Origin of the sequence: Roseateles koreensis (genome assembly GCF_028595305.1) — a bacterium.
Lineage (GTDB): Bacteria > Pseudomonadota > Gammaproteobacteria > Burkholderiales > Burkholderiaceae_C > Paucibacter_A > Paucibacter_A koreensis.
Genome location: NZ_JAQQXS010000005.1, coordinates 55,249 through 111,072, shown reverse-complemented (window position 1 = coordinate 111,072; position 55,824 = coordinate 55,249). Strand labels below are relative to the sequence as shown.

The 55,824-nt window shown below is 63.5% G+C and carries 53 protein-coding genes and 1 riboswitch (2 of these 54 cut by a window edge); of the genes, 23 read left to right on the top strand and 30 right to left on the bottom strand.

Annotation, left to right across the window (positions count from 1 at the left end; genetic code table 11):
* Both PRZ01_RS06830 and PRZ01_RS06825 read right to left on the bottom strand, forming a co-directional pair.
* Positions 1-800, bottom strand: partial view of an alkaline phosphatase family protein gene (locus tag PRZ01_RS06830; RefSeq protein ID WP_273596025.1) — the start only. The gene continues 901 nt to the left of window position 1, outside the view; the window shows 800 of its 1,701 coding nt (coding positions 1-800); the start codon lies at positions 798-800; its stop codon lies beyond the left edge, outside the window.
* Positions 801-940: 140 nt separating this feature from the next.
* Complete coding sequence (locus PRZ01_RS06825) at positions 941-1,549, bottom strand: diguanylate cyclase domain-containing protein (protein WP_273596024.1); 609 nt, start codon at positions 1,547-1,549, stop codon at positions 941-943.
* Between the two features lie 247 nt (positions 1,550-1,796).
* On the opposite strand from PRZ01_RS06825, the gene PRZ01_RS06820 reads away from it, so the two are divergent.
* The 6 genes from PRZ01_RS06820 to PRZ01_RS06795 all read left to right on the top strand — a co-directional run bounded on the left by PRZ01_RS06820 (position 1,797) and on the right by PRZ01_RS06795 (position 7,770).
* The gene (locus PRZ01_RS06820; protein WP_273596023.1) at positions 1,797-2,366 is read left to right on the top strand and encodes an ECF-type sigma factor; all 570 of its coding nucleotides are present in this window, start codon (positions 1,797-1,799) and stop codon (positions 2,364-2,366) included.
* Positions 2,367-2,374: 8 nt separating this feature from the next.
* On the top strand, positions 2,375-5,146 hold the full coding sequence (locus tag PRZ01_RS06815) for a serine/threonine-protein kinase (protein ID WP_273596022.1): 2,772 nt from the start codon (positions 2,375-2,377) through the stop codon (positions 5,144-5,146).
* 32 nt (positions 5,147-5,178) lie between these two features.
* Positions 5,179-5,553, top strand: a complete 375-nt coding sequence (locus tag PRZ01_RS06810; protein ID WP_273596021.1) for a hypothetical protein — start codon at positions 5,179-5,181, stop codon at positions 5,551-5,553.
* A 164-nt stretch (positions 5,554-5,717) separates the two neighbouring features.
* Positions 5,718-6,590: an ion transporter gene (locus PRZ01_RS06805; protein ID WP_273596020.1), complete on the top strand. Its 873-nt coding sequence runs from the start codon at positions 5,718-5,720 to the stop codon at positions 6,588-6,590.
* A 69-nt stretch (positions 6,591-6,659) separates the two neighbouring features.
* Positions 6,660-7,187 (top strand): outer membrane protein assembly factor BamE, encoded by a 528-nt coding sequence (locus tag PRZ01_RS06800; RefSeq protein WP_273596019.1) that lies wholly within the window; start codon positions 6,660-6,662, stop codon positions 7,185-7,187.
* 151 nt (positions 7,188-7,338) lie between these two features.
* Entirely contained in the window at positions 7,339-7,770 is a 432-nt protein-coding gene (locus tag PRZ01_RS06795; protein WP_273596018.1) for a cupin domain-containing protein, read from the top strand.
* Here the strand turns inward: PRZ01_RS06795 and glpD are convergent.
* Complete coding sequence (gene glpD / locus PRZ01_RS06790) at positions 7,710-9,311, bottom strand: glycerol-3-phosphate dehydrogenase (RefSeq protein WP_273596017.1); 1,602 nt, start codon at positions 9,309-9,311, stop codon at positions 7,710-7,712. The genes PRZ01_RS06795 and glpD overlap by 61 nt on opposite strands.
* A gap of 151 nt (positions 9,312-9,462) precedes the next feature.
* Here glpD and PRZ01_RS06785 point away from each other — a divergent pair, with 151 nt between their 5' ends.
* Complete coding sequence (locus tag PRZ01_RS06785) at positions 9,463-9,651, top strand: hypothetical protein (RefSeq protein WP_273596016.1); 189 nt, start codon at positions 9,463-9,465, stop codon at positions 9,649-9,651.
* Entirely contained in the window at positions 9,648-11,141 is a 1,494-nt protein-coding gene (gene glpK, locus PRZ01_RS06780; RefSeq protein ID WP_273596015.1) for a glycerol kinase GlpK, read from the top strand. Before PRZ01_RS06785 ends, glpK begins: the two co-directional genes overlap by 4 nt.
* A gap of 161 nt (positions 11,142-11,302) precedes the next feature.
* Here the strand turns inward: glpK and PRZ01_RS06775 are convergent, their stop codons facing one another.
* The 9 genes from PRZ01_RS06775 to PRZ01_RS06735 form a co-directional block, all read right to left on the bottom strand.
* On the bottom strand, positions 11,303-14,077 hold the full coding sequence (locus PRZ01_RS06775) for a TonB-dependent receptor (protein WP_273596014.1): 2,775 nt from the start codon (positions 14,075-14,077) through the stop codon (positions 11,303-11,305).
* 295 nt (positions 14,078-14,372) lie between these two features.
* Positions 14,373-14,954 carry a TMEM165/GDT1 family protein gene (locus PRZ01_RS06770; RefSeq protein ID WP_273596013.1) on the bottom strand — a complete coding sequence of 194 codons (582 nt, stop codon included), beginning with the start codon at positions 14,952-14,954 and terminating at the stop codon, positions 14,373-14,375.
* 28 nt (positions 14,955-14,982) lie between these two features.
* A riboswitch (yybP-ykoY riboswitch) is annotated at positions 14,983-15,168 on the bottom strand.
* 27 nt (positions 15,169-15,195) lie between these two features.
* Positions 15,196-15,849, bottom strand: a complete 654-nt coding sequence (gene ureG, locus PRZ01_RS06765) for an urease accessory protein UreG (RefSeq protein WP_273596012.1) — start codon at positions 15,847-15,849, stop codon at positions 15,196-15,198.
* Positions 15,849-16,523 (bottom strand): urease accessory protein UreF, encoded by a 675-nt coding sequence (locus PRZ01_RS06760; RefSeq protein ID WP_273596011.1) that lies wholly within the window; start codon positions 16,521-16,523, stop codon positions 15,849-15,851. The genes ureG and PRZ01_RS06760 overlap by 1 nt, the downstream gene beginning before the upstream one ends.
* Positions 16,523-17,122, bottom strand: a complete 600-nt coding sequence (ureE, locus tag PRZ01_RS06755; RefSeq protein ID WP_273596010.1) for an urease accessory protein UreE — start codon at positions 17,120-17,122, stop codon at positions 16,523-16,525. Before ureE ends, PRZ01_RS06760 begins: the two co-directional genes overlap by 1 nt.
* A 52-nt stretch (positions 17,123-17,174) precedes the next feature.
* Positions 17,175-17,657: a GNAT family N-acetyltransferase gene (locus PRZ01_RS06750; RefSeq protein ID WP_273596009.1), complete on the bottom strand. Its 483-nt coding sequence runs from the start codon at positions 17,655-17,657 to the stop codon at positions 17,175-17,177.
* A gap of 30 nt (positions 17,658-17,687) precedes the next feature.
* Complete coding sequence (gene ureC / locus PRZ01_RS06745; protein ID WP_273596008.1) at positions 17,688-19,412, bottom strand: urease subunit alpha; 1,725 nt, start codon at positions 19,410-19,412, stop codon at positions 17,688-17,690.
* A complete protein-coding gene (locus tag PRZ01_RS06740) occupies positions 19,409-19,714 on the bottom strand; it encodes an urease subunit beta (RefSeq protein ID WP_273596007.1) in 306 nt (101 codons plus the stop codon). The genes ureC and PRZ01_RS06740 overlap by 4 nt, the downstream gene beginning before the upstream one ends.
* A 52-nt stretch (positions 19,715-19,766) precedes the next feature.
* Positions 19,767-20,069 (bottom strand): urease subunit gamma, encoded by a 303-nt coding sequence (locus PRZ01_RS06735; protein WP_273596006.1) that lies wholly within the window; start codon positions 20,067-20,069, stop codon positions 19,767-19,769.
* A gap of 118 nt (positions 20,070-20,187) precedes the next feature.
* Between PRZ01_RS06735 and PRZ01_RS06730 the strand changes: the two genes are divergently transcribed.
* The 3 genes from PRZ01_RS06730 (at position 20,188) to PRZ01_RS06720 (ending at position 25,487) form a co-directional block, all read left to right on the top strand.
* Positions 20,188-23,664, top strand: coding sequence for a hybrid sensor histidine kinase/response regulator (locus PRZ01_RS06730; RefSeq protein ID WP_273596005.1), 3,477 nt, complete (start codon positions 20,188-20,190; stop codon positions 23,662-23,664).
* Entirely contained in the window at positions 23,654-24,628 is a 975-nt protein-coding gene (locus PRZ01_RS06725; RefSeq protein ID WP_273596004.1) for a response regulator, read from the top strand. The genes PRZ01_RS06730 and PRZ01_RS06725 overlap by 11 nt, the downstream gene beginning before the upstream one ends.
* 241 nt (positions 24,629-24,869) lie before the next feature.
* Positions 24,870-25,487, top strand: a complete 618-nt coding sequence (locus PRZ01_RS06720) for a helix-turn-helix domain-containing protein (protein ID WP_273596003.1) — start codon at positions 24,870-24,872, stop codon at positions 25,485-25,487.
* A 57-nt stretch (positions 25,488-25,544) separates the two neighbouring features.
* On the opposite strand, the gene PRZ01_RS06715 is transcribed toward PRZ01_RS06720, so the two are convergent.
* The 3 genes from PRZ01_RS06715 to ppk2 all read right to left on the bottom strand — a co-directional run bounded on the left by PRZ01_RS06715 (position 25,545) and on the right by ppk2 (position 29,566).
* Positions 25,545-26,030: a hypothetical protein gene (locus PRZ01_RS06715; RefSeq protein ID WP_273596002.1), complete on the bottom strand. Its 486-nt coding sequence runs from the start codon at positions 26,028-26,030 to the stop codon at positions 25,545-25,547.
* A 160-nt stretch (positions 26,031-26,190) separates the two neighbouring features.
* A complete protein-coding gene (locus PRZ01_RS06710) occupies positions 26,191-28,251 on the bottom strand; it encodes a hypothetical protein (protein ID WP_273596001.1) in 2,061 nt (686 codons plus the stop codon).
* Between the two features lie 112 nt (positions 28,252-28,363).
* Entirely contained in the window at positions 28,364-29,566 is a 1,203-nt protein-coding gene (ppk2, locus tag PRZ01_RS06705; RefSeq protein WP_273596000.1) for a polyphosphate kinase 2, read from the bottom strand.
* A 571-nt stretch (positions 29,567-30,137) separates the two neighbouring features.
* Here ppk2 and urtA point away from each other — a divergent pair.
* The 5 genes from urtA to urtE all read left to right on the top strand — a co-directional run bounded on the left by urtA (position 30,138) and on the right by urtE (position 35,814).
* Positions 30,138-31,412 (top strand): urea ABC transporter substrate-binding protein, encoded by a 1,275-nt coding sequence (gene urtA / locus PRZ01_RS06700; protein WP_273595999.1) that lies wholly within the window; start codon positions 30,138-30,140, stop codon positions 31,410-31,412.
* Between the two features lie 104 nt (positions 31,413-31,516).
* Positions 31,517-33,094 (top strand): urea ABC transporter permease subunit UrtB, encoded by a 1,578-nt coding sequence (gene urtB, locus PRZ01_RS06695; RefSeq protein WP_273595998.1) that lies wholly within the window; start codon positions 31,517-31,519, stop codon positions 33,092-33,094.
* Complete coding sequence (gene urtC, locus PRZ01_RS06690; protein ID WP_273595997.1) at positions 33,091-34,227, top strand: urea ABC transporter permease subunit UrtC; 1,137 nt, start codon at positions 33,091-33,093, stop codon at positions 34,225-34,227. Before urtB ends, urtC begins: the two co-directional genes overlap by 4 nt.
* Entirely contained in the window at positions 34,224-35,093 is an 870-nt protein-coding gene (gene urtD / locus PRZ01_RS06685) for an urea ABC transporter ATP-binding protein UrtD (RefSeq protein WP_273595996.1), read from the top strand. Before urtC ends, urtD begins: the two co-directional genes overlap by 4 nt.
* A gap of 16 nt (positions 35,094-35,109) precedes the next feature.
* Complete coding sequence (urtE, locus tag PRZ01_RS06680; protein WP_273595995.1) at positions 35,110-35,814, top strand: urea ABC transporter ATP-binding subunit UrtE; 705 nt, start codon at positions 35,110-35,112, stop codon at positions 35,812-35,814.
* Between the two features lie 20 nt (positions 35,815-35,834).
* On the opposite strand, the gene PRZ01_RS06675 is transcribed toward urtE, so the two are convergent.
* From PRZ01_RS06675 to PRZ01_RS06640, 8 genes are all read right to left on the bottom strand, one after another.
* Positions 35,835-36,911: a nucleotidyltransferase domain-containing protein gene (locus PRZ01_RS06675; RefSeq protein ID WP_273595994.1), complete on the bottom strand. Its 1,077-nt coding sequence runs from the start codon at positions 36,909-36,911 to the stop codon at positions 35,835-35,837.
* Entirely contained in the window at positions 36,908-37,843 is a 936-nt protein-coding gene (locus PRZ01_RS06670; protein WP_273595993.1) for an HprK-related kinase A, read from the bottom strand. Before PRZ01_RS06670 ends, PRZ01_RS06675 begins: the two co-directional genes overlap by 4 nt.
* Entirely contained in the window at positions 37,840-38,103 is a 264-nt protein-coding gene (locus tag PRZ01_RS06665) for a hypothetical protein (protein ID WP_273595992.1), read from the bottom strand. Before PRZ01_RS06665 ends, PRZ01_RS06670 begins: the two co-directional genes overlap by 4 nt.
* Positions 38,104-38,139: 36 nt before the next feature.
* On the bottom strand, positions 38,140-38,796 hold the full coding sequence (locus PRZ01_RS06660; RefSeq protein ID WP_273595991.1) for a hypothetical protein: 657 nt from the start codon (positions 38,794-38,796) through the stop codon (positions 38,140-38,142).
* Between the two features lie 260 nt (positions 38,797-39,056).
* On the bottom strand, positions 39,057-39,902 hold the full coding sequence (locus tag PRZ01_RS06655) for an urease accessory protein UreD (protein WP_273595990.1): 846 nt from the start codon (positions 39,900-39,902) through the stop codon (positions 39,057-39,059).
* 129 nt (positions 39,903-40,031) lie between these two features.
* A complete protein-coding gene (locus PRZ01_RS06650; RefSeq protein ID WP_273595989.1) occupies positions 40,032-40,502 on the bottom strand; it encodes a GNAT family N-acetyltransferase in 471 nt (156 codons plus the stop codon).
* A gap of 96 nt (positions 40,503-40,598) precedes the next feature.
* Entirely contained in the window at positions 40,599-41,525 is a 927-nt protein-coding gene (locus tag PRZ01_RS06645) for a 2OG-Fe(II) oxygenase (protein ID WP_273595988.1), read from the bottom strand.
* Between the two features lie 125 nt (positions 41,526-41,650).
* Positions 41,651-42,760, bottom strand: a complete 1,110-nt coding sequence (locus tag PRZ01_RS06640; RefSeq protein ID WP_273595987.1) for an acyltransferase family protein — start codon at positions 42,758-42,760, stop codon at positions 41,651-41,653.
* A 371-nt stretch (positions 42,761-43,131) separates the two neighbouring features.
* On the opposite strand from PRZ01_RS06640, the gene PRZ01_RS06635 reads away from it, so the two are divergent.
* The 4 genes from PRZ01_RS06635 to PRZ01_RS06620 all read left to right on the top strand — a co-directional run bounded on the left by PRZ01_RS06635 (position 43,132) and on the right by PRZ01_RS06620 (position 47,530).
* The gene (locus PRZ01_RS06635; protein WP_273595986.1) at positions 43,132-44,106 is read left to right on the top strand and encodes an XdhC family protein; all 975 of its coding nucleotides are present in this window, start codon (positions 43,132-43,134) and stop codon (positions 44,104-44,106) included.
* Positions 44,103-44,837, top strand: coding sequence for a zinc metalloprotease (locus tag PRZ01_RS06630; protein WP_273595985.1), 735 nt, complete (start codon positions 44,103-44,105; stop codon positions 44,835-44,837). Before PRZ01_RS06635 ends, PRZ01_RS06630 begins: the two co-directional genes overlap by 4 nt.
* A 121-nt stretch (positions 44,838-44,958) precedes the next feature.
* Positions 44,959-45,732 (top strand): ParA family protein, encoded by a 774-nt coding sequence (locus tag PRZ01_RS06625; RefSeq protein ID WP_273595984.1) that lies wholly within the window; start codon positions 44,959-44,961, stop codon positions 45,730-45,732.
* A 112-nt stretch (positions 45,733-45,844) separates the two neighbouring features.
* Positions 45,845-47,530 carry an AMP-binding protein gene (locus tag PRZ01_RS06620; protein ID WP_273595983.1) on the top strand — a complete coding sequence of 562 codons (1,686 nt, stop codon included), beginning with the start codon at positions 45,845-45,847 and terminating at the stop codon, positions 47,528-47,530.
* A 15-nt stretch (positions 47,531-47,545) separates the two neighbouring features.
* Here PRZ01_RS06620 and PRZ01_RS06615 read toward each other — a convergent pair whose 3' ends face one another.
* Positions 47,546-48,226 (bottom strand): DUF6515 family protein, encoded by a 681-nt coding sequence (locus tag PRZ01_RS06615; RefSeq protein ID WP_273595982.1) that lies wholly within the window; start codon positions 48,224-48,226, stop codon positions 47,546-47,548.
* A gap of 191 nt (positions 48,227-48,417) precedes the next feature.
* Between PRZ01_RS06615 and PRZ01_RS06610 the strand changes: the two genes are divergently transcribed.
* Positions 48,418-49,074, top strand: coding sequence for a glutathione S-transferase family protein (locus PRZ01_RS06610; protein ID WP_273595981.1), 657 nt, complete (start codon positions 48,418-48,420; stop codon positions 49,072-49,074).
* 19 nt (positions 49,075-49,093) lie between these two features.
* On the top strand, positions 49,094-49,870 hold the full coding sequence (modA, locus tag PRZ01_RS06605) for a molybdate ABC transporter substrate-binding protein (protein WP_273595980.1): 777 nt from the start codon (positions 49,094-49,096) through the stop codon (positions 49,868-49,870).
* A 33-nt stretch (positions 49,871-49,903) separates the two neighbouring features.
* Here modA and PRZ01_RS06600 read toward each other — a convergent pair whose 3' ends face one another.
* From PRZ01_RS06600 to PRZ01_RS06585, 4 genes are all read right to left on the bottom strand, one after another.
* Positions 49,904-50,437, bottom strand: coding sequence for a response regulator (locus PRZ01_RS06600; protein WP_273595979.1), 534 nt, complete (start codon positions 50,435-50,437; stop codon positions 49,904-49,906).
* 110 nt (positions 50,438-50,547) lie between these two features.
* Entirely contained in the window at positions 50,548-51,240 is a 693-nt protein-coding gene (gene aqpZ / locus PRZ01_RS06595; protein ID WP_409993814.1) for an aquaporin Z, read from the bottom strand.
* 202 nt (positions 51,241-51,442) lie between these two features.
* Positions 51,443-52,837: an amidase gene (locus PRZ01_RS06590; protein WP_273595977.1), complete on the bottom strand. Its 1,395-nt coding sequence runs from the start codon at positions 52,835-52,837 to the stop codon at positions 51,443-51,445.
* Positions 52,834-53,460: a peroxiredoxin gene (locus tag PRZ01_RS06585; RefSeq protein ID WP_273595976.1), complete on the bottom strand. Its 627-nt coding sequence runs from the start codon at positions 53,458-53,460 to the stop codon at positions 52,834-52,836. Before PRZ01_RS06585 ends, PRZ01_RS06590 begins: the two co-directional genes overlap by 4 nt.
* Positions 53,461-53,693: 233 nt before the next feature.
* Between PRZ01_RS06585 and PRZ01_RS06580 the strand changes: the two genes are divergently transcribed.
* Entirely contained in the window at positions 53,694-54,677 is a 984-nt protein-coding gene (locus PRZ01_RS06580) for a bile acid:sodium symporter family protein (RefSeq protein WP_273595975.1), read from the top strand.
* Positions 54,678-54,686: 9 nt separating this feature from the next.
* Here PRZ01_RS06580 and PRZ01_RS06575 read toward each other — a convergent pair whose 3' ends face one another.
* Both PRZ01_RS06575 and bufB read right to left on the bottom strand, forming a co-directional pair.
* Complete coding sequence (locus PRZ01_RS06575; protein ID WP_273595974.1) at positions 54,687-55,544, bottom strand: HvfC/BufC N-terminal domain-containing protein; 858 nt, start codon at positions 55,542-55,544, stop codon at positions 54,687-54,689.
* A 9-nt stretch (positions 55,545-55,553) separates the two neighbouring features.
* Positions 55,554-55,824, bottom strand: the final stretch of a protein-coding gene (bufB, locus tag PRZ01_RS06570; protein WP_273595973.1) for an MNIO family bufferin maturase. Its footprint extends 602 nt past the window's final position; the window shows 271 of its 873 coding nt (coding positions 603-873); its start codon lies beyond the right edge, outside the window; it ends in the stop codon at positions 55,554-55,556.

Below are 55,824 nucleotides of genomic sequence, written 5' to 3'. Positions count from 1 at the left end.
AACTTGGCACCCAGCACCACAGGCAGGCGGTTGCCATTGCCCGCGTCGGCCTGCCAGGCCTGGCCGTCCGGCACCGAACGGGCGTAGGCCGCCTCAGGCAGCAGTGGCGCCCAGGTCTTGTGGAAATAGGCATCGGCCGGCTTGGCGGCGTTGAAGTTCTTCACCCACTGCGGGTGCTCGCTCATGTAATAAGTGCTGGAGGCGAACTGGCCCGTCTCACCCATGAACATATACGCTTGGCCCTTGTGGCCGCCCGGCAAAATCGCCCCGCGGTCCTTGCCCGACACCGCAATCACCTTGGCCGCCGGGTCTTGCTCGCGTAGCACATCGCCCACCGTTTCAGCATGCAGATTGCGCGGGCTGGTGCCGGCCAGCGGCGCCGTCTTGTTATCGATATAGGTGTAGGCGGCATCGCTGGTGCAGTACACCGACTGGCCGGTTTTGGGGTCGACCCATTCATTGCCGATGATGCTGGTGCGCTGCGGGTAAGCGCCCGTCAGCATCACCGAATGGCCGGCCGCCGTCACCGTGTGGCCATGGGCGTAATGGGCATCGGCAAACCAGGTGCCCCGATCCAAAAAGCGCTTGAAGCCGTCGGGCTGCAGCTGATCCCGGTACGCCAGCACCTGGCGCATGGGCAGGCCGTCAATCACCATGAACACCAGCAGCTTGGGCGCAGGTGCCGCGCTGGCTTGCGCCGCAGGCGGGGTGGCTGCGGGCGTAGCCCCCGGGCCCGATGTGGAACAGGCTGACAGAGCCGCCAGCGACAGCAGCGCCACCGAGATTTTGAGCTTGAGCATAGAGCTTGAAGTAAGAAGTTTGAACCAGGTCGCAGCCGGTATAACCCACCCGCGCCAGCACACAAGCTTAACTTCACGGTGTGACAGCTTGTCACACAAGTAGGCCAATCGGCACACCATCCGCGCCGCCTGGCGCACACTCAGCGTCCAAGCAGATGGCGCGCGGAGGCCTCGCTCACAGGCAGATGGTGGATTTTTTGCCGCTCACCCTGCAAGGCTTGCAGCGCCAGCCCCAGCAAATCCCTGGCGCACAAGCGCTGCCCCACGCCGCAGGCGGAGGCCATGCGCAGGCTCAAGGCAATGCCCTGCTGCTGCACCTCATACGTACCGCCCAATTGCCGCGCCAGGCGTTGCTGCACCAACAAAGGCTTGACCTGCGCCATGTTCTGCAGGATCACGGCAAACAAATCTTGCCCTACGCGCGCCACCACATCGCGGGCCCGCACCCGCGCACGCAAACGGTCACCCAGCGCCACCAGCACAGCACCGCGCTGCAAATCACTGATCTCTTGCGGGCCGTCGCGGTGAAGGCTGTGAGGCGCGATCAGCAGCAGCGCGGGCTCCGCACCGAAGCGGCGGCTGCTCAACAACTCCCTGTGCAGCAACTGCGCCAGCGCGGCCTTGTCCGGCAACGCCACCACCACCCGGCTCGGCGGGCTTGCAGGTTGGTCTGACGACCTGTTTGACGGCTGAGCCAATGTTGAACCCAAGGGCAGCGGTGAATCCATCTCGGCAGGGTGCAAAGGCATAGGGAGCTCACGAGGAATAAAGTTGAGGCCATGACTGCAGCGCGCGTTCTCCAACAGGCCTCCCCAGACCTTGCGAACAATCATGCCCTCATCACTTGAAACGCAATCGAGTCGCCATACCCGACACGCCAGGCTCAAAATATTTTTAAAAGCATAGGTTTCACCGACTCCGGCGAGAATCTTGCTTCGATCTAACTTAGGTCTTGTCCGCCCCCCGCATCCCATCCCCAGCCAGCCCCATCCCAAAGTGAGCACCAGCGCCAGCGAAATCACCCAAATGCTTCAGGCCGCCGCCGCTGGCGATGCCCAAGCGGGCGCGCAAGCCATGCAACTGCTGTATGCCGACCTGCAGCGGTTGGCGCACAGCCGCATTCAACGCTCGGGCGAGATAACCCTGCTGGACGCCACCGGCTTGGTGCACGAGTCCTACCTGCGTCTGCAGGCCCAGGGGCAGCTGGAATTTGCCGATCGCGGCCACTTTTTGGCTTATGCCGCCAAGGTGATGCACAACATCGTGATCGACATGGTGCGGGCCCGCCAGGCCCAACGGCGCGGCGGCAACGACTGGCACGAAGTCACCTTCAACACCGCCATCGCCGAACTACCCGCCCAGCGTGACGACGAAATCATGCGCGTGCATGAAGCCCTGGCAGAACTGGCGGCGATGGAGCCCCGGCTGGCGCACGTGGTGGAAATGCGTTACTTCGGCGGACTGCTGGAGTCTGAAATCGCCTTGAGCCTAGGCATCACTGAACGCACCGTGCAGCGCGACTGGCAAAAGGCCCGGCTGTTTCTCTCCATCGCCCTGCAAACCTGAGCCCCCGCATGCGCGAGATCGACAAAGCCCGCTGGCCCCAACTCAGCCCCCTGCTGGACGAATTGCTGGACCTCACCGGGCCCAACGCCCAGCAAGCCCGCGCCGCCCGCCTGCTGCAAATCCGGGCCCAAGACCCCGAACTGGCCGCCGACCTTGCCGAATTGCTGGCCCGCCAGGCCGGCCACCATGCCCAAAACTATTTGGCGCCGCCCCTGCTGGCCGCCATGCCGCCGGCAACAGCGCCCACAACGCCCCCCACCCCGCTGCACGCCGCTGGCCAGCAGGTGGGCGCCTACACCCTGCTGCGCCAGATCGGCCAGGGCGGCATGGGCGCCGTGTGGTTGGCCGAGCGCACCGACGGGCGCTTCGAGGGCCAGGTTGCCATCAAATTCTTGGGAGAGCACCTGCTGGGCCAGGGCGCGGCACAACGCTTCGCCCGCGAGGGGCAGATCCTGGCGCGCCTGGCCCACCCGCACATCGCCCGCCTGCTGGACGCCGGGGTGCTGCCCGAGTCCGCCACGCCCTATCTGGTGCTGGAATACATTGCCGGCGAGCCGATTGATCGCTACTGCAACAGTCGCTCGCTCGACACCCGCCAGCGCGTGCGCCTGTTTCAAGACGTGCTGGCCGCCGTGGCCCATGCGCACACCCGGTTGATCCTGCACCGCGACGTCAAGCCGTCAAACATCCTCGTCACGCCCGCAGGCGAGGTGAAGCTGTTGGACTTTGGCATCGCCAAGCTACTGGACGAAAGCCCGGATAATGGATCGGCTGGCTCCGCCGCGCACGCCGGCGAGAGCGAGCTGACGCAACAGGCCGGCCGCGCCTACACGCCCCGCTTTGCCGCGCCAGAGCAGGTTCAAGGCGAAGAAGTCACCACCGCCACGGACGTGTACGCCCTGGGCGTACTGCTCTACCTGCTGCTCAGCGGCCTGCACCCCACCACCCGAGGCACCGAAACCCAAACCACTCCGCTGGAGCGCATGCGCACCGTGGTGGAGGTGGAACCCCAAAAGCTCTCCGACGCGGTGCGCAGCCAGGGCCGCAAACCCGCACCCGGCCCAAAGGCACTGACGCACAGTGCCAAACTGGCGCGCGAATTGCGGGGCGACTTGGACACCATCGTCGCCAAGGCGCTCAAAAAAGTGCCGGCCGAACGCTACACCAACGCCGCCGCCCTGGCTGACGACCTGCGCCGCTGGCTGGCCCATGAGCCCATCAGCGCCCGCCCCGACAGCGCCTGGTACCGCACACTCAAGTTTGTGCGTCGGCACCGCTGGGGCGTGGCGGCCGGTACGACCGCAGCCCTCTCTCTGGCAGGGCTCACCACCCTCAGCGTCGCCCAGTCCTGGCGGGCTGAACGGGCCGAAAAAGTTGCCCGCCAGCGCAGCGCCGATGCCGATGACCTGCTGGGTTACTTGCTCGGTGATTTTGCCGACAAACTGCGCCCCATCGGCCGCCTGGAGTTGCTGAACAGCGTGGGCGCCAAGGCCCTGGCCCACCTGAGCGCGTCCCCCGACGCGCAAGCCAGCCCCACCAGCCTCCTGCAACGCGCCAAGGCCTTGACGGTGCTGGGCGAGGTGAGCGTCTCCAAACGCGAACTCGACACCGCGATTGAACCCTTGAAAACCGCCCGCCGCCTGCTGGCCGGCCCGCCGCCCGCTGGAGTTGCCGCCACCGACTGGCGCAAAGCCCAAGGCACAGCGGCATTTTGGGAGGGCCATATTTATTACACCAAGCGGCAGTTTGGGCCGGCGCGTGCCGCCTGGGAGGACTACCGCCGCCGCAGCGCGGAATGGCTGGCGGCAGCGCCGGGGGAGTTTGATCCGCTGGTTGAGTTGTCTTATGCGGAGAACAGCTTGGGATCTTTGTTGCTAGATACCGGGGAACTGCTGGGAGCAACAGCACGATTTCGTGGATCCATGGAACTAAAGCAGCAGGCACTTAAGCTCAAGCCTAACAATCTGGATTTACTGTCGGGCTTGGCGAATAGCCATAGCTGGCTCGGTAGGACGTTGCAAATGCAAGGCGAGTTTGCACCGGCTCGCCGCGAATTTGAAGCTGGATTGCAATATCTGGCTTCAGCACGACTGCTTGCACCGAATGACCTGGTCTGGGTCTCTGAAGAAGCGCTGATGCGCATCCATTTGGGTAACAACCTTTTTCGCCTAAAAGCGCGGCCCCTGGCTGCCTCTGAGTTACAGCGTGCGAAAGCCCTATTGCAAGGCCTGCTAGAACAAGAACCGAATGACCGCGTCGCATTGAATCGACTCGCCCAAGCGGAACTTGGATTGGCCGATAACTCGACTGCAGTTGACTCGATTCCCCGCCTGCGCGCGCTTCTGACCTCTTGGCTAAAGCAAGATCAAGGCGCCACTGCGGCCTTTGCTACGCGGCGCCTTCCTGTGAGAGCGCGAATGACACTTGCGTTGAGTCGCCATTTAGAAGCCCTCCATAAGAGAACCGAAGCCCTTGAACTTCTGGAACCACTGCTTGGCGCACTGGTCCAAGCTACCGCGCAAGGCCAGGAAAACATTTCCCTTTACACCGAACAAGCTCGTACGCGCATGGCGCTAGCCGAATTGAGACAGGCGGAGCATCAAACAGATTTGGCGCAAGCTCAATGCAGGTTGCTGATTGCCGAACTGCAAGGACAACGTCGACTTTTGCGGCTTCATTTCGAGATCACAGAGACCTGGGTTCAAGCACATTCCTGCCTGGGTCGCGACGCCGCAGTCGAATCAGAACGCATCTGGCTGCAGCAACGCAACCCATCCTGAAATCATTCAAGTCAAGCAGGGAGGACTACCTCATGACATCTGAACAGTATTACGTCAAGGCAATTTCCGTCGGCGGATTTGCGCAATGCAGCTATTTCATTCTGAACGAAGATGGCAGCTACACGCAGGTCAAATCACCGCTGCAAGTCTCGCCCACGTCGACGGCGTGTAATTTCCTGCAGCACCCCGACTCAGTGTTGCTTCTGCAAGCCGCCGTCTTCAAGACACTGCCGGTCTCGACTAACTTTGCCAGCTACAACTATGCCCCCATCAGCAATGGCAGCGTGGCCGTAAGCATGCCCGATAACCGCACCGTTACCAAAGGAGTGGTGCTGACTTTTAGCAATCCCGACGGTACCCAGCTTTTTTCAAGCAGTGATCCGGAAGTCAAGAATGACGACACTTGACCGCGCCTCTCCGCGAGTTCTGAGCGCAAGCGAGGTCGGGGCTGTTACGGGTGGTCCGCAAGTCAACAATAACGACGAATGATTACGTCTTGAACCCACAAGTGACGGCAAGACAGGGCCTGCGTTGAGTTACCCTGCGCCCCATGCCGCCTCGTGATTCATCCATGACGCCACCCACAGCCACCCCGCCCTCCTCGCTGGGCCGCCCACTGAGCGGCTGGCGGCTGCGGGTCTACACCGTCATCTTCGAGGCCGACACCCGGGCCGGGCGCCGCTTTGACTTGACGCTGATGGTGATGGTGATGGTCAGCGTGGCCCTGGTGGTGCTGGAGAGCGTGACCGGCCTGCGCGAGCGTTACGGGGCCTGGTTTGCGGCGCTGGAGTACTTTTTCACCGCCGCCTTCACGCTTGAATATGTGCTGCGGTTGGCCTGCGTGCAGCGGCCGCTGCGCTACGCGCTGAGCTTCTACGGCATCGTCGACCTGTTGGCCGTGCTGCCCACCTACCTGGCGATTCTGGAGCCCAGCCTGTACGCGCTGGTGGATGTGCGGGCGCTGCGCCTGCTGCGGGTGTTCCGCATCCTGAAGCTCAACGCCTACATGCAGGAAACCATCAGCCTGGGCCGCGCGCTGCGCGCCAGCGGGCGCAAGATCATGGTGTTTTTGTCGGTCGTCCTCACGGTGGTGCTGATCATGGGCACGGTGATGTACGTGGTGGAGGGGCCGTCGCACGGCTTCACCAGCATCCCGGTGAGTGTGTATTGGGCAATTTCTACCCTGACCACGGTGGGCTTTGGCGACATCACACCCAAGACCGATTTGGGCCGCGCCATTGCCTCGCTGATGATGCTGCTGGGCTGGGGCATTTTGGCCGTGCCCACCGGCATCGTGACGTCTGAACTCAGCGCACAGCGCTTTCAATTTCCCGCCAAAATCACCACGCGCAGCTGCCAGGCCTGCTTGAGCGAAGGCCACCAGCCCGACTCCGATTTTTGCCGCCACTGCGGCGCCCGGCTGCCGCCCTATCTGCGCGATTGAAGGGCTTGGCGTGGCGTGGCATCCTGCCTTGGCGCCTGGAGACCTCTGATGTTCAAACCCCACTCACCCATGAAACGCCCCTGCCTCAACTTGACTCAGGCGTTGACCCTGGCCGGCCTGCTGGCGCTTGGTGGCCTCAGCGGCTGCGCCGGCCTGCCGGGCGATTTTTCAGCACTGCAACCGGGCCTGAGCAGCCGCGCCGAGGTGCTGGCCCGGCATGGCGCACCCACCCGCACATGGGATGAGGCGGAGGGCGCGCAAACGCTGGAATACGCCCAGCAGCCCTTTGGCGTGCGCTGCTGGATGGTGACCGTGGGGCCAGATGACAAGCTGCTGCGCCTGCGCGACGGCCTCTCGCCCGCCGAGCGCGCCCGCATCGTGCCGGGGCTGCGCCCCGAGCAGGTCAGCCGCATCCTGGGCACCGAGCGCAGCCGGGTATTCTTCCCGCTCAGCGGCGAAGACGTGTGGGACTGGAACATCGAGCCCGATCAAACCGGCTACCCCATGCGCCTCAACGTGCACTTCAAAAACGGCGTGGTGCTGCGCTCCAGCCAGAGCATGGTGTTCCCGAGCAAACTGGCGCCGTTTTTGGACTGACGGGCTGGTGCGGTAGAGCGGGCGCAACCCGTGGATACCCCGTGCCCCCCCGTGACCCCTCCCCTGCATACCGGGATTTGCACCGATGGGCCGCGCCAGCGCCGGCCCTACGATCAAGCCAGCCCCTCCACCGCCACCTGAAAGGCTGTTCATGAACACAAGTCTTCAAACGCTGACCCTGGGCCTTTGCCTCGCCGCCGCAGGGCTGAGCCCGACCCTCGCCACGGCGCAAAGCGCCGCCCCGGCCCCCACGCTGACCCGCACCCTGGTCACCAAGGGCGATGTGTCGGTGCCCGGCCGCGAGGGCGTGGTGATGAAGGTTGAATTGCCCGCCGGCGCGGTGGCGGGCTGGCACACCCACCCCGGTGAAGAAATCAGTTATGTGCTGGAGGGCGAAACCGTCTTGCTGGTAGCCGGCCAAGCCCCGCGCAAGGTGGTGGCCGGCGAGGGCTTTGTCATCCCCGCCGGGGTGGTGCACAGCGCCCGCAATGAAAGCCCGGCGGCCGCCAAGCTGGTGGGCGTTTATGTGGTGGAGAAGGGGCAGCCGCTGGCCTCGCCCGCCGCCGCCCCGGCCTCGCCATAAGGCCCAAACCACTCGGCCACCGCGGCCTGCTGCGCCGGGCTGCAATGCAGGCCCAGCTTGCTGCGGCGCCACAGCACGTCGTGCGCGCTGCAGGCCCATTCTTCATCACGCAGGTAACGCAACTCGGCCTCGAACAAGCCGGGCGCCACCTCGGCCCCCAGATCACTGAGCTGGCGGGCCGCGCCCAACACCTTGGCGACGCGGGCGCCGTAGGCATGGGCCAGGCGCCGGGCCAGCGTAGCGGGCAGGTAGGCATGCTGCAGGCGCAGACGCTCGACCAAGGCCTCAAACTGCCGCTGCGGGTTGATGCCCGGGCCGGCTTGCGCAGCGCCGATCCAGTCCGAGAAATCGCCGCCCGGCAAATGCGCCCCGAGGGTCCAGGCCGGGCGCGACTCGCCCAACATGCGACTCACCAAGTCGGCCGCATCTTCAGCCAGCTTGCGGAAGGTGGTGATCTTGCCGCCCCACACGGTCAGCAGCGGCGCGCCATCGGCATGGGTTTCAAGCGCATAGTCGCGCGTGACGGCCGAGGCGTTGCCGGTGGCATCGTCCAGCAAGGGCCGCACGCCGGCATAGGTCCACACGACATCCTCGCGCTGCACGGGCTGGGTGAAGTAACGGCTGGCCTGCTCGCACAGGTAGTCGATCTCGTCGGCACCGATGCACACCTTGGCGAGGCCGCTCAAGGCGGCGGCAGGCACCTCCACATCGGTGGTGCCAATGAGGGTGAAGTCCCGCTCGTAGGGGATGGCAAAGATGATGCGCTTGTCGGGGTTTTGGAAAATATAGGCATGGTCGTGGTCAAAGCGGCGCTTCACCACAATGTGGCTGCCCTTGACGAGGCGCAGGCTTTGCGTGGCCAGGGTTTCATGCCCCGCCGGGCGGGCTACCTGACGCAAAAACTGCTCGGCCCAGGGGCCGGCGGCGTTGACCAGCGCACGCGCACGCACCACACGCTCGCCCAGCGGGGTGGCGATGCGGGCCGTCCAGCCCTCGGCGTCGCGCTGCACCTGGGTGACGGGGCTGCGGCTCAGCACTTCGGCGCCACGCTCGCGCGCGTCGATAGCGCAGTGGATCACCAGCCGGGCGTCGTCCACCCAGCCGTCTGAATAGGCAAAGCCGCGCCGGTAGCGGGTCTTCAACGCAGCGCCGTATTTGGAGCGGCGCAGATTGATGCCGGTGGAGCCGGGTAACCACTCGCGCTTGGCAAGGTGGTCGTAGAGGAACAGGCCCATGCGAATCATCCAGGCCGGGCGCATGGCCGCGTCGTGCGGCATCACAAAGCGCAACTGCCGCATGATGTGCGGGGCGCTTTTCAGCAGCACCTCACGCTCCTGCAGGGCCTTGCGCACCAGCGAGAACTCGTAATACTCTAGGTAGCGCAGCCCACCATGAATCAGCTTGGTCGATGCCGACGAGGTGTGCGAAGCAAAGTCTTGCGCCTCCGCCAACAACACCCGCCACCCCCGCCCAGCCAGATCACGCGCTACGCCTGTGCCATTGATACCGCCGCCCACCACCAGTACGTCAAAATGATCCATCACCACATCGTATCGCCATGGGGTTGAAATTCGCCAGTCAGTGTCGGTCAGTAATAGTCGGCTTCATGTTGATACCGAACGGCAAGCAACACGACAAGCTGAGGTGACGCGATTTCGTATTTCAGCACGTACCCTGAAGCGCCAAAGGCGCATGACCAGTTCGCGGCGAAGTGTGCAGCGCGACCCAGCCTCCTTGCGAAACAAGAAGGGCGTCTTCATGGCGCAATTGCGTTGCAAGATCAAGGCGGTGCTCAACGAAGACCTGCCTGCGCTTGCGACTTCAGGCCGCGCAATCTCAATAATTGCCGAGCCCTACGGGTCACGCTACATTGCCGCATGACCTATCTACTTGCACTAGACCAAGGCACTTCCAGCTCACGTGCCATTGTTTTTGATCCGCAAGGCCGCATCAAGGCGCAGGCGCAGCAGGAGTTTCGGCAGATTTTTCCGCAGCCGGGCTGGGTGGAGCACGACGCCGATGAAATTTGGTGCAGCCAGCTGGCCACCGCGCGGGCGGCGCTGGCGCAGGCTGGCCTGGGCGCCACCGATATCACGGCGCTGGGCATCACCAACCAACGTGAAACCACGGTGCTGTGGAACCGCAAGACGGGCGCGCCGCTGCACCACGCCATCGTCTGGCAAGACCGCCGCACCGAGCCGCTGTGTGCCGAGCTGCGCGCCCAGGGCCTGGGGCCGCTGGTGCGTAAAAAGACCGGGCTGGTGATTGACGCCTACTTCTCGGGCAGCAAGCTCAAATGGCTGCTCGACCACATCCCCGGCGCCCGCGCGCAGGCCGAGCGCGGCGAGCTGGCCTTCGGCACCATTGACAGCTGGCTGATCTGGCGCCTCACCGAGGGGCGCGTGCATGCCACCGATGTAAGCAACGCCTCGCGCACCCTGCTCTTCAATGTGCACACCAACACCTGGGACGACGAGCTGCTGCGCCTGCTGGACATCCCCCGCGCGGTGCTGCCCGAGGTGCATCCCTCATCCCACCGCTACGGCGAGGTGGCGGCGCAGCATCTGGGGGGTGAAATCACCATCGGCGGCGTGGCGGGCGACCAGCAGAGCGCATTGTTCGGCCAGGCCTGCTTCAAGGCCGGCATGGCCAAAAACACCTACGGCACCGGCTGCTTCATGCTGATGCACACCGGCGCGCAGTGCCAAACCTCCGCCAATGGTTTGATCAGCACCAGCGCCGCGCAAATCGATGCCCAGCCGCAGTACGCGCTGGAGGGCAGTGTCTTCATCGGCGGTGCGGTGGTGCAGTGGCTGCGCGACGGCCTGCACGCCATCAAGGGCAGCGGCGAGGTGCAGGCCCTGGCCGAGAGCGTGCCTGACGCGGGCGGCGTGATGTTTGTGCCCGCCTTTACCGGCCTGGGTGCGCCGTACTGGAACGCCGACGCGCGCGGTGCCATCGTCGGCCTGAGCCGGGGCAGCACGGTGGCGCACATCGCGCGGGCCGCGCTGGAGAGCATTGCCTTCCAGAGTGCCGCGCTGCTGCAGGCCATGAGTCGCGACGCGGTGGCTGCTGGCGGTGCACCGGTCACCGAGCTGCGGGTGGACGGCGGCGCCTGCGTGAACGACCTGCTGATGCAGTTTCAGGCCGACCTGCTGGGCATTCCGGTGGTGCGCCCGCAGGTGATCGAAACCACCGCCCTGGGCGCCGCCTACCTCGCCGGCCTGAGCTGCGGGGTGTACGACAACATTGCAGCGCTGGGCCAGCACTGGCAAGGGGAGCGAACCTTCCACCCGACGATGCCACGCGAGCGCGCGCAAGCCTTGATGGCGAACTGGGAGCATGCCGTTCGGCAGACTTGCGCTGACTGAGCCGCCGCCAGCAAATATCGACCGCACAAATGAAAAGGCCCTGCCGGATGTGCCGGCAGGGCTTGGGTTCAACTCAGCAAAGTCAGCGGGGCTGACAAAACTCCGCGAAGCGGTACTGGCCAGTCAATGCAACGTGGCCAGGAGAGTTTGGATAAGCGCTCTTACTTGAACTGATAACCGATGCTGCCGTAGATGAAGCGGCCACGTGCATCAACGAACGAGCCCGCATAGCCCGCGGCGTGCGAGCCGTACGAAGGCACTGCGGTGTACGGCGCAGCTTGGTCAAACACGTTGCGCATGCCCAGACGCAGCGTCGTGTCCTTGAAGCCCTTGTAGCTGGCGGACAAGTTCCAACGGCTGGAGTTCTTCACATCGTGGTCGGTACTGCCGCCAACGCTGTTGTAGACCAGCAGCGCGGATTCGTTCCAGCCCTTCACGAAGACGTTTTCCAGGCCCACGGTCCACACGCCGCGGATCCACTCGGCCGTGGCCGTGTGCTGCCAGCGCGGCACCGGCTGAACCACCGAGCCATCACCGGCGGAACCGACGTAGCTGATGTACGGCGTGTCCTTGCCGACCTGACGCTCCCACTGGCGCACATAGGTGCCGGCGATGCCCAGGTTCAGGTTGCCGTATTCCTGGAAGTTCAGGCGGCCACGGATGTCGATGTCCAGACCCGAGGTGCGCATGCCACCCAGGTTTTCGATCGGTGTGTCGATGTAGGAAATGATGCCGGCGTTGGCGCCCGTCTGGATGCGGTGGATGCGCGACTGGTACAGGTTCAACAGGTAGTTGTCGCTCAAGATCGCATCGCCGCTGACCTGGCTGATCTGGTCGGTTTTCTCGATCGACCAGTAGTCCAGCGTGGCGGAAATCGACTTGGTGGGCTCAAACACCATGCCGATGGTGTACTGCTTGGAACGCTCAGCCTTCAAGGTGGCCGACGCGGTGTTCAGCACGTTGAACTGATTGTCCACGCAACGTGGGTCTTCATCAGCCAGCATCGCGGCCGGGCAGGCCTTGTCGGTCGCCGGGTTGGCGCTGTTGGTGAACGACGCGGGGCTGTGCACGTCCCACAGGGTGGGCGCACGGAAGCCGGTACCGTACGAACCGCGGAACATCACTTCCTTGGTCGGCTGATAACGCAGGGCGGCACGCGGATTGAAGGTCGAGCCGAAGTCGCTGTAGTGGTCGAAACGAGCGGCCAGCGTGGCCTCCCAACCCTTGGCGAACGGCAGGCTCAATTCCGAGAACACGGCGCTGATCGAGCGCGAGGCCGTGGTTGCGGGCACCGTGCCTTCGCCACCCACGTGCAGGCCTGCGGCGTAGTCGGCGTTGACGGGGTTGTCTTCTGCCTTTTCATTGCGGAAGTCAACACCCACGGCCACGGCAGCCATGCCACCATCCATCTTGAAGATTTCGCGGCTGGCCTTGGCGTCCAACTCGATCGTGGTGCTGCTGGACTGGCGCATCGGGCCTTCCATCCGCGCGCTATTCCAGGCGCTCATGTCAGCGCTAGGACCGAAGGGGTTGATGTTGCCGGTAGCGAGTGCGGCGATGAACTTGGCCTCGTTGACGTAGTTCTTGTACTCCAGCGAACCCTTGGCCTTGGCGTAAGTCAGGCCCGTGTCGTAGTCCCAACCAGAGAACAAACCGCGCGCGCCCAGCACCAAACGCTCTTGCTCATTGGTGTTGATGTTGGTGCGGTTGCCCAGGGGCACGGCACGCAGTGCCACTTCAACACTGCCGGTGCCGCTCGGGTCCCAGTCGGCTGCGGTGTAGCCCAGCTTGGTCAGCAAGTCTTTGGGGAAGTAGCGGCTGCTGGTGGGCAGTTGGAACGAGGGGTACTCGCCCGTTGTACGGTCGAAGTGACCTGCCAGCGAGTCGATAGGCACCGGCGCAATGCGGCCAATGCCGTGGGCGCGCGCGTACGAGGCTTCCGCGAACAGCTCGTTGTCTTGATCAAGCTTGAAGCTGAAGCGGCCGAAGAAGTCGCCCTTCTCCTGGTCGGGCAGATTGTCCAACGAGGCGGGATAGATGAAACGGCAACGCATCTTTTTTGTGCCGTTGGGCGTGGTGCCGCTCAGCGTCTGCAGCACGGTGACCGAAGGATCGCAAGCCGAGAAATCAGCGCCAGGGTTCAACGTTGAAAACGCGCCGGGCGTGATGTTCAGGTCCACCAAACGGCCCGGAAAGGCACGGCCCGAAGTCGGTGCGCCAGCATCGGGAATGTCGCCAAAGCGGTTGTACAGCTGCTGGTCGATGGCGCGCAAGCGAGTGTTTTTCTGCAGATTGGCGGTCATCAGCAGATTGAAGCGGTCGGCGTTGTAATCACCAAACCCGACGGACAGCGTGCCGCCCTCTTCAGCACCGCCGATGCGCGGCTGCGTGGTGCCGTAGCGCACCGAGAGTTCGCCGTGCTTGTAGTCTTTGCGGGTGATGAAGTTGATCACACCGCCGACAGCGTCGGTGCCGTAAACGGCGGAGGCGCCATCACGCAGTACCTCGACGCGCTCGATGGCGGCAAACGGGATGCTGTTCAGGTCGACCGACACATTGCCGCCGATGGAGCCGAAGGGGTGGTTGGCGAGGCGGCGACCGTTCAACAACACCAGCGTCGAGTTGGCACCCAGGCCGCGCAAGTTGGCGTTCGAGGTAGCGTAGCCGGAACCTTGGGTGGAATCGGAGAACGCGCCCGAATTGGCTGAGACGCGGCGCAGCAGGTCTTCAACGCTGGTGGCACCGGTCTGCTCGATCTGCGCGCGGGTGATCACGGTCACCGGCAAGGCGGTCTCGGACTCAAGCCGCTTGATGGAGGAGCCGGTCACGGTGACGCGCTCCAGGACTTCTTGTTGCTGGGCCTGCGCCAAGCCGGCCAGGCCAAGGCCGCCGGCGTAGATCAGGGCCAGTGCAGTGCACAGGCGATTGGTTTTCATAGGGATGTTGTCCTCTCAGAGGCAAGTCAAGGGGGGGAGCTTGACGATGCCCTTGCCCGACTATTTCCCGGTGATACGGGAGTGGACTGCGGGCAAGAGCAAGTCTCGTCAATAAGCAGACTTTTATTGTTTTTGCATCCCTGCAAAGGGCAAACCCGGACTAACCCTTCTTAGTTGTCTATACACGTCAGCAATAGGGTGTTAACTCTAATTAACAAAGTCCCCAAAAAGACATTCGACGCGTCTGACCTGACCCTGCCACTCCCCAAAAACCAGCGTCTGACGGCGGCTGGGCTCAAACCCCCAGGCGCTGCCCCGCGCCCAGCAGGGTCAGCACGCCCAGCACCGCAAAAATCAGCGCAGCAAGGCCATGCACCAGGCGCACCGGCACCCGCCCGGCGAGCTTCTCACCCAAGAGCACGGCGGGCACATTGGCCAGCATCATGCCCAGCGTGGTGCCCGCCACGACGGCCACAAGGCTGTCAAAACGCGCCGCCAAGGCCACGGTGGCAATCTGCGTTTTGTCGCCCATCTCGGCCATGAAAAATGCCACGATGGTGGTACCCAGAACGCCCAGCTTGAGCTTGGCGCCGCTCTCTTCTTCCTCATCGATCTTGTCGGGCACAAAAATCCAGCCCGCCATGGCGACAAAGCCGATGCCCAGAACCCACCGCAGCGTCATGGGGCTGAGTTGCGAAGTGATCCAGGCACCCAGAGCCCCTGCAAAAGCATGGTTGACCACGGTGGCAATGAAGATACCCAGGCAGATAGGCAGGGGCTTGCGAAAACGCGCCGCCAGCAAGAAGGCGAGCAACTGGGTCTTGTCGCCGATTTCAGCGAGGGCGACGATGCCGGTAGAGACGAGGAAGGCTTCCATGAGAATTGGGTTCTTTCGCGGCCGGCATTTTTGATCATCCCGTTCAACAACCATTGACCACGCCAAAACCAGCCGCAATGCGGGTCAGCATGGCCAAAGGTCTTGCCAGGTATGCATGCACACTGCGCGCGCCATGGCCGTGTTGACCAAGTATGTTGACGCGAGCCCGCTCACCCTTGCCGGGCGGCGGCGACTACTCCCCAATGACGGGTGAAATTCTAACGCAGCAGGCGTCCCGCACTCAGCCCTGCACCAGCATGCCCTTGCGCTCGATGTAGCTCACCACCTGATCCAGCCCGCTGAGGGTCTTCAGATTGGTCATCACAAAGGGCTTGGTGGGGCCGCGCATGCGCAGGGTGTCGGCCTGCATCACCGCCAGGTCAGCGCCCACATGCGGGGCCAGATCGGTTTTGTTGATGACGAACAGATCGCTCTTGGTGATGCCGGGGCCGCCCTTGCGGGGGATCTTCTCGCCGGCGGCGACGTCGATCACGTAGATCGTCAAATCGCTCAGTTCGGGGCTGAAGGTGGCGGCCAGATTGTCGCCACCGGATTCAATGAACACCACGTCGGCATCGGGAAACTGCGCCAGCATACGGTCGATGGCCTCCAGGTTGATGGAGGCATCTTCACGAATGGCTGTGTGCGGGCAGCCGCCAGTCTCCACGCCCATGATGCGCTCAGCGGGCAAGGCGCCGCTGACGGTCAGCAGGCGCTGATCTTCTTTGGTGTAGATGTCGTTGGTGATGGCCACAAGATCCCAGCGCTCACGCATGGCCTTGCACAGCATCTCCAGCAGCGTGGTTTTGCCGGAGCCCACCGGCCCGCCGATGCCCACACGCAAGGGCGGCAGTTTCTTGGTGCGATGGGGGATGTGGTGGAGTTTGGCAGTCATCAGGATCTGAACAGTCGGGAGTATTGAGTTTCATGCCGCGCCGAAAGAATGGCCAGCATGGGCGAGAAAGCTTGCCGATCAGCGTCCGCCAAGCTCATGGCGTGAGCGACTGCCGGCGGGATGCCTGCCGTCAACCGCGCCAGAATGCGTTGCCCGGCGCTTTGGCCCAAGGGCACTGATTTGATCGCGGCCTGCACCATGTTCTCGGCCCAGCCGAAGGCATAGGCCTGCAAGGCGTCGCCATGGGCCGCGCCGCTGGCGGACAGCGCGAGCGCCATCACCAAGGGGTAGGTGAAGTCGCCCAGCGCCGTACAGGCCTCGATCTGCTCGGGCGTGGCGGTGGCGTGGTTGCGCAGCCAAAGCAGCAGCGAACGCCCCATCTGCGCTGACTGCAAACGAAACTCCTGGCTCTCACGCGTCTGCAGCACCCAGTTGTTCAGGCTGCGCAACCGCGCATGGTCGGCGGCATCCCAGGCCAGCAGGGCCTGCGCCACCACCGCCAAGTCACCGCGCCCCAGGCTCAACTGAAGCTGTTCAGACAAGTACTGCGCGGCGCTCGCCTCGTCGTGAACCCAACCGTGCGCAACCGCCGCCTCCAGCCCCTCGGAATAAGAAAATCCGCCGACAGGCAAGGCCGGCGAGGCCAGCCACAACAGTTGCAGCAGCGCCGACATCAGCCGTGATCGTGCCCGCAACCGGGGCCGTGCACATGCGGCGCGGGTGCAGCGCGTACCGGGATGGCAATCACCTTGGGCGCGGCGGGGGCGGCATGACTGTGATCATGGCCGTGTTCATGCGCGTGCCCATGGCCCGTCGAACCCGCGCCATAGGCTCCGCCTTCGGGCTCAAAGCCGGCCGTCACTTCGTCCACATTCAAGTGCATGGCGCGCAGCATGTCGGCCAGCACGTGGTCGGGCTCGATCATCAGATGGTCGGGGCGCAGGCTGATCGGCACATGCCGGTTGCCCAGGTGGTAAGCCGCGCGGGTCAGATCGAACGGCGAGCCATGGGTGGGGCAAGTAGTGATGCGCAACAAGGGCTGGGGCGCCGCAATCACGCGCAGCAGGGTGCCGTCTTCTGCCACCATCGCATCGCCACCGCGCACCACCGTGCCGCGTGGCAAGAACACGCCCAGCTCGCGGCCTTCGCTGTCGGTGGCCTGGAAGCGGCTTTTCTGGCGCGTGTCCCAGTCCAGTTCAACGGTGGCCGCGCGTTTGAGCAGCACAGGCGCCAGGCCCTGGCCTTGAGAAAGCAATTTTGAAACTTGCAGCATGGTGCCAATGAAGGGGTGTTGAAGCAGGCCTCAGTATCGCTTGCGCCGCAAATCAGCGCGGCGCCAGGGTCAGAGTCATGAAGCGGCTGTTAGGGTCTTCAGCATAGGCCGCGAAGGGCCCGCAGTCGGTAAAGCCATAGCGCTCATACAGCCCATGGGCAGGCTCGAAAAAGGCGTGGGTGCCGGTCTCCAGGCTCAGGCGCTGAAAGCCCAAGGCTCGCGCCTGCTCGAACACATGCGCCAGCAAGCGCCGGCCAATGCCGTGGCCACGCAAGCGGGCCGCGCTGCGCATGGACTTCAGCTCAGCATGGGCCTCATCCAACCGCTTGAGGGCGACTGTGCCCACCAACTGCTCGCCCTGCCACGCCGTCCAGAAATAAATGCCGGGCGCGCGCAGCTTTTCCACGTCCAGCGCAAACACGCACTCCGGCGGCGAGGTGCGGTGCATATCGTCCAGATGCTCTTGCAAAAAGGCAGCCACGCGCGGGTCGCTCAGGGTGGCATCAAGGCAGATTTCAAGCGGCAAGGGCGTCATCGTCAAAACTCAAGAATCAAAGATCAAGACTCAAAACAGGAAATAGCGCTGCGCCATCGGCAGCACGCTGGCCGGCTCACAGGTGAGCAGCAAGCCATCAGCGCGTACGGCGTAGGTTTGGGCGTCCACCTCCATGCGGGGGAGATAGTCGTTATGAATCATCTGCCGCTTGCCGATGCCGCGAATGCCGCGCACCGCCGCCAACGTCTTGTTCAACCCATAACGCTGCCCCACACCGGCCGCCAGGGCCGACTGCGAAACAAAGCTCAGGCTGCCTCGCGCCAGGGCACCGCCATAGGCGCCAAACATCGGCCGGTAGTGCACCGGCTGCGGCGTGGGGATAGACGCGCTGGGGTCGCCCATGGCGGCCATGGCGATGCTGCCGCCCTTCAAGATGATGCTGGGCTTGGCGCCAAAGAAGGCGGGCTTCCACAGCACGAGGTCGGCCCATTTACCCACTTCGACGCTACCCACTTCGTGGCTGATGCCGTGGGCAATGGCGGGGTTGATCGCCAGCTTGGCCACATAACGCTTGACCCGCGCGTTGTCGTTGCCAGGGCCGTCGCCGGGCAAGGCGCCGCGTTGCACCTTCATCTTGTGCGCCGTTTGCCAGCAGCGGATGATGACCTCGCCCACGCGGCCCATGGCCTGGGAGTCGGAGCTGAACATGCTGATGGCGCCGAGGTCGTGCAGGATATCTTCGGCGGCAATGGTTTCGCGGCGGATGCGGCTTTCGGCGAAGGCCAGGTCTTCCGCGATGGCCGGGTCCAGGTGATGGCAGACCATCAACATGTCCACGTGCTCGTCCAGCGTGTTGATGGTGTAGGGCCGCGTCGGGTTGGTGGAGCTGGGCAGCACATTGGCCTCGCCCACCACCTTCAAAATGTCGGGTGCATGGCCGCCGCCCGCCCCTTCGGTGTGAAAAGTGTGGATGGTGCGGCCCTTGAAGGCGGCCACGGTGTCTTCCACAAAACCGCTCTCGTTGAGCGTGTCGGTGTGGATCGCGACCTGGATGTCGGTGTCTTCGGCCACGCTCAGGCAGGCGTCGATGGCGGCGGGCGTGGTGCCCCAGTCTTCATGCAGCTTGAGGCCGACGGCGCCGGCATCCACCTGCTCGCGCAGGGCCGCGCCCGTGCTGGCATTGCCCTTGCCCATAAAGCCGAGATTCATCGGAAATGCATCGGCCGCCTGCAGCATGCGCTCGATGTGCCAGGCGCCCGGCGTACAGGTGGTGGCGAAGGTGCCCGTGGCGGGCCCGGTGCCGCCGCCGAACATGGTGGTGACGCCGCTGCTTAGCGCCTCTTCAATCTGCTGCGGGCAGATGAAGTGGATGTGGGTGTCGACCGCGCCGGCCGTCACGATCATGCCCTCGCAGGCGATAACCTCGGTGCCAGGGCCGATGATGATGTCCACCCCCGGCTGGGTATCGGGGTTGCCGGCCTTGCCGATGGCGAGGATGCGGCCGTCTTTCAAGCCGATGTCCGCCTTGACGATGCCCCAATGGTCGAGGATCAAGGCGTTGGTCATCACCGTATCGACAGCCCCCGCAGCACGCGTGCGCTGCGACTGCGCCATGCCGTCGCGTATGGTCTTGCCGCCACCGAACTTGACTTCCTCTCCATAGCCTCCGGCGCGCAGGGTCAGGTCTTGCTCAACCTCGATGAAGAGTTCGGTATCCGCCAGGCGGAGCCGGTCGCCCACGGTGGGGCCATACATTTCGGCGTAGGCCCGCCGTCCGATTTTGTTGCTGCTCATAGTTTTCCCTGCACCTGGCCGCGAAAGCCGTAGACCACCCGCTCGCCCGCCAGCTCCACCAACTCCACCGTGCGCTGCTGGCCCGGCTCGAAACGCACCGCCAAGCCGGAGGCAATATTGAGCCGCATGCCGCGTGCGGCCGCGCGGTCAAAACCCAGCGCCGCGTTGGTCTCGGCAAAGTGGTAATGCGAGCCGACCTGGATGGGCCGGTCGCCCTCGTTGCGCACCACCAGGCTGAGGGTGCGGCGGCCGGGGTTCAGATCCAGCTCGCCTTCGGGTGTCAACAGTTCACCGGGGATCATGGTGGGGCCTTGTTCTAGGAGGGAATGGGCAGCGCCATCGGCGCTTCAAACATCAAACAATCGGCTGATGCACCGTCACCAGCTTGGTGCCATCGGGAAACGTGGCCTCCACCTGGATGTCGGCAATCATCTCGGCCACGCCGTCCATCACGTCGGCCCGGGTCAGCAGGGTACGCCCCTCACTCATCATCTGCGCGACGGTCTTGCCGTCGCGAGCACCTTCCATCACCGCCGCACTGATAAAGGCTACCGCCTCGGGGTAGTTGAGCTTCAGGCCACGCGCCCGCCGCCGCTCGGCCAGCAAGGCGGCGGTGAAGATCAACAACTTGTCTTTCTCTCGGGGCGTCAGTTCCATGGGGCGGGTTCGGGTGATTGGTGTGGTGGGGGTGCGTGCGGTCCAGGCAATGTAGCAAACGGCGTGCCGCCCAAAGGCTGCGGTGCTTTCAGGCACGAAAACTGCACCGGCTTGGCGCATGAGCCCTTTGCCCGCCCCCGCTGATGCACCGCAGCACGTCATCAAGATCCGGCGGGACTACAACGCCTGGGTGGCCAGCGAGACCTTGGAGGACTACGCCCTGCGCTTCACGCCGCAACGCTTTCGGCGTTGGTCGAACTGGCGGGTTGCGAACACCGCGTTCGGTGCCTCCTCCTTTTTGATTCTGGAGGCCGTGGGCGCCACGCTGTTGATGCAGTACGGCTGGGCCAACGCCTTGTGGGCGATTTTGGCCACCGGGCTGATCATCTTCATGGCGGGCGTACCCATCAGCATCTACGCGGCCCGCTATGGGGTGGACATGGACTTGCTCACCCGGGGCGCAGGCTTCGGCTACCTCGGGTCGACCTTGACCTCGCTGATCTACGCCTCATTCACCTTCATCTTCTTCGCGCTGGAGGCGGCGGTCATGGCCTACGCGTTGGACCTGGCGCTGGACATTCCGCCGCGCTGGGGCTACTTGCTGTGCGCACTGGTGGTGATCCCCCTGGTCACCCACGGTGTCTCCGCCATCAGCCGCCTGCAACTGTGGACGCAGCCGCTGTGGCTGCTGATGCTGGTCTTGCCCTATGCCTATGTGCTGCTGCACGAGCCTGCTGCATTTGCGGGCATCACGCACCATACAGGGGAAAAGTCAGGCGGTGCCGATTTCAATCTGCCCAGTTTTGGTGCGGCGCTGACGGTCGGCATCGCCCTCATCACGCAGATGGGCGAGCAGGCCGACTACCTGCGCTTCATGCCGGCGCAAACGCCCGCCAATCGTCGGCGCTGGTGGGCGGCCGTGCTGATCGGCGGCCCGGGCTGGGTGCTGCTGGGTGTGCCCAAGATGTTGGGCGGCGCCTTGCTGGGCTGGCTGGCGCTCAGCCACGCGGTGCCTGCCGAGCGCGCGGTAGATCCCACCCAGATGTACCTCGCCGCCTACGAATATGTGTTTCCGCACTATCGCTGGGCGGTGGCCGCCACGGCGCTCTTCGTACTGATGTCGCAGCTGAAGATCAATGTCACCAACGCCTATGCCGGGTCGCTGGCGTGGAGTAACTTTTTCTCCCGGCTGACCCACAGCCACCCGGGTCGGGTGGTGTGGGTGGTGTTCAACACCGGCATCGCCTTCATGCTGATGGAGATGAATGTGTTCGAGGCGCTGGGCGAGGTGCTGGGCCTGTTTTCCAACATCGCCATTGCCTGGATCATGGCGGTGGTAGCAGACTTGGTGATCAACAAGCCACTGGGGCTCTCGCCCCCGGGCATCGAGTTCAAACGCGCCTACCTGTACGACATCAACCCCGTCGGCGTGGGTGCAATGGCGCTGGCCTCAGTCTTGTCGGTGACAGCGCACCTGGGCGTGTTCGGGGCGATGGCACAGGCCTTCTCGGCCGTGATTGCAATGCTCACCGCGCTGGCTGCGGCCCCGCTGATCGCCTGGGTCACGCGCGGCCGCTACTATCTGGCGCGGCAGGAAGCCAAGGCCACGGATCAGGGCAGTTATGCCCGCTTGACACCGCGCAACTGCGTGATTTGCGAGCGCAGCTATGAGGCGCCCGATATGGCGCATTGCCCCGCCTACCAGGGCGACATCTGCTCGCTGTGCTGCTCGCTGGATGCCCGCTGCGGCGACCTGTGCAAGCCCGACGCACGCCTCAGCCGCCAATGGGGCGCGCTTCTGCAAGCCACCCTGCCCCGGCCACTGTGGCCGTATCTGGACAAGGGGCTGGCGCATTTTCTGCTGCTGATGGCACTGCTGCTGCCCTTGCTTGCCGCCCTGCTTGGCCTGCTCTACCAGCAAGAATTGCAAGGCCTGCCCGAGCTGGGTGTGGCGGCACGGCCGGCTCTGCGCAGCGGCTTCTTGAAGATTTATCTGGCCCTGCTGGTGCTCAGTGGCGTAGGTGCCTGGTGGATGGTACTGGCGCACAAGAGCCGCGAGGTGGCCCAGGAAGAGTCCAAACGCCAGACCCAGGCGCTGATGCGCGAGATCGCCTCGCACCGCCGCACCGACGAAGCCCTGCAAGCCGCCCGCCAGCAGGCTGACCTCGCCAACCAGGCCAAGAGCCGCTACATCAGTGCCATCAGCCACGAGCTGCGCACGCCGCTCAACAGCATTTTGGGCTATGCCCAGCTGATGGCAGAAGACGCGCAGATCCCCCTGCATCGGCAACATGCGGTGCAAGTCATCAAGCGCGGCGGCGAGCACCTGATGCAGCTGATCGACGGAACGCTGGACATTGCCCGCATCGAGGCGGGCAAGTTGTCGCTCATCTCCGCGCCGCTGCAGTTCTCCGATGCCATGCATGAACTGGCGGACATGTTTGAGCCCCAGGCGGCGGCCAAAGGCCTGGCCTTTCATTTCGAGCCGCAAGGCACCTTGCCCGACTGGGTGCGGGGTGACGAAAAGCGGGTGCGGCAGATTCTCATCAACCTGATCGGCAACGCCATCAAGTTCACCCGCCAGGGGCAGGTCAGCGTGCGGGTGCGGTACGCCAGAGAGATGGCGCAGATCGAGATCGAAGACACCGGCCCCGGCCTCACGGCGCAAGAGCTTGCACGTGTTTTCGAGCCCTTCACCCGCGGCGACAGTGCTGCCAGCTCAGCCCCGGGTGCCGGCCTGGGCCTGACCATCGCCAAGATGCTGACCGAGTTGATGGGCGGCGAGTTGAAGGCACGCAGCAAGACCGGCGCAGGCACCGGCGCCGTGTTCGTGCTGCGGCTGTTTCTGCCCGAACTGCATGAACGTGCTACCGAACGACTGCGCACCCGTGCCCCGCAGGCCCGGCGAGCTTATGCCGGGCCGCGCCGGCGCATCTTGGTGGTGGACAACGAAGAGCCCGACCGCCAGTTGTTGACCGAGCTGCTGCAGCCGCTGGGTTTCGAGGTTCGCAGTGCCGCCAGCGGCCATGACGCGCTGGATTTGATCGTGAGCGGATTTCGCCCGCACGCCGTGTTAATGGACCTGGCCATGCCCGGCATCGACGGCTGGGAGACCATCCACCGCCTGCGCCAGCTCTACGCCAAAGAGCCACCGCCCTGCATCGCCATCGTGTCGGCCAATGCCTTCGAAAAGGGTCAGGAGAACGGCGCAGGCATTGGCGCCGAAGACTTCATTCTCAAACCACTGCGCCACAGCGAGTTGCTGGATTGGCTGGGAGGGCGCTTGGCACTGGAATGGCTGGCCGAAGATCCCGAAAACGTCAAAGGTAACACCAACGCTAAACACTCGACCCAGCCAGCGGCCAGCGCCGCGCCGACCCCAGTTGCAGGCGCCACCCCACTCGACCCGCAGCACCTGTCCGACTTGCGTCAGGCCTTGCAGTTAGGCTATTACCGCGGCGTGCTGCAACAACTCGACCTGCTGGCTGCGCAGCACCCGCAGGCACAGGCTTTTTGCGAGCACCTGCGCGGCCTGGCCCAGCAATTCCAGTTCGACGCCATGCTTCGCCTTCTCGACACCCTCCATGCTCACTGACTCCCAACACAGCCCGCGGGTATTGATCGTCGATGACGTGCCCGACAACCTGGCCGTTCTGCATGACGCACTGGACGAATCCGGCTACACCGTGCTGGTGGCACTGGACGGCGAGAGCGCCTTGCAGCGCGCCGCCCAGGCCCAGCCCGACATCGTGCTGCTCGACGCAATGATGCCGGGAATGGACGGCTTTGAAGTGGCCCGCCGGCTCAAGGCCAACCCGGCCACCAGCCACATCCCCATCATCTTCATGACCGGGCTGACTGACACCGAGCATCTGGTCGCCGCCCTGGCTGCCGGCGGCGTTGACTATGTGACCAAGCCCATCAAGCCCAAAGAAGTCCTGGCCCGCATGCAAGTGCATATGCAAGGTGCCCGCCAGGTACGCCAGAGCCGCCATGCCCTGGATGCTTTTGGTTATGCCAGCATCACCGTGCGCGCCAGTGACGGCCGCCTGATGTGGCAGACCCCGCTGGCGCGCGAGCTGCTGGCGCATTACTTCGGCGGCCCGGCGACGCATGCATCCCAAACTCCGGCCCCCGTGCTGGCTTGGCTGCGCGAGCATTTGCCCGCGGCGCGGGAACAGCACGTCGAGCCCCCACGGCTGGTGGTGGAGTCCGGCGCGCGGCGCCTCTCCTTCAGCCTGCATCAGCAATTAGGAGGCGAAGACAACACGGCGGAGGCCGACGACTGGCTGATCGTGATGCGCGAGGTCTCAGACGCGGCCTTGATCGACTCCCTGGCGCTCGCCTTCAAGCTCACCGCCCGCGAAGCCGAGGTGCTGTACTGGGTGATCCAGGGGAAAATCAACCGCGATATCGGCGACATCCTGGGCGCCAGCCCCGCCACCGTGAAGAAGCACCTGGAACGCATCTTCGCCAAGCTCGGCGTTGAAACCCGCACCTCCGCCGCCGGCATGGCCCTGGGCCGCATGCGGGCCCTGCATCCGCAATGGGAAATTTGAGACTCAAAGCAAATTCATTGCAAGTTTGCGACAAAAACATAACTATTTATCGTTACGGCATGCGATAGAAAAATTGACTTTTGTCACCCATACTTGAAAAAGGCCGCAAAGGGCCTCGGGATAGTCACCGTCACTATCCACGATGAAGGCTGGAGGCCGTCACATGGCCGAAGCACAGATGGCATTGAAGAAGGGGGATCCGAGCAGGCCCGAATTTGGGCGATTCTCACGGAGCAGCGCCATGCCAAGTCTTCTGCAACATGCGAATCAAGCAGAACAGCGAGCAACACAAATTCTTGAAAGCCTGCCCGCACCGCTGATGGTGTTGCGGCGGGATCGCCATTTGCTATTCACCAACCGGTCTGCCGACAAAATGCTCGAAGCCGGCGAGGCCGAGCAGCGTGCGCAGCACCTGATGCAAGTCGGGCAGATCAATGCCCCCAAACTGGAACAGGTGCTTCACCAGGCAGCTCGAGGAGACTGCGCGCAAGCGGCACTGTGGTTCAGGGGCACGCTGAAAACAGGGTGGCTGCATGCCTCACGCCTGCCGAGCGATATGGCACGGCCCAACGACTGGCCCGACGACAGCCTGCTGCTGCTGATCCAACGCGATCAACCTGAATTTTCACAATATGCGCGCATCGAAGCCCTGTGCCGGGAACGGCACATCAGCAACGCCGAGCGCCAAGTGCTAACGCTCTTGGCCAGTGGGCTGGAGGTGGAGGCCACGGCGGCACAACTGGGCGTGCAAATCAGCACGGTGCGCACGCACGTGCGGCACCTGCTCAACAAGACCCAGGCTCATTCACTGATGCAGCTGGTGCGGTGGCTGGGGAGCAGCACCTCGCTGCCCCATTGATGTGTTGACGATCCCCAAAGTGAGGCTTGCGCCAGGAGGAGGACTGGCAGCATTGACTCACTCGGCGCGCGCCACTACTTGCGAGCTGAGGGGTTTGACCACGGCCACGGGCTGGTCCTCTGAATCTTCACCCGGGCGAAGGGGTCTGAAGACCACCAGAAATGCAAAATTCTGGTTCGCCTGCCCGTCGTTGACACACTGGATTTTGCCAATGGCATGCCGCAAAGGGCTGCGAAACTCCATCGGCCCGCCCGCGAGCGCGACGTCTGCCAGCTGATTTCCCTCAAGGCGGAAATCCACCCGTACTTCGGCGTTGCGGTCAACGTCGCGAATGCTGCGCGCCAGCGAGAGCTTGACGGCCTCTCCGTAGTCGGCACACCGGGCTTGCACATCCTCCCTGGGTGCCACCGAACGTGCGCCTTGCACGTCCACCGGTGGCAACTGGCTTTGCGCCAGGGCCTGCACGCCGCACCCGCTTGACACAGCGGCGATAACGCCTAAAACCAGCGGTCTTGCACTGAAGATTCTTGCATTCAATTTCATGACGAAACTCCTGGTGAAGTTCAAAACGAGCAGCCCCATCACTGCCCCGCCCTCACACTAGTTGCCGCCACTTCGCAATGCAAAGCCTTCCCGGTGAAACCTCCTCATGACTGTTGATTTTCGTGCCACTTGGGTGCAGCTTGGGTATTAGTGGCACGGACTATTGCGGCACGATCGGGCTCATGCCCAGTTGGGTAAACAAGGCGTTCGCCGCGGGCAGGTTCAAACGCAGGGTGTAAGTGGTGCGCCCGACCTGGTTCTGAAAGCCGTAGAAAATCTGCCCGCCACGTTCCACGAAGATGCGTTTGTAGCTCAACCTATTGGCCATCATCGGCAAGCCGGTAAAGCTCATCACACGCGCGTCGCCCAGGGCTTCAATCTTGTAGCTCCCGGTCCCCAACAAGCTGCAGTTGCGGATGCTGCCATCGGCATTACGGACCAGGCAGTTGTAGTAGTTGACGCCGTTGCCGCTGCCCGTAAAGCTCATGCGCAACGCCGCTGTCGTGGTGTAGTACTTGCCGCTACCCGCCGGTTGGGTTTGCGCGTTCGGCAAAGAGCCCAAACCCAGCGTCGAGTTGCTCCACCATTCATTGCTCGCCAGGGAGGCACCATCGGCGTTGCTGCCTTGTGCAAAGACGCAGGGCACGCCGGGGCTGTGCGCAACCATGTCCTCCAAAGTCGCAGGCGCACTCCGATAGGCAGAGGCATTGGTGGAGTTGACCTTGGCGCACTCAACGGTCGAGCTGGTGACTGCGTTGCCACCCGCCGCGACCGCCGCATTGAAGATCGACACCACATTGCTGCTGCGCACATCGTAGGCATAGGCCGCCGTGCTCGGTACGACGGATATCGCCCAGAGCTTCGATTGATCTGGAAAGGTGGCCGTGCCCAGCAAGGCCATGTTGGCCGGGCCGAAGGTGGCATAACTGACACCTGAGTCGGCACCAGGGAAGCTGCGAATCTGATTGGTGATCACATCGCTGAGCGATTTACCCGAGATGTCCTGCGCCGTACGAAGCGAGGTTCCCACCTCAAAGCCATCACAGTAGTTGTAATTGCGGTGCCCAGTGGCGTCGGTTTCGGAATTGCTGCTGCGGGTGCCCAAAGGGCAGGCAACCCAGGCGCTGCCATTCCAGTGCTGGTCAGCTTGCCGACCCGGATCGGTGTTGTAACCCCAGGTGTTGACGGTACCCGCAACATTTGCGCTGTGCACATCGTAATAGTGGGTGAACTTGTTAGCGTCAGGTGTGTTGTCGGCGGCCGTGCTCTCCATCGCACGGTAGTACCAGTTGTTCGCATCCGTAAACGTAAAGGCCCGCAAGGTTGCACCGGCGGCTGGCGTGCCTGAGGCAGCGCTGTTGTCAATCGGTGCCTTGTTGCTGGCCACCGTCGCCGCGGCGTTCGTGACGTCCAGGCCCGTCTGCGTGCTCACCAGCGTGGTCGCCAGAGCGGCCAGCGCTTTGTCTTTGTCAGCTGCGCTCGAACTACCGCTCACGCTGGCGTCGGTTGCCGCTGCGGCAACCGCCGGCAGCACAGCAGCAATGGCTTGCCGCGCGGCGTTGTTGATATCGGCCTGCGCGATGGTGTTGCCTGCGGCATCCTTGGTACCCACCAAGGTCTTGAGCACATCCAACTGCGCCTGCGTGGCGAGCACCACGGTACGCGCCACAATGGTGGCGGTGGCATCACCGCCGCTGATGTAGTTGCTGAACAAGGAGGCGGCCAACCCTGTCTGCGCCTTCACAAACGACTCTGCCGCCGCCGTGGTCCCCCCGGCCGCAACGAGGTGCTGCTGCACCATATCGGTCAGGGGGCTGATGACGGCCGGCTGGTCAGCCGGTGCGCTGAGCACATAAGGTGTGGTGATGGCACCGTGGTCGGCATCCACCGCATCCGTACCGATGCTGGCGATGACCGGATATTTGCCCACATCGGCAATCAAGATGTCCAGCGAGACTTTGCCGGAGGCGTCGGTCACGCCGCTCGGTTCACCCGTGTCGCAAATTCCATTGGCATTTTTATCCAGGCAGACCACGGCGCCTTTGATGGCCCCGTCGATCACGGCGATCTGCACAGACTGTGTGGTCGGCAGGGGCGCAGGCGTATCCACACTGGCGCCACCGCCGCCCCCGCAGGCGGTCAAGTTCGCAACGGCTGCGAACAACGCAGTCAATGAATACCGCTGCCGCGCGGTGACAGAAGGGTGTAGGTGCGAGTCCATCGAGGGCCCCTTGTAGGGTTTGAGGAGGTGCACAGTGTTTTTCCGCACCCCCGGCCCGTCAAGGTAATCATCACGTTGAAAATTTCGAATGAGCCGCTCGCTCACCCGCCCATCAAACGGAAGAAGGCCGCCCAGTGCTCTCACCCCGCTCATACACCACGTTAGCGCGCCCAACCAGCAACGGGTCCAACGGACCGATTTTGTCCAGGTCTTTGTTGGCATAGGCCATCTGGTGCAGCACATGGCGCATGGCGTTGAGACGCGCGCGCTTTTTGCAGTCTGACTTCACCACGGTCCAAGGCGCTTCGGCGATGTCGGTGTGATAGAACATGGCCTCCTTGGCCTGCGTGTAGTTGTCCCATTTGTCGAGCGAGGCTTTGTCAATGGGCGACAGCTTCCATTGCTTGAGCGGATGCGCCTCGCGCTCCTTGAACCGGCGGCGCTGCTCGGCCCGGCTCACCGAGAACCAGAACTTGATCACGTAAACGCCCGAGCGTGTCAGGTTGCGCTCAAACTCCGGCGCCTGGCGCATGAACTCGGTGTACTCGTCGTTGGTGCAAAAGCCCATCACTCGCTCAACGCCGGCACGGTTGTACCAACTGCGATCAAACATCACGATCTCGCCCGCTGTGGGCAGGTGTTGCACATAGCGCTGGAAGTACCACTGGCCGCGCTCGACGTCGCTTGGTTTTTCAAGCGCCACCACACGCGCACCACGCGGGTTGAGGTGTTCCATGAAGCGTTTGATAGTGCCGCCCTTGCCCGCCGCGTCGCGCCCTTCAAACAAGATCACCACTTTGGCGCCGGTGGCCTTGACCCAGGCCTGCAGTTTCAATAACTCAACTTGCAGGCGGTACTTCTGCTTTTCATAAGCGCGCCGCGACATCAGGTTCTTGTAGGGGTAGGCGCCGCTGCGCCATTGCGCCGACAACTCTTCATCAGGGTTGGGTAGGGCATTGGATGCAGGCAATGCATTCAACTCACTCAGCAGCGCCTGACGCAGGGCTTGTGCGTCATCGGGAGAGGCGCCAGCCACCACCGCCTGCACAGACTCCGCCAGACCTGCGGGGCCGCTGCTTGACATGATGTCGGTCAGCGCCGCCAATTCGCGCGCCTGCGCCTTGCTGACCGCGTCTTTGACCGCACGACGAGCAATGCGCACGGGGTCCAGCGAGCCAGCGGTGTCGCCGCTGCTGCTGCGGCGGGGCTTGACGCTGCCGTTCAAGGCGGAGGATACGGAAGCGGTTGAATCAGCCGGGGCCATCGGGAGGGCTGAGGGGTCAAGCTGGGCGGAACGGGCGGTGCGAGGCTTCATGGTGGTCGGCTCGAATGAGTGTCACGAATTTGTCACGTTGACATTCTTGCGAGCAACGCGCCTTGATGCAAGGCAAACGCAGGCGCGACAAACAAGGTGCCGCAGCGGGCATCACCTTGGAATTCTTCGCAGATGCACCAAAACCGCGCCGCCATACGGTGCACGCTTGCACCACGGCGAGCCAGTCGATGCTGCAGTAGCCACCCAACGGCCGTCTGCTTGCCGACCCACAAGCCCGGGCGATGCGCCGGATAAGTGCCCGATAGGTTTCTGATAGGCAGGGAGGGCAGCATTGGACGCAAAAAAAGCCCCAGGCTTTGAGGGCCTGGGGCTGAATTCCACCCAGGGGCGGTGGAGGAGACAACTGAAGATACTTTACCTTTGCAGCTTCCGTGCCAGCTTTTATTGTTCGTAAAAAAATGTGAGCAGGCCTGTCTTTCTGCTGTCTCTCTGCTGTCTCTCTGGCAACGCCCACGAACGCCCGTGTACGCCATCCGCCGTATATCCCACGCGGCACCTCACCCCTAGCATGAGCTTGCCTTTTCCAGTTCAACCAGGAGCGCAGCTGATCATGCAAAACCGTCGTTTCACACTCAAGACCCTGGCCGCCGCCACGGCCATCGCCGGCATTGGTACTTTGGGTCTTGGGACCGCGCAGGCCGCCGACACCATCAAGGTGGGCGTGCTGCACAGCCTCTCGGGCACCATGGCCATTTCTGAAACGGTGTTGAAAGACACCGTGCTGATGACCATTGACGAGATCAACGCCAAGGGCGGCGTGCTCGGCAAGAAGCTCGAACCCGTGGTGGTGGACCCGGCCTCCAACTGGCCGCTGTTCGCCGAAAAGACCAAGCAGTTGCTGACGCAAGACAAGGTGGCCGTGATCTTTGGCTGTTGGACTTCGGTGTCGCGCAAGTCGGTGCTGCCGGTGGTGGAAGAGCTCAACGGCCTGCTGTTCTACCCCGTGCAGTACGAAGGTGAAGAGCTCAGCAAGAACGTCTTCTACACCGGCGCTGCGCCCAACCAGCAGGCCATCCCTGCTGTTGATTATTTGATGAGCAAGGACGGTGGCGGCGCCAAACGTTGGGTGCTGCTGGGCACCGACTACGTCTACCCCCGCACCACCAACAAAATCCTGCGCGCCTACCTGCACAGCAAGGGCGTGAAGGACACCGACATTGACGAGAAGTACACCCCGTTTGGGCACAGCGATTACCAGACCATCGTGGCCGACATCAAGAAGTTCTCGGCCGGTGGCAAGACCGCCGTGGTCTCCACCATCAACGGCGACTCCAATGTGCCCTTCTACAAGGAGCTGGGCAACGCCGGCCTGAAGGCCAAGGACGTGCCGGTGGTGGCCTTCTCGGTGGGTGAAGAAGAGCTGCGCGGTGTGGACACCAAGCCGCTGGTGGGCCATTTGGCCGCTTGGAACTACTTCATGTCTCTGAAGAACCCAACCAACACCGCCTTCATCAAGGAGTGGAGCGACTACGCCAAGGCCAAGGGCATTGCCGGCCACAAGGACAAGCCGCTCACCAACGACCCGATGGAAGCCACCTACATCGGCATCCACATGTGGAAGCAGGCGGTTGAAAAAGCCAAGAGCACAGATGTAGACAAGGTGATCGCCGCCATGGCCGGCCAGACCTTCACCGCGCCCTCTGGCATCACCTCCAAGATGGACGAGAAGAATCACCACCTGCACAAGTCGGTGTTCATCGGCGAGATCAAGGCAGACGGCCAGTTCAACGTGGTCTGGAAGACACCCGCCCCGGTCAAGGCCAAGCCCTGGAGCCCCTACATCGAAGGCAACGACAAGAAGCCTGACGAGCCGGCCAAGAAGTAAATGCAGCTGGCGCGCTGAGCTGAGCTCGGCGCCGCGTCGGCACCGCCACGCCCGAACCCAGGGCATGGCGGGCCGACGATTGACCCTGACCGACTGAGTACCCCATGCCCCGACTCCTCAGCGTTTTGTTCCCGCTGCTGCTGGCCAGCGTCAGCGCCCACGCGCTCGACAATGCGCAAGCCTTGGCTCTCGTGCAAGGTGAGCCCGACGCGCGCATTGCGGCACTCAATCAAGCCGTACTCAGCGCTGATGCGCCCACGGTCACCTTGTTGAAAGCCCTGAACGAGGACGCGGTGCGCGTCAGCGGCGGACAGGTTTGGATTGTCGACGGCGCCCAAGCCCATAACGCGGTGACCGGACAGACCGCAGCGCTCCCGGCCGAGGCCGAAGAGGTCATGCTCAACAACCGCCTGCGCGGCGAACTGGACACGGCGCTGGCCGCGCTCAAGCTATTCAGCCCGCGGGCCGAAGAGCGCTTGGCCGCCGCACAAGCGCTGGCCAAAGCGCCCAGCGAAGCCCGCCTGGCGCTGCTGGACAAAGCCTTGGCCCAAGAAACCGAGGCCCCCTTGCGCGACGCCATGCAGTTGGCCCGCGCCGCCGCCTTGCTGAGCAGCGAAAACGCCGGCAACCGCATCCAAGCGGCCCACGACTTGGCGCTGGCTCAAAGCCCCGCCATCGAGTTGCTGCTGAATGAGCGCATCGCCATCGAGCCCGACGCCACCGTCAAAGGCGCGCTGGCAGCCGCCCTCCACAAGGTGCGTGAAGGTCTCGCCTGGGGTGAGCGCCTGGGTGCCTTGTTCACGGGGCTGAGCCTGGGCAGCATCTTGTTGCTGGTGGCCCTGGGCCTGGCCATCACCTATGGGTTGATGGGCGTGATCAATATGGCGCACGGCGAGCTGATGATGATCGGTGCCTACGCCACCTGGCTGGTGCAGTTGGGCTTTCGCAAGTACCTGCCTGCCGCTGCGTTTGACTATTACTTGCTGGCGGCCCTGCCACTCGCGTTTTCCGCTGCGGCCGGGGCCGGTGCGCTGATGGAGCGCCTGGTGCTGCGCTGGCTGTATGGCCGCCCACTGGAAACACTGCTCGCCACCTGGGGCATCAGCCTGGTACTGATGCAGACCGTGCGCAGCCTCTTCGGCGCGCAGAACGTGGGCGTTGAAAACCCCGCCTGGATGAGCGGCGGCCTGCCCCTACTGTCCAACCTCAGCCTGCCCTTCAACCGGCTCTACATCATCTTGTTCGCAGCCCTGGTGCTGGCGGGCGTGGCCTTGATGATCCAACGCACACGGCTGGGCCTGTTCGTGCGCGGGGTGACGCAAAACCGCCGCATGGCGGCTTGCATGGGCGTCAACACCGCGCGCATCGACACCTATGCCTTCGCCCTGGGCTCAGGCATTGCCGGCCTGGCCGGTTGCGCCTTGAGCCAGGTGGGCAATGTGGGCCCAGACCTGGGACAGAACTACATCGTGGATGCCTTCCTCGTGGTGGTGGTGGGTGGCGTGGGCCAACTCGCCGGATCGGTCTACGCCGCGCTGGGCCTGGGCCTGGTGAACAAATTGCTCGAAGGCGTGGTCGGCGCGGTACTGGCCAAGATCGCAGTGCTTCTCTTCATCATCGTCTTCATCCAGAAGCGCCCGCAAGGCATCTTCGCCATGAAGGGGCGCTCGGCAGAATCATGAACAACAACAGCACGCTTGAATACAACACCCGCGGCGCCCCCCAGGCCGCTGCGGCCTGGCTGACCCCACGGGGATGGACGGCCTTTATCGTCGCCGCCCTGGTGGTTTGCGCACTGGTCCCGGTCTTGAACCTGCTGGTGCCCGCCGACAACGTCCTGCATCTGGGCGACTACGGCGTGGCACTAACGGCCAAGATCATGTGCTACGCGATCTGCGCCCTGGCCATGGATTTGATCTGGGGCTTTGCCGGCATCTTGTCTCTGGGCCACGGGCTGTTTTTTGCGCTGGGCGGCTACGTCATGGGCATGTACCTGATGCGCCAGATCGGCACGGATGGCCAATACCAGAGCGCCCTGCCCGACTTCATGGTGTTTCTCGACTGGAAGGCCCTGCCCTGGTTCTGGCGCCTGAGCGACAGCTTTGCCGCCACCTTGGCGCTGGTGGTGCTGGTGCCCGGCGCGGTGGCCTGGGTGTTTGGCTACTTTGCCTTTCGCTCGCGCATCAAAGGGGTGTACTTCTCCATCATCACGCAGGCGTTGACCTACGCCGCGATGCTGCTGTTCTTCCGCAATGAAACGGGCTTCGGCGGCAACAACGGCTTCACCGATTTCAAGCGCATTCTGGGCGTCGCCATCGCCACCCCCGCCATGCGCATGACGCTGTTCGTGCTGACCGGGCTGACACTGCTGGGCTTCTACCTGCTCGCCGTGTGGGTCACGCGCTCGAAGTTCGGCCGGGTGCTACAAGCGGTGCGTGACGCCGAATCCCGACTGATGTTCTGCGGCTACTCGCCGCTGCCCTACAAGCTGGCGATCTGGACGCTTTCAGCCGTGATGTGCGGCGTGGCCGGTGCGCTGTATGTGCCGCAGGTGGGCATCATCAATCCCAGTGAAATGAGTGCCGCCAATTCGATCGAAATCGCCGTTTGGGCGGCGGTGGGCGGGCGCGGCTCGCTGATCGGCCCGATTGCCGGCGCCTTTGCGGTCAACGGCGCCAAAAGCTGGCTCACCGTGAGCGCCCCTGAGGTATGGCTTTACTTCCTCGGTGCCTTGTTCATTGCGGTCACCTTGTTCCTGCCGCAGGGATTGGCCGGCCTGTTTCAAAAGATTTTTTCCAGAAAGCCCCAAGCATGACGCCCGAGCTGATGGAGCAAGGCCACGAGCGCCTAGAAAAAACCCGGGCGCCCGCGCCCCAGCAAGAGTCAGGCGACCGCCGCGCCGGGTACGCACGTGTGCATGAACCCGGCACGCTGGACGTGACGCATGGCCGCATCTTGTACCTGGAGGATGTGTGCGTGTCCTTCGACGGATTCCGCGCCATCAACAAGCTTTCGCTGGACATTGCGCCGGGTGAATTGCGCTGCATCATCGGCCCCAACGGCGCGGGCAAAACCACGATGATGGACATCGTGACAGGCAAGACGCGACCCGACTCGGGCCAGGTATTTTTCGGCAGCACCATTGATCTGCTGCGCCATAACGAGGCGGAGATTGCCGCCATGGGCCTGGGGCGCAAGTTCCAAAAACCCACGGTGTTTGAGCCACTCACTGTGTTCGAGAACCTGGAGTTGGCACTCAGCGGCCCGCGCGGCGTGGCCGCTGCGCTATGGCACCGCCTGAGCGGCGAGCAGCACGACCGCTTGGCCGAGGTGCTGACCCTGATTCAGCTGAGTGAAGAACGCCAACGGCCCGCAGGTCTGCTGAGCCACGGCCAGAAGCAGTGGCTGGAGATTGGCATGCTGCTGATCCAGGACCCCAAGCTGCTGCTGCTGGACGAACCCGTGGCCGGCATGACCGATCAAGAGACCGAACGCACCGCCGAACTGTTTCTGACCCTCAAGGGTAAGCACACGCTGATCGTGGTGGAGCACGACATGGGCTTTGTCGGCCGCATCGCCGAGAAGGTTACGGTGCTGTGCGAGGGCTCGGTGCTGGCAGAAGGCTCGCTCGCGCAGGTGCAGGCGGACGAGCGGGTGATCGAGGTCTATCTGGGTCGCTGAACCGAGAGTCAACAAGATGCTAACTGCGAAAAACATTCACCAGTACTACAGCGGCTCGCACATCCTGCGCGACGTCTCGGTGAGCGCCACGGCGGGCCGGGTCACCGTGCTGCTGGGCCGCAACGGCGTGGGCAAGACCACCTTGCTCAAGTCGTTGATGGGGCTGGTCCCCATCAAGAGCGGTACCGTCGAATTCAACGGTCATGCCATCACCAAGGCCACGCCCTATGAGCGGGCCCGTGCGGGCATCGGCTACGTGCCGCAGGGCCGCGAAATCTTCGGCCGCCTGACGGTGGAAGAAAACCTGCTGATGGGCTTGGCCAGCAAGCCAGCCGGCACGCCCATTCCCGCTGCCTTGTTCGAGCTGTTTCCGGTGCTCAAGCAAATGCTGAACCGGCGCGGCGGCGACCTTTCAGGGGGGCAGCAGCAGCAGCTGGCAATTGCACGCGCGCTGGCGGCACAACCCAAGCTGCTGATTCTCGACGAGCCCACCGAAGGCATCCAGCCCAGCATCATCAAGGACATCGGCAGGGTGATCCGCCAATTGGCCGATGTCGGCCTGAACGGGCAACGCATGGCGGTGCTGCTGTGCGAGCAGTACTACGATTTTGCGGAAGAACTCGCCGACGACTACCTGGTGCTGGAGCGCGGCGCCGTGATCTCCCAAGGCACCGGCGCCGAGATGGTGAGCCGCGGCGTGCGGCAGATGGTGTCGATCTAAATACCACCCAGCCCCGCCCCTCAAGGCGCAAAGAACGCCTTGTACGACAGGTGATAGACCAACAAAGGCAGCGGCATGCGCAACCAGTGGCTGCGCGTGAACACCGCCTTGTGCGCCAGGCGCGTGGTGGCGCCATAGGCCGACCCATGCGCGGGCCGCAGCGCATGCTCGAACATCCAGCGACGCAAGGCGTCCGGAAACGGGCTGCGCCCGATCGGCTTGAGCGCCGCCAGCACTTCGGCAGGAATCAGCGTGCCATACAAACGCCCGCACTGGGTCAACGCGTCCAGCAAAGGCAGCGACAGACGCAAATGCCGGGCCCGGGCCAGCAGTTCAGGCCAGTACGTGTCGTCAGCGCCAAAATCGCTCAGCAGCAGATGCAAGTCGTGCAGATCTCGCAAGCCCTTGTGGAACTCTCCGAAGAACAAATGGCAGGCGGAATGAATCACCATATCGGCCCGGCCCAGCACGCCAAAGAAGGACAAGTCCCCCGTCATCTGCCGGGCGGCGTCGAAGAAGTCTTGCGGATCCGGGCGAATGCCCGAGGTGGGCGGGAGAATGGTGTGGTGCACGTCCAGCACCGTGCCGCGATGCTTGTGCTCCAGCGGCGGAATTTCGTGGGTCCACTCCCGGTAGTAGCGCTCATCGTAGGCATTGGTGTGCAAGGGCAACCAGCCCTGCCACTGCAACTGCTGCTCCGCCCGGGCCAGCGCTGCCTTGGGCACCATGATGTCGAGGTCGTTGAACAGCCGGCCCAGGGACGCCGGGTGGCCCAAAGCGCAGTAGGCCGCGCCCTTGAGCAGCAAGACCGGAATACCCTGGGGCTCAAGCACCGCTTGCAGTGCGCGCAATTCACCCTTCACCGCCAAGGCGTGTCGGGCCGCGATGACCCCGGCGCCTTCCAGATGCCGCCGGGCCCCCTCGGGCGCCGACGCCATGACGCCCGCAGCAGCCAGCGCCGCGTACAGCTGCGCCATCAACTCCGCCGCCCGGCTTTGCCACACCAGCGCCTCCCACTGGCGAACGCCATACGTGGCCGCGCGGCCCGGCTCGCGCAGCGTTTCAACCAGCAGATGCGCAAACACTGGGGCGCTCATGGTGTGCTCATGGGGCGCTCAGGGGCGAGTGTCCACAGACGTTCGATTTCAGGGATCACCTGATCGAAGGAAGCATACGCAATGCGATGCGCGTGTACCTGGTCGATCAAGCGACCCAGCGCGTTGAAACCCCGGCCACCCAGCACGGCGAAGTTGAAGGTGTGCCGGGTCAGCTCCGCCAGCGCATGGGCTTGCCCCTCGGGTGAAGACTGCAGCGCCGCGCCCGCCTGGTACTTGGGAAACACCAGCATCGCGGGCCGGGCTGGCATTGCCATGGCCTGGACACTGCCCAAGGGTGGCCGCATATGGGCAATCGCGCCCTTGGCGGTATCGGGACAGAGCGGGCCGAAATGCGTGTCCGGACTCAACGCACGCACGATGTCGATGGAGGTGTTTTTCAAGCTGACCGGGCGAGCGATGGGATAGGCCAGCCCGTCCTTCAGGGAGATCAAGGCCATTTCGTCCGACAGCAAGCGCCAGCCGCGCAAGACCAAGGCGGCGCACAAGGTGCTTTTGCCCGAGCCCGGGTCTGCGGCCAGCATCAGGCAGCGGCCGCCGCGCTCGACCACCGCCGCATGCATGACCAGATAGTCGTGTGCATGGGAGTAGATCACCCAGTTCAACCCCCATTCCAGAATGGGAAAAGCCTGTGCAAATGGCAGGGGCTTGAAGGGAATCCGCCCGTCGCAGTCGAAAATCACCTGCGCCCGGAAGAAGCGGCGCAGCGGGCTCGGGCTGCGAACCTCGATCTCGAAGTCCACATAAGTGTCAGCTTCAAGCACCGGAAAATCAGCATACAGCTGGCGAAACTCTGCTGCGAGCTTGGGCAGCGGCGTACGCAGCCGGATGCAGAACGGCCCGCAAGGCAGCAACAGCCCGTCGTGAGACAGCCGCGCTCGCAACTGCTCAAGGGATAGGTCGGCGATCCTCAAGACAGCGGGTCGAAAATTTTGAGCCCCGACAATTCCTCGGCATAGGCACGTGACACCCGGGGCCCGGGGTGCACACCCAGCGCAAGGCCGGGCCGCTCAAGAATGCCGGCCTGCGCCACCACCTCGAACACTTGCGGGGTCTTCAACAAGTCCTCGAACGCCAGCGGCAATAAATGGGTTTCGCAGGTTTCACCCACATAAACCACCAGCCCGTCTGGATAGGCCCGCCACAGCACCTCAGACCGCAATTCAAGACGCATGCCAGGCGGGCGTGGGTGCGCCATGCAAGGGTGCGGTCACTCCGCCGAACCGTTGCACCACAAATTGGCCGTATGGCCGTAGATGTCCACCTGGGTGACAAAGGCGGCAAGGGCGGTCTTGGGGGAGAGGTTGGCACAAGCCGCCTGAAAAGCGGCAATCACTGCAGTCGCTGTTTGCAAGCCGACCACCGGGTAGCGCGAACCATAGAATTTGGCGTTCAACAGCGCTGCCACAGCCTGCATGGCCGTGTTGTCAGGCACACCAAACGCATTGCCATACCCTGACCCAGGGCCCGCGGTCTGCCCAGGAAAGACCTGGTCCAGACGGATGCCAGACCCGCCGGTGCCGTTGAAGAAATTCACCCCAAACACCGTGTTGAATGCCATTGATTTCGAATAGACCGAGTTCAGCGACGGCGAGTTGGTCCACAGCGCCGTACCGTTCTGATTTTGCGGCCCCCAAAACCCCGGGCTGCAGCCGCAGGGATTCGCATGGGCAGCCCGAGACAAGTTGCCGGAGGCAATCTCAGAAGCCGTGCAAGTGGAGGCAGCCATGACAGAGCGGCTCGGCAGGGTCAGCAAAACCACCGTTCCGGCGCCACCCAACCGACGTCGGCCTTGATCGACGCTTTCGACGTTTTCCTTGGAGCCGGGTTCCCGGGTCTCCACCGCACTCGTGTTTTCGTCATTCATGACTACCCCGCTTGGCATCTTTGAACCCTTTGCCCTGCGGTGGCACCGCACTCGCGTGACAAAGCCCGTTCATCAAAAACGCGCCGCCCGCATGAACTCGCAATGAGGCAAAAAAGGCGCGTCTTTAACACACATCATAGGACCCTTTATGTACGACGACATGACAATTCAGGGTAAACACACCCCCCTCATTCAAGCAGGGTGTTGCACTCGGCAAGGCCCTGAAAGCGCCGCAATACCCTCATGTCCGCCCCCAGGAGCTACATCGCCCACAAACGCGGCGGCGGCGCACTCAAACCCCACAAAGCATGCCGCCAAGCCGCCCAACACTGACGCAGCAGCAACAGACTGGGTTCCGTCAGATCACTCAAGGCCCGCAGCACCAAAACTTGCGGGTGCGCCGCACTCGCTCCCGCCAAAACAGGCCCGGCCAGATCGGTGCCGGCCGCATCAATCAGGCGGCGCACCGCGTCCAGGGCGCGCTCCTGCCGCTCCCGCTCTAACGGCGCGCCCGCAGCAAACGTCAGCGTGGCCAGACAACGTCGCCCGGCCAGGCCGAGCTGGCCGTTCATCAGCAACTCGTCTTCGGCACGGATGAGGCCACGCTCCAGCCACACGCCCTCAATTTCCAGGTGCTGCTCAAAACACCCACGGTCAAACGGCGCACCGGCCGTCGGCAAACCCAAGGCCGTGATGTCCCAGGCCATCATCTCTGCGCCAGGGGCCAGCGAGAACCTTGCTTCATTGACGGCTTGGCAGGCCGGGTAAGCAATGGCCTCCAGCGGCAACCATTCCAGCCGGGCGCCCGCATCAAGGTGCGCCGTCACCCGCTGAACCGCACGCACGCCGGCTTCGCTGCGATAAAAACGAGTGGCGCCGGGTGTGGTGACCAAGCCATGCGCGCCCGCCCCCACGGTCACCTGCACATCCAGGGTGTCGCCGCCCACCAAGCCCCCAGGCGGATGAACCATCACGTTATGGCAAATCGCTTCGCCCTCGGGGTACAAGGTTTTCAGGATGCGCAAAGGCCCGTCGTGGCGGTACCGGGCAACGCTGCGGCCCTGCTCCAGGCTGAGTGCCAGAGCCAGTTCAGCACGCCAACTCATTGCATCGGCACCACGGCAAGAGCGAATAGGGACGGATGGTTAAGAATTTTCAAAGGGTGCGCGGGTACATTCATGCGCACATTGTGCCCAGCTTCAAAAACTTCATTTGAGCCCGCCGCCAAAGCGCATTCAGTGGCACAACCGCTTTTCCATATAAACACGAAACACACCGCCACGCCCTGCATCAAACGGCGTGCACCGACGAAAACCCTGCCGCTCATACAAACGCTGAGCGGCCGTTTGGCGCACGCCCATTTCCAGCCGCAAGCAATCTCTGCCCGCTTTCAGCGCTTCGGCCTGCAAGACCTCGACCAAGGCCGCGCCGAGCCCGCCGCCGCGCCAATCGGGCAAGACCATCAGTCGATCCAACTCAGCGTGGCTTTCATGCAGCCACACCGCGCCACAGGCCAGGGCCCGTCGGTGTGCATCACGCACCACGGCCAAGCGCACATGCGCCTGCAATAGTGCATCTACCGGCCTGGGGCAAAGCGCCGGAGCGGGATAAAGCTGTAATTGATAAGCGTCCAGCGCCGCGATCAAAGCCTGAACATCGGCTTGATCGGCACGCTCCAACTGGAAGCTCACGGGGGGCAATTTCATGGAAAAAGATAGGGCTGACACAGCGCACAGAGACGCAAAAGTCATGCCTGAACGCTGCGGACCGCAAGCCGATCCCCTAAATTGACGCCTTGCGAATCAGCCGTAAGGCCGCTGCCGCAGCCATTTGGTGGCGATGTACTTGATGCCCTCGACCACCGGCAGGCCGGCATGCAAGGTGTCAGCGTCTTCCAGCCCCGCCGCGGTGACGTCAGCGAAATAAAGCGCAGCCCCCCGACTCGGGCGCACCTCAAAGCCGATTTTTGGAAATCGCGTGCCGCCGCCTGCCGTCACTTCATCCAGATATAACAAACAAGTGCCGACCCGCTGGCCGCCCGTTTGTAGATGCCGTTGGCTGCCCGGCAAGTCTGGATTGAAATAATCGTAATGGGCGCGGTATTCGCCACCGATGGCATAACGCAATACTTGCAAGCCTTCACCATGATCCACCGGCCAGTGCAGCAACTCGGCAAGGCGCGCCTCGATGCGCGCAATCAAGGGCGTCTCGCCGCGTTGAAACCAGGCCCCAGCGCTGCTACGTGCCTCGTCTTGGCGGGCCTCTCCCTGCTGCTCGTCCACCACAGTGGAGCGGCTCAGGCGCGACTCCGCCAAGGCCATCAAGGCAAGGCACTCGTCGGCGCTGAGCATGTTTTCAAACAGCACCACCTGCGGCTGGTCCAACACCGCAGCAATGCGCACGGTTTGCCCATCGCTGGCTTGAAGGCGGTTGGCGTTTTGATTGACGTGGGGGCGCAGGGCGGGCTGAGCGGCAAATGCAGCAGTCTCGGCCGGCGCCTGGACCACACCAGCATGCGCCGACAAGGCCAAGCCCTGCTGCCACGCCGCAGTGCTGGCTTGCAGCCGCTCCCAGCCAAGTGCACATGTTTCACGCAGTGCCTCGCGGGCAACCCCCTGAGAATGACCGCCTTTGACCAACAACTCATGGAGTGAAGCGGCGGTACAGCCGCGCGTCACGTTCTCATGCAACCAAGCCCGCCATTCCGGCGTCAATTGCAGCAAGGACATCCGACCTCCGAGCCTTCAGGACCAAGAAGGCCCCTACTCTACTGAATGTTCGTGACGGCCCATTCACACTCACCATATGCACCGCACCACCAACCGTTGCCCATCGACGCCGATCGCGCCGTCAATCAAGAGGTGGTCAGACGCGGCAACAAATGGACGAGACGCAACCGTCCGCTGGGCACTTCAACCCACCGATAAAAGGCCATCGCGGCCAGATTGCTCAGCGCCCAGGCCGCCAGCAGAAATGCCAAACCGGCGCCGGCGCTGCTCAGGCCTTGATGCGCAAACACCGCGTTGATCAGCAGGCAGACTGGAAAGTGCACCAAAAACAAGGCGTAGGAATGATTACCCAGTTGCGCCACCAAGGCACCGCCGCGGCGCAGCGCCGGCAAGCCCAGCTCATGGCGCCGCTGCCACCAAGCCAGCGCCAGCGCCGTCAGCAAGGCCAAGGCGGCGCGCTCGCGAAACTCCAGCGCCAGCGCAGCCACCACCAGGCAAGTCATCAAACCCAGGCCCAAGCGACGCTGCGGGCTCAGCCCAAACCAATGCACCAGCGCGCCCAAGCCATAGGCGCCGAAAAAGTAAAGCGCCCAAGCGTCCAGGCTGGCATCGCGATTGAAGACAAACAGCGAGGCCATGCACAAAGCAAGCACCAGCAGCGGCGCCATCAATATGCGCAGCAAACGGCGCCCCTGGCCCAAACCACGCGCCGGCAGCAGGCTGCGCGCCACCCACAGCAACGCCAGCAAGGTGGCAAACAATTGCAAATCCATGGCCACGTACCACGCGCCCACCGTCAGCGACTCAAACCCCAGCACGTCCTGCAGCAACAGGCCATGCGCCAGCAACTGCTGAAAACTCACGCTCTGTGGTGTCAACTCGGGCAACCAGGGCTCGACCAGCAGAGAGCACGCCAGCGTCAGCAACACCGCCGCCATGAAGGGCAAGACCAGTCGGCGGTAGCGGCGCCACAACAGGGTCGGCACCGACGCGTCCAGGGGTTGGCCCCGCGAAGACAAGGCACGCGCGCTGAGAAACCCGCCCACCACCAAAAACACTTGCACGGCCAAACGCCCATAGTGATAAAGCGCCTGCATCAAATGCGGCAGCCAAGACTCGACCGCTTGCGCGATCGGACCATAGGCTGACAGATGATGCAGCACGATCATCTGCGCCGCTGCCGCCTTCAGAAGGTCGACATGCAGCAGGCGAGATTTCTGGACATGGAAGCTCATGGGCCCGGAAAAAACAAATGCACCGGCGACAGACCGCTCGGTGCAAAAAATACGCAAGGGGTGCCTGATTAGCGGCAAATTTGCACAATCAGGCTAAACGTTAGATTGTAGAGTGCCTGACCCTTTCGCGCCAGCCCACGTCAAACCCGGACGCTAGCTCGCCTGTTGAGATCGAGGACGCGCACTTCACACGCTTACAACTTGCCGGTGAACACCCGCCCAAGCCAGCCCAGATACCAGTCCAGAAATTTCTGCCACGCCGATTGACGCGGGCTTGCAGCGGGTGGCGGGGGCTGGCGTGGGTCTGGTTTCATGGTTCAGGTTTCATCGGCAAAGGGATCAACGGTTTAGTATCCCTGTCCATGGACAATATGGATCTGACAATTTTGCGCCAAGTCGCCACGTGGGCAGCGCAAGGCCGACGCGTGGTGCTGGGCACCATCACCCGCACCTGGGGCTCCGCGCCCCGGCCCGTGGGCTCAGTGGTGGCGGTGCGCGACGACGGCGTGATCGCCGGCTCTGTCTCGGGCGGCTGCATCGAAGATGACTTGATCGCCAAAGTACGCGAAGGCGCCCTGGACTTGGCCTGGCCCCAACTGCTTCGCTATGGCGTCGGCGCCGAGGAGGCAAGCCGCTTTGGCCTGCCCTGCGGTGGCACGCTAGAGTTGATGCTGGAACCCGTGGGGCCCGCGTCGCAGATCGAGCCGCTGCTGGCACGCCTGGACCGGGGCACGCGTGTCAAACGCGTACTGAACCTGAGCGATGGCAGCGTCACCCTGCAAGAATCCGAGGCCGACGCCGACCTGTTGACCCTGACGGCGCAGACCCTCACCACCCACCACGGCCCGCAGTGGCGCCTGCTGATCATTGGCGCCGGTCAAATGACGCATTACCTCGCCAGCATGGCGCTGGGGCTGGACTATCAGGTGCTGATCTGCGACCCGCGCGAGGAATATGCCGAGAACGGGCAGGTTCCGGGCGCCCGCTTGACGGCCGAAATGCCCGATGACGCCGTGACCGCCTTTGCGCCCGACGGGCACAGCGCCATCGTCGCCCTGACCCACGACCCCAAGCTGGACGACCTTGCCCTGATGGAGGCCTTGAAGAGCTCTGCCTTTTATGTGGGCGCCATCGGCTCACGGGTCAATCAAGCCAAGCGCCGGGCCCGGCTCGCCGAACACTTCGGCCTGAGCAAGGCCCAGTTGCAGCGCCTGCACGGCCCGGTTGGCCTGCACATCGGCGCCCGCACGCCACCGGAGATTGCGCTCTCCATCCTGGCGCACATGACGTCAGAACGCTACGGCGTGCAACTGAGCAGCACCGTCAAAACCCGCACGCCGACATGATTGCGCGCACGCCGTCTGCGGTGTTGGGCCAGGTGCTCGGCTTGATGCTCAGCCTGCCCCTGGCCGCTGCAGCGCAGCCGCAGCAACAAGCCGGGCCGTCAATCCGCGAGCAGGAGATTGCGGAGTGCCGGCCCGGTGAAATTCAAACCTGGGGCGACGGCACAGACCACCCGGCGGTGGCGGAAAAACTCATCTTCGTCTACGACCACCGCGGCGCCCCCCCCTGGTTCAGCGCCCGGTTGGTGATGGCGGCCCTGCAACGGGCGGCCGAGGCGTGGTCGCGCTGCGGGGTGCCCAGCCTGGTGGCCCAGGGCGTAATGTCACCGGCGCTGATGGCCGTCAACAAAGGCAATGTGCAGGTGCTGTGGAGCGACGCCGAAACGCGCGGCAACTTCGCCCTGGCCAATTTGAGCCAACGCCGGCTGGCCCTGAGCCCGGCGGGCTTTGTGTTGCTGAAGACACGCAACCCGAGCTACCCGGCGCAAGAAACTCTGCAAATGGCGATCTCCCACGAGATGGGGCATTTGTACGGCCTGGGCGCACATTCACGACGCTGCGTCGACGTCACGTCTTACTACGACAACGGCAAAGGCGATCTTTGCAGTGCGCGAGACCGCTCGCAACTCAAAACGGTGGTGGAGTACCGCGCCAACTTGCCCACCGCCTGTGACTTGCAGCGCTGCCGCATGGCCAATGGACAGGCGCAGGCGGTGCCCGGCATCAACCACTGACGGATGAACGCCCTCGGCGTGGTCGACTCCGTTTTCGCTGCGCTGCCCACACTGCAAATTTTGGAGAATCTTTGCTGCAGTGCACAATACACCTGAACTGACGGCAAGGACGGAGCGTTTCATGCGGCGTGTAGTGTTCAATCAAAAGGGCGGCGTGGGCAAATCCACGATCACCAGCAACTTGGCAGCCATTGCTGCGCATCAAGGCCTGCGAACCTTGGTGGTCGACCTGGACGCGCAAGGCAACTCCACCCGCTATCTGCTGGGTGACGCGGCCGACGACGCGGCGCCTGGTGCCGCGGAATTCTTCCAATCAACGCTGAGTTTCAGCGTTAGGCCGACCAAAACGGCGGACTTCATCAGCCCCTCAGCTTGGGAGCATTTGCATGTGATGCGTGCCAGCCCGGCGTTGGAAGAACTCCACAGCAAATTAGAGAGCCGCTACAAAATCTACAAATTGCGGGACGCCTTGCAGGCGCTTGAAAAAGACTACGACCAAATCTGGATCGACACGCCGCCAGCGCTGAATTTCTACACCCGCTCGGCCCTGATCGCGGCCAATAGCTGCCTGATTCCCTTTGACTGCGACGACTTTTCACGCCGCGCGCTCTACGGTCTGCTGGAGAGCGTGAACGAGATTCAGGCCGATCACAACAGGGATCTGCGGGTGGAAGGCATTGTGGTAAACCAGTTCCAGCCGCGCGCCAGCCTGCCCCAGCGCACGGTGCAGGAGTTGCTCGACGAAGGCTTGCCCGTGCTGCAACCCTACCTCAGCGCCAGCGTGAAGATCAAAGAGTCGCATGAGCTGGCCCGACCCATGATCCATCTGGATCAACGCCACAAGCTGACCCAGGAATACCTCGCCCTGTTCAACGGGCTTGGCGAAAACACCTAAGCGCCGCAGCGGCACCGTTCACATAATCCGCCATTCAATGGACAGCTGAGCGCGTCGCTTTCAGGCGATGCGCTCAGCTGCTGCGTTATGGCGGACTGGAAAGGTGGGCACTTTGGCGACAACGACTTCCAAGCTGATACTCGACTATGTCTTCGATTACGAGGCGCAGGCGCCAAATCAGGTCTACCTGACCCAACCCCTGGGAGGCGGCCGGGTTGAAGACTACAGCTGGTCACGCACGGTAGACGAGGCTCGGCGCATGGCCGCCCACCTGCTATCGCTGAACCTGCCGCGTGGCGCGCGCATCGCCATCTTGTCGAAGAATTGCGCCCACTTCATCATCGCCGAACTGGCGATCTGGATGGCCGGCGGCACTACGGTGGCGATCTTCCCGACCGAGACCGCAGACGTTGTTCGTTATGTTCTGGAACACAGTGAGGCCAGCCTGCTGTTCGTCGGCAAGCTCGACAACTGGCCTGCGCAACAGCCCGGCGTGCCAAGCCATCTCCCCTGCATCGCCCTGCCCCTGGCGCCAGCCACGGGCTTCGAGACCTGGCAAGACATCATCCAACGCACGCCGCCGCTACCGGGCCGCCCGCAACGCACGCCCACCGAGTTGGCCATGCTGATCTACACCTCGGGGTCGACGGGTGAACCCAAGGGCGTGATGCACAACTTTGAGCGCGTCACGCGTACCACCGAAGCCAGCGTGGCCTTCGTCAGGGCGGTACTGCCTGCCGGGACGCCGATGCGGGTGCTGTCCTACCTGCCCCTGGCCCATGTCTACGAGCGGGCGGTATTGGCCTGCGCAAGCATGGTAGACGGCAGCACCCATGTATTCTTCGCGGAGTCGCTGGACACGTTTGTGCAAGACTTGGCTCGCGCCCGGCCCACGCTGTTCTGCTCAGTGCCGCGCTTGTGGCTGAAGTTCCAGCAAGGCGTGTTCAGCAAAATGCCCGCCGCCAAGCTGGATCGCCTGTTGAAGCTGCCGCTGATTGGCGGACTGGTGCGCCGCAAGGTGCTGCGCGGCTTGGGCCTGGACCAGGTGCGCATGGCGATGAGCGCCTCGGCGCCGATCCCGCCGGAGCTGATCGAGTGGTATCGCAAGCTCGGCCTGAATCTGCTGGAGGGCTATGGCATGACCGAAGATTTTGCCTACTCGCACAGCTCAACCACGCAGCTGCGGGCGACCGGTATGGTGGGCGCACCCATGCCCGGCGTGCAGACCCGAATCAGCGCGGACGGAGAGATTCTGGTCAAATCACCCGGCCAGTTGGTGGGTTACTACAAGCGCCCGGATCTGGATGCTGAAATCTTCACCGCCGATGGCTTTTTCCACACGGGCGACAAGGGCGAATACAACGCGCAAGGCCTGCTCAAGCTGACGGGCCGCGTCAAGGAGTTGTTCAAGACGGCCAAGGGCAAATACGTGGCCCCGGCACCGGTGGAAAACCTGCTGAACGCCCACCCCTACATCGAGTTGAGCCTGGTTTCAGGGGTGGGCCAGCCGGCAGCCTATGCCCTGATTGTCTTGAACGAAACGCTGCGCCCCAAGATCACCGACCCAGCCGTTCAGGCCGATGTCGTGCAGCAAATGACCCAATTGCTGGCGCATGTCAACGCGCAGTTGCCCAGTTACTCGCAACTGCGCATGCTGGTGCTCCTGCGCGACCCCTGGAGCATCGAGAACGGCTGCCTGACGCCCACCATGAAGGTACGGCGCACACGCATCGAAGCTGCTGTGGCGCCACGACTGGAAGCCTGGTACGCGGCCGAAGGAGTCGTGCAATGGGCTTGACGCCGTCCATAAAACTCACCGCAGGGTGTAGCCGCGAGCGTCCATGCAGGCCTCCACCGCGCGGCTGAACACCGACGCATCACCCATCGCGCTGGGTTGGGTGGTGGCCCAGCGATTGCAGCCCTGCCGGTCTGCTTCGAGTTGCGCGGCGCTCTGCCCATTGCGCGGATAGATGACGGGCTCCGGCTTGGCTGGGCTCGCCACGACAGCAGGTGGCGCGGCAGAGGGCACCACGGCACTCACCGCTTGTGCGTTGTCAGCCCCAGGCGGTGCTTGCACCACCACATAACCCGGACCCGGTTGCGCCAGGGTGTAGTAAATGCCGTTGGCGTAGTAATACGGCATACCGCCAATGCTGAGCGTCACGTAGGCCGACGGCAGCAGCGGAATCACGACGCCAAAGGGCGGCACTACCACCCTGAAATTGGGGCCATACGGCCGATACCAGACGCCGCCGCTGAACCAATATCGATCCCGGCCGAAGCCCACCGCCAAGGCGCCATGCGGCACGCCAGCCACCACATAGCCACGCGCCGGATAGTAGTGATCGTGATGGAAGTGGTCGTCATACACCACGTGTCCACCATGCCCACCATGGCCGCCATCAAAATCCCGGCCCCCTTCATGAGCATTTGCCACACCTGCCACACTCGCCATTGCGACCAGGCCTATCCAAAACACAGTCTTTTTCATCATCAGTGCATTCATCACAGCCTCACAAGACACAAGAGAATCAGAATCGGTGACCCATCGATATTTCAACGCCACCCTCCTGCGGGCGGCTGACTGCTTCGCTGTTTCCAGTTGGTAAAGTTGCACGGCCCGGCATCCCTTGCGACCGCACCTTCACTGCACCCCACTGCACCCCACCTCACAGAGATTCACCCATGCTGCACCTTCACTATCACCCCAGCGACGCCAGTTTGATGCCCCACATTTTTCTGGAGGAATTGGGGGTGCCGTTTGAACTGAAATGGGTGGACCGGGCGAACAACGCGCAGAAGTCGCCTGACTACCTCAAACTCAACCCCAATGGGCTGGTTCCGGTGCTGGTGGACGGGGACTTGGTGCTGTATGAAACCGGCGCCATTCTGCTGCACCTTGCCGACACGCATCCGCAAGCGCAAATGCTGCCGCCCGTGGGGTCGGCGGCGCGCGCCCAGGTTTACAAATGGATGTTCTGGCTCAGCAACACCCTGCACGCCAACATCACCGTGTACTACTACTCTCAACGTTATGTAGCTGACGGCAACACAGGCGGAGCAAGCGAAGTCAAGGCGCGCGCCGAGACACGCATCGGCCTGTTGCTGGACCAATTGGACCAGCAGTTGCAGCACAGCGGCGGCCCCTGGTTGCTGGGCCGCGACTACAGCCCGGCCGATTGCATGGCGTTCGTGCTGAGTTGCTGGACGCGCAACTTTGAGCGCCCCGCCCACACCCGGCCCCATCTCGGCCCCTACCTCCAGCGCATGCAAGCTCGGCCGGCCGTTCAGCGCGCGGCGACCACCGAGCAATTGCCGCCCAGCTTCTTCGTCAAGAACTGAGCTCGAAATGCGGTGCCCCATGTCGCTCTCCACCGCGCCTGCGGCCAAAGCGCTGCGCTGGGCCGCCGTAATCGTCGCCCTGATGTCCGGTGCACGCATCGCCCAAGGCGCCGAGATGACTGTTGCCGCAGCCTCCAGCCTGAGTAATGCCTTCAAAGAGATGGCGCCGGCCTTCGAGGCTCAACATCCGGGCACTCAACTGCTGTTCAATTTCGCAGCGTCCGATGCATTGCTCGCGCAGATCGCCAAGGGCGCGCACATCGACGTATTTGCATCAGCAGATCAGGACGCCATGGACCGCGCCGAAGCCCAACAGTTGGTGCAAGCCCACAGCCGCCTCAACTTCGCGGGCAATACGCTGGTGCTCATCACGCCCATCACCAGCACGCTGACGCTCAAGACCTTGTCTGACCTGAAGAAGCCTGAAGTCGCCCACCTGGCCATGGGCATGCCGGAGGGCGTGCCCGCTGGGCGCTATGCCAAAAGCGCGCTCGAAGTCGCGGGGCTCTGGTCGACCCTGAGCCCCAAGGCCTTGTATGCCCGGAACGTGCGGCAGGCGCTGGACCATGTGGCGCGAGGCGAAGCGGAAGCGGGCTTCGTCTACTCCACCGACGCGGCCTCGCTCAAACGGCGGGTCAAGGTCGCGTTCCCCGTGCCGACGTACGCACCGATTCACTACCCCGCCGCCGTGGTTGCCGGTAGCCCCAATGCCGAGAGGGCACGGCAATTCATCAACTACCTGCGCTCATCCGCCGGCCAGGCGGTGCTGACGCGCCATGGGTTCTTGCCGCCCTGAAACGGGTCATGCGTAGGGTGCAGGATTTCGGCGTCAGCGCTTTTTCTTGCGCCGCAAGCTCGACAAGGTTTCTACGCGCTTGAGCAGTTCTCGGTCGTTCCACGGCTTTTTGAAAATGCCGTACAGGCCCTGAACCTGATGGACCCTGGCCTGCATCTCGTCATGGCCGGTGATGGCAATGACGGGCAGATCTTCCGTCTCCAGGCTGCCCTGCACGGCGGCGATCAACTCGAAACCGTCTTTATTGGGCATTTCCAGATCGGTGATCAGCACGTCGAACCGCCGCTCCGCCAGGCAGGCCAGGGCTTCCACCCCGTCGCGAGCCAGGGTGACCGGATAGCCGGCGCCTTCAAACAAGCGGCCCAATTTGGCCCGGGCAACGGCCGAATCGTCAACCACGAGCAGGTGCACCGACTCGGGCTGCAGCGTGGAGGGCGCAACGGTGTCGCGCGCGGTCGGGTCGTCACCGCGGCGGGCACTGATGACGAACACCACAATGGCCAGGGGCACCGCAATCAGCAGTGGCAACAAATAAGGGCCCAGCGCAGCTGGCAAATCAAAAGGCATGATCAGGATTCCTTTGCGAAGCCCAATCTACCACCCCACTCAAGACAGCCAAATGCAAAAAAGCCGACCCTAGGGTCGGCTTTCAAGGCTTTCAAACAAGACGCAAGGCCTCAGCGCTGCTCGCCCGCCACCATACGGTAGCTCAACGCGCCGATGACGGCACCCACGATGGGCGCCACCCAGAACAGCCACAGTTGCTGCACTGCCCAGCCCCCCACATAGAGCGCCACGCCGGTGCTGCGCGCCGGATTGACGGAGGTGTTGGTGACCGGAATGCTGATCAGGTGAATCAGCGTCAGGCCCAGGCCGATGGCGATGGGCGCAAAGCCGGCGGGGGCGCGTGAATCGGTAGCGCCCATGATGATGATCAGGAAGAAGGCCGTCATCACCACCTCGGTGATCAGCGCCGCTTGCATGGAAAAGCGACCCGGCGAGTGTTCACCGTAGCCGTTGGACGCAAAGCCGCCGGCCAGATCAAAGTCGGCCTTGCCGCTGGCGATCAGGTACAGCACGCCGCCTGCGGCCAAACCGCCCAGCACCTGCGCCACGATGTAAGGCAGCAGTTGCGAGGCCGGAAAGCGCCCCCCCACGCACAAGCCCACCGACACCGCCGGGTTGAAATGCCCGCCCGAAATATGACCCACGGCATAAGCCATGGTCAGCACGGTCAAGCCGAAGGCCAAAGCCACCCCATGGAAACCAATGCCCAGGCTGTTGGGAAACACGGCTGCCAGCACCGCACTGCCGCAACCGCCCAGCACCAGCCAGAAGGTCCCCAAAAACTCCGCACCATATTTGTTCATCGCCTGCATCCTTTATATGTTGTGAATCAATCAACCCGTCGCATTGCACCACCCCTGCGGCCGATTGGCTAGGCCGCCCATGAAGACACATGGCCTGGGCACAGGGATGACAACCAGGGCGGATTGTGTGGGTCGCTGACCGCCTCTTGGTCGACGATAGGGGACAGTTTGTCCCATAAATCAGCTACATGCCTCGGAATTCCTACGCGGGTTCGGGCCAAGCGCGCTGGGGGGCACGCAAGCGCTCGAAGGCGGCGGACAGTTGCATCACCCCCAGGTCATCAAAACGCCGGCCAACGATTTGCAGGCCAATGGGCAAACCGGTGTCGGTGTAGGCGCAATTGATGGATGCCGCCGGCTGCTCGCTCATATTGAAGGGCAAGGTGAAAGCGATGTGCTCGAAAGGCTGCGCGGGATCGTTCAAAGGGCTGGCCCACTCGGCCGCAAAGGCTGCCACCGGGCTGACGGGCGACAGCACATAGTCAAAAGGCTGGCACGCCGCCACAGCGGCTTCACGAAAAGCAGCCATCTGGCTGTAGCCCTCGAAGAGCTCGTCCGCGCGCAGATGGGCCGCCGTCTCCACCCAAGCGCGGATGTAGGGCAGCACCTTGTCCTGCCGCGCCGCCGGCAATTTTCGGAAATCCAACCAGGAGCGCATGCGCCAGAACTTGTCCAGCCCCTCAACCATGGCCCGGGTGCTGAAGCCCGCCATCGGCTGCACCTCGGCGCCCGCTTGCTCAAAGCGACGGGCAGCATCCAAAACTGCCGCCGCCGTTTGGGGCTCAACCGCCATGCCCCAGCCGGCGTCCAACATCAGCCCCAATTTCAAACCCTTGAGCGCAAGCGGCGGAGCCCGCCAGTCCAAGGCCTGTGTGGGCAGGCTGGTGGGGTCGCGCCAATCCGGCCGGCTGAGTTCGGCCATCATCAGCGCGGCGTCAGCCACGGTGCGTGTCATCGGCCCGGCCACCCGGCCCGCGTAAGCCGGCTTGATGGGAATGCGCCCGCCGCTGGGCTTGAGGCTGAAGATGCCGCACCAGCCTGCGGGCAAGCGCAGCGAGCCGCCAATGTCGGTGCCCACATGCAAGGGGCCATAACCCGCTGCCGCAGCGGCAGCAGCCCCGGCACTCGAGCCACCCGGGTTCTTGCGCAGATCCCAGGGGTTGCGGCTCAGCGGATGAAAGCTCGACAGCCCCGAACTCAGCATGCCGTAGTCGGGCATGGTGGTTTTGGCCAACAGCACGGCGCCGGCCTCGCGCAGGCGGGCCGCGGGCGGCGCGTCTTCCGTAGCCGGGATCAGGTCGCTGGCGGCCGTGCCCAAGGGCATCGGCGTGCCCTGGGTGGCAATGTTCTCTTTCAAGGTCAAGGGCACGCCGTCCAGAGCCAGCGCTTCACCCCGCAACCACCGGGCCTCCGACGCCCGGGCTTGCTGCAGGGCCCGTTCAGGGTCGAAGGCATAGAGCGCCTGCAGTTGCGGCTCCCAGCGTTCGATGTGCGCAAGCACCGCGCGCGTCACCTCCACGGGTGAGAGTTGCCGGCTGCGGTAGGCCGCCAGCAGTTCAACCGCGCTGAGCGCATGCAAGGCAGGGTCAGCACTCATGGTTTAACAACGGGCTTAACGACAGGCTTGGCGAGAGGCTTGGTTTTGTCTGCGGCTTGCAGCGCCCGGGTGGCTTGCATCATGGCGCTGACATGTCCCTCGGCGTCGAGGCTGGCGTGCACCGCGGCGATGTGACCATCCGCACTGATGAGGTAAGAAATGCGGTCGGCCATGCTCGGCATCAACATCAGCTTGGCGTCGTAGGCGGCCATGACCTTGGCGCCGGCGTCCGCAGCCACGGCAAACTTGTTACGGCAGGCTTCCACCGAGAACTTTTTCAAGGTCTCGATCTCGTCATTGGAAATGCCGATCACCGTCACTCCCATCGCCTTGAACTCATCGGTGGCTTCCGCAAACTGATGCGCCTCAATCGTGCAGCCGCTGGTGAAGGCCTTGGGATAAAAGTACAGCACCACAGGCCCATTCTTCAAGGCCTCGGCAAGTTTGAACTTGAAGGGCGTGCCGCCCACCGCCGCTTCGGCGCTGAAATCCGGCGCCGGGGCGCCCACCGGCAAGGCCGCTAGCGCCACCGCCCCATACCCACTCAGGACCAAGCCGAGCAACGTGCTGCGCAGACCGGCACTCCGGAACGCCGGAGTCTTCTTGAAATCGAAATAGGACATGGGTCGAGTCTCCATCGGTGGTTGTGTTGGCACCGGGCCGCCACAAAATCAAAAATTGAATCATGCCTGCAAGCGGGAAATTGCGCTTGAGCTTGCACCGGCACCTGCGCTTGCAAGTGGCGTTAGCCCGCCCACAGGTTGCCGCACTGAATCCGGTGCAAAATCGTGCCGCGTCGGCTCTCCCCCGCCCGTCCCCAACTCTTTTGTTGCAGCCCTACAAACCAGCCGCCGCCATGACCCGTCCTCGTTTTCTACCCGACAACTTCACGCTCTGTCTGCTCGCCACCGTCACCTTGGCCAGCCTGTGGCCGGCCCAAGGCCTTGTGGCACAAAGCTTCGAGTTGATCACCACCCTGGCAATTGCCCTGCTGTTTTTTCTGCACGGCGCCAAGCTGTCGCGCGATGCAGTGGTGGCAGGCCTCAGCCACTGGCGGCTGCATCTCTTGGTGCTGGCCTGCACCTTTGTTTTGTTTCCGCTGCTGGGGCTCTTGCTCAAGCCTTTGTTTGGCCTGATGTTGACCCCCGATCTGGCCGTTGGCATGCTGTTTCTGTGCACCCTGCCCGCCACGGTGCAATCGGCCATTGCCTTCACCGCCCTGGCGCGGGGCAATGTGTCGGCCGCCGTGTGCAGCGCCTCAGCGTCGAGCCTGCTGGGCGTGTTCATCACGCCTTTGCTGGTCAGTGTGCTGGTGGTGAGCGGCGATGTGGCGCGCTCCGGCACGCTGGATGCCGTGGGCCATATCATGTTGCAGCTGCTGCTGCCCTTTGTGGCGGGCCAATTGCTGCAACCCTGGATTGGCGCCACCGTCAAACGACACGCAGCCGGGCTGAAATTCGTCGACCAAGGCTCCATCTTGCTGGTGGTTTACACCGCCTTCAGCGCTGCGGTGGTGGAGGGGCTGTGGAAGCAGGTTCCGCCCCTGGTGTTGCTGTCGCTGACCGTGGCCTGCGGCTTGCTGCTGGCCCTGACACTGACCTTGACGACCTGGAGCAGCCGTGCGCTCGGCTTCGGCAAAGAAGACGAGATCACCATCGTCTTTTGCGGCTCCAAGAAAAGCCTGGCCAGTGGCGTGCCCATGGCCAAAGTGCTGTTCGCGGCGCCCGTGGTGGGCGTGATGCTGCTGCCGCTGATGCTGTTCCATCAAATTCAGCTGATGGTGTGCGCCGTGCTGGCTCAGCGTTATGCGCGCCGCGCACGCGCCGGCGCTGAAAGCTAAAAGACCTTCTTACAACACCAACAAGCCGGCCGTCACCCAAGTCAGCAAGGCTTGCAAGACCTGGGCGGCGGCAAGGTCGGCCGAGCCTGTCAGACCGGTGGCAGCCGCTTGCTCGCAAATTTCGGCAAAACAATCGCCGCGGGCCATCGCCTGCAGCAACGCCGCCTCGTGGGCAGGCAGCGAGCGCCAACGGGTTTCCAGCGCCTCACGCCACACCAGCAGCAAATGCACCTGGGCTTGCGGCTCGGGCAGCACGGGGTCGGCCTCGCCAGCATCGGGGTCGACGGCCCGCAGGGCTCGCCATGCTGGCTCGATGGCCCATGTCATCGGCACCAGACGCACAGTCGGATGGAGCCTGAACACCTGCTGTGGCCAAGCCCCAGCCGGCCATTCGGCGAGCTGCACGATCGTCAGCGGCGGGGCATCCGGGCCGTCGAAGGCTTCGCGCAAGGCCCAGTCCATACGGGCAAAGTCGATCAGGGCGGGATGCGGCACCCATGCGTCGCCCACAGGCCCGCCCATGTACTCAGCCAGTTGGTGGCCGAACCAGCGGATCGACGGATGCGCGGACGGGTGGGCGTCCACATAGGCTCGCGCCAGGGCGTCAAAGGCTTCATCCCCCATGGCACGGCTCAAGACGGTGTAGTTGTCGCGCAGGGCCGCCACCAAGCGGGCGCGGTACGCCTCGGCGTAAATCGGCAAGCCGGGTGACGTGACACCCCCCAGGCCGAACGGCTGCGCAGCGGCAGGATTCAAAACGGCGCGCTGCAGCGCCAGCTGCTGGACCCTCAAGCAGGCCAGCGGCGGCAAGGGCTGCGACGGCTTTGGCGGTTTCGGCGCGCTGTGATCAAGGTTTTGCACGGGCATGACGCGGCCTCAAACAATCGCCGCTGCGGCGCGCGGCGCAGCAATCTGCGTGGGTTTGAGCGCGGTGGCAGCCAGTTGGCGCGCCTGGTCCAGCTCAAGCAACAAGTCATTCAAGGGAGGAATGTGGTCGTCCCGCTCGATCATGGTGGGCTTGAAGCCCAGGCGCAGCAGGGTGTAGACATAGAGCTGCCAAACCGCGTCACAGACGGGTGCATCGTGCGTGTCCACCACCAGCGTGCCGCGATCTTCATGCCCGGCGAGATGGATCTGCACCACCTGG

Bases quoted from the DNA above. Each gene is read 5' to 3' on its own strand.
- PRZ01_RS06675 (WP_273595994.1), bottom strand. From the start codon at position 36,911: ATGAGCGCCCCAGTGTTTGCGCATCTGCTGGTTGAAACGCTGCGCGAG.
- PRZ01_RS06635 (WP_273595986.1), top strand. From the start codon at position 43,132: ATGGATCTGACAATTTTGCGCCAAGTCGCCACGTGGGCAGCGCAAGGC.
- PRZ01_RS06735 (WP_273596006.1), bottom strand. From the start codon at position 20,069: ATGGAACTGACGCCCCGAGAGAAAGACAAGTTGTTGATCTTCACCGCC.
- PRZ01_RS06655 (WP_273595990.1), bottom strand. From the start codon at position 39,902: ATGAGTTGGCGTGCTGAACTGGCTCTGGCACTCAGCCTGGAGCAGGGC.
- PRZ01_RS06645 (WP_273595988.1), bottom strand. From the start codon at position 41,525: ATGTCCTTGCTGCAATTGACGCCGGAATGGCGGGCTTGGTTGCATGAG.
- PRZ01_RS06660 (WP_273595991.1), bottom strand. From the start codon at position 38,796: ATGAATGACGAAAACACGAGTGCGGTGGAGACCCGGGAACCCGGCTCC.
- PRZ01_RS06785 (WP_273596016.1), top strand. From the start codon at position 9,463: ATGACCAGTTCGCGGCGAAGTGTGCAGCGCGACCCAGCCTCCTTGCGA.
- PRZ01_RS06730 (WP_273596005.1), top strand. From the start codon at position 20,188: ATGAGCCCTTTGCCCGCCCCCGCTGATGCACCGCAGCACGTCATCAAG.
- PRZ01_RS06775 (WP_273596014.1), bottom strand. From the start codon at position 14,077: ATGAAAACCAATCGCCTGTGCACTGCACTGGCCCTGATCTACGCCGGC.
- PRZ01_RS06750 (WP_273596009.1), bottom strand. From the start codon at position 17,657: ATGACGCCCTTGCCGCTTGAAATCTGCCTTGATGCCACCCTGAGCGAC.
- PRZ01_RS06770 (WP_273596013.1), bottom strand. From the start codon at position 14,954: ATGGAAGCCTTCCTCGTCTCTACCGGCATCGTCGCCCTCGCTGAAATC.
- PRZ01_RS06580 (WP_273595975.1), top strand. From the start codon at position 53,694: ATGACCCGTCCTCGTTTTCTACCCGACAACTTCACGCTCTGTCTGCTC.
- PRZ01_RS06720 (WP_273596003.1), top strand. From the start codon at position 24,870: ATGCCAAGTCTTCTGCAACATGCGAATCAAGCAGAACAGCGAGCAACA.
- PRZ01_RS06625 (WP_273595984.1), top strand. From the start codon at position 44,959: ATGCGGCGTGTAGTGTTCAATCAAAAGGGCGGCGTGGGCAAATCCACG.
- ureE (WP_273596010.1), bottom strand. From the start codon at position 17,122: ATGCTGCAAGTTTCAAAATTGCTTTCTCAAGGCCAGGGCCTGGCGCCT.
- PRZ01_RS06665 (WP_273595992.1), bottom strand. From the start codon at position 38,103: ATGCGTCTTGAATTGCGGTCTGAGGTGCTGTGGCGGGCCTATCCAGAC.
- PRZ01_RS06710 (WP_273596001.1), bottom strand. From the start codon at position 28,251: ATGGACTCGCACCTACACCCTTCTGTCACCGCGCGGCAGCGGTATTCA.
- PRZ01_RS06600 (WP_273595979.1), bottom strand. From the start codon at position 50,437: ATGCCTTTTGATTTGCCAGCTGCGCTGGGCCCTTATTTGTTGCCACTG.
- ureC (WP_273596008.1), bottom strand. From the start codon at position 19,412: ATGAGCAGCAACAAAATCGGACGGCGGGCCTACGCCGAAATGTATGGC.
- PRZ01_RS06795 (WP_273596018.1), top strand. From the start codon at position 7,339: ATGAACACAAGTCTTCAAACGCTGACCCTGGGCCTTTGCCTCGCCGCC.
- PRZ01_RS06715 (WP_273596002.1), bottom strand. From the start codon at position 26,030: ATGAAATTGAATGCAAGAATCTTCAGTGCAAGACCGCTGGTTTTAGGC.
- urtA (WP_273595999.1), top strand. From the start codon at position 30,138: ATGCAAAACCGTCGTTTCACACTCAAGACCCTGGCCGCCGCCACGGCC.
- PRZ01_RS06585 (WP_273595976.1), bottom strand. From the start codon at position 53,460: ATGTCCTATTTCGATTTCAAGAAGACTCCGGCGTTCCGGAGTGCCGGT.
- glpD (WP_273596017.1), bottom strand. From the start codon at position 9,311: ATGGATCATTTTGACGTACTGGTGGTGGGCGGCGGTATCAATGGCACA.
- PRZ01_RS06590 (WP_273595977.1), bottom strand. From the start codon at position 52,837: ATGAGTGCTGACCCTGCCTTGCATGCGCTCAGCGCGGTTGAACTGCTG.
- aqpZ (WP_409993814.1), bottom strand. From the start codon at position 51,240: ATGAACAAATATGGTGCGGAGTTTTTGGGGACCTTCTGGCTGGTGCTG.
- urtE (WP_273595995.1), top strand. From the start codon at position 35,110: ATGCTAACTGCGAAAAACATTCACCAGTACTACAGCGGCTCGCACATC.
- PRZ01_RS06725 (WP_273596004.1), top strand. From the start codon at position 23,654: ATGCTCACTGACTCCCAACACAGCCCGCGGGTATTGATCGTCGATGAC.
- PRZ01_RS06805 (WP_273596020.1), top strand. From the start codon at position 5,718: ATGACGCCACCCACAGCCACCCCGCCCTCCTCGCTGGGCCGCCCACTG.
- modA (WP_273595980.1), top strand. From the start codon at position 49,094: ATGTCGCTCTCCACCGCGCCTGCGGCCAAAGCGCTGCGCTGGGCCGCC.
- PRZ01_RS06810 (WP_273596021.1), top strand. From the start codon at position 5,179: ATGACATCTGAACAGTATTACGTCAAGGCAATTTCCGTCGGCGGATTT.
- PRZ01_RS06630 (WP_273595985.1), top strand. From the start codon at position 44,103: ATGATTGCGCGCACGCCGTCTGCGGTGTTGGGCCAGGTGCTCGGCTTG.
- glpK (WP_273596015.1), top strand. From the start codon at position 9,648: ATGACCTATCTACTTGCACTAGACCAAGGCACTTCCAGCTCACGTGCC.
- PRZ01_RS06650 (WP_273595989.1), bottom strand. From the start codon at position 40,502: ATGAAATTGCCCCCCGTGAGCTTCCAGTTGGAGCGTGCCGATCAAGCC.
- PRZ01_RS06825 (WP_273596024.1), bottom strand. From the start codon at position 1,549: ATGCCTTTGCACCCTGCCGAGATGGATTCACCGCTGCCCTTGGGTTCA.
- PRZ01_RS06615 (WP_273595982.1), bottom strand. From the start codon at position 48,226: ATGATGAAAAAGACTGTGTTTTGGATAGGCCTGGTCGCAATGGCGAGT.
- PRZ01_RS06800 (WP_273596019.1), top strand. From the start codon at position 6,660: ATGAAACGCCCCTGCCTCAACTTGACTCAGGCGTTGACCCTGGCCGGC.
- PRZ01_RS06610 (WP_273595981.1), top strand. From the start codon at position 48,418: ATGCTGCACCTTCACTATCACCCCAGCGACGCCAGTTTGATGCCCCAC.
- urtB (WP_273595998.1), top strand. From the start codon at position 31,517: ATGCCCCGACTCCTCAGCGTTTTGTTCCCGCTGCTGCTGGCCAGCGTC.
- urtC (WP_273595997.1), top strand. From the start codon at position 33,091: ATGAACAACAACAGCACGCTTGAATACAACACCCGCGGCGCCCCCCAG.
- PRZ01_RS06640 (WP_273595987.1), bottom strand. From the start codon at position 42,760: ATGAGCTTCCATGTCCAGAAATCTCGCCTGCTGCATGTCGACCTTCTG.
- ureG (WP_273596012.1), bottom strand. From the start codon at position 15,849: ATGACTGCCAAACTCCACCACATCCCCCATCGCACCAAGAAACTGCCG.
- urtD (WP_273595996.1), top strand. From the start codon at position 34,224: ATGACGCCCGAGCTGATGGAGCAAGGCCACGAGCGCCTAGAAAAAACC.
- PRZ01_RS06815 (WP_273596022.1), top strand. From the start codon at position 2,375: ATGCGCGAGATCGACAAAGCCCGCTGGCCCCAACTCAGCCCCCTGCTG.
- ppk2 (WP_273596000.1), bottom strand. From the start codon at position 29,566: ATGAAGCCTCGCACCGCCCGTTCCGCCCAGCTTGACCCCTCAGCCCTC.
- PRZ01_RS06740 (WP_273596007.1), bottom strand. From the start codon at position 19,714: ATGATCCCCGGTGAACTGTTGACACCCGAAGGCGAGCTGGATCTGAAC.
- PRZ01_RS06760 (WP_273596011.1), bottom strand. From the start codon at position 16,523: ATGTCGGCGCTGCTGCAACTGTTGTGGCTGGCCTCGCCGGCCTTGCCT.
- PRZ01_RS06575 (WP_273595974.1), bottom strand. From the start codon at position 55,544: ATGCCCGTGCAAAACCTTGATCACAGCGCGCCGAAACCGCCAAAGCCG.